We start from the raw sequence: 56,490 nt of genomic DNA on the forward strand, positions 1-56,490 counted from the left end.
TGGTTCGGGCTCGACTTCGACCAGCACGCCTGGCTCATCGAGCCGCTCAGCTTCTTCTTCGTGGCGACGATCATCGTCGTCTGGGGCGCCGTGCCGTTCGTGACCCTCACGGTCTACGCGGGGCTCACCCAGGTCTCCGAGGAGGTGCTCGAAGCGGCGGCGCTCGACGGGGCGGGCGGCTTCCAGCGCTTCCGGCTCATCATCTTCCCGTATCTCAAGTCGATCTTCCTCGTCGTCACGATCCTGCAGGTGATCTGGGATCTGAGGGTCTTCACGCAGATCTTCGCGCTGCAGGGGATCGGCGGCATCAAGGAGCAGACCTCCACACTCGGCGTCTACATCTACCAGGTGTCGCTGGGCGCGGGGGAGTACGGCATCGGCGGGGCCATCGCCGTGATCACCGTCATCATCATGATGTCGATCTCGATCTACTACGTGCGCCAGACGATCAAGGAGGACGAGCTGTGACCCGCCGTCGCATCAACTCCGTCGTGCTGAGCGTGGTGGCGGTCGTCGTCTTCGTGTGCTCGGTGTTCCCGGTGTACTGGATGGTGAGCTCCTCGTTCCAGCCGAACAACGAGATCCGCGGGCCCGAGGTGCACTTCTGGCCCGAGGACTTCACGCTCAGGAACTACGAGACCGTGCTCGTCGAGCCGTCGCGCTCGCCGTTCCTGCCGGCGCTCGGCAACTCGCTCACGGTCACGATCCTCACGATCGTCGTCGCGCTCGTCTTCGCCTTCCTCGCCTCGCTCGCGGTCACGCGGTTCCGCTTTAAGAGCCGCAAGCTCTTCATCCTCACCATTCTCATCGTGCAGATGATCCCGGCCGAGGCGATGATCGTCTCGACCTATCGCGTGCTCGACAGCTGGTCGCTGCTCAACACGATCGGCGGCCTCACCCTCGTCTACGTGGCGACGGTGCTGCCGTTCACGATCTGGACGCTGCGCGGCTTCGTCAACGGCATCCCCGTCGACCTCGAGGAGGCCGGCATGATCGACGGGCTCTCGCGCTCGGGCGCCTTCTGGCGCATCACCTTCCCCCTGCTCGCGCCCGGTCTCGTCGCGACGGGCGTCTTCGGCTTCATCCAGTCGTGGAACGAGTTCCTGCTCGCGCTCGTCGTCAACTCGCGGCCCGAGATGATGACGCTGCCGGTCTGGCTGCGCACCTTCCAGGTCGCGACGGGAACGACGAACTGGGCGGCGATCATGGCCGGCTCGACGCTCATGGCGATCCCCGTGATCGTGTTCTTCCTCATCGTGCAGAGCCGGATGACGAGCGGGCTCGTGAGCGGGGCGGTGAAAGGATGAGCGGGCACGATCGGCCGGCCGAGCTGCGCGCCGCCGTCGCGGGCACGCTCCTGCCCGGTTTCACCGGCACCGCGCTTCCCGACTGGCTCGCCCAGCGGCTGCGCGACGGTCTCGGCGGGGTCTGCCTCTTCGGCGTCAACATCGAGTCGCCGAGCCAGCTCGCTGCGCTCACGGCCTCGATCCTCGACGCGAACCCGGATGCCGTTCTCGCCATCGACGAGGAGGGCGGCGACGTGACCCGGCTCCACTACGACAAGGGTGCGCCCTTCCCCGGCAACGCCGTGCTGGGCCGCATCGACGACGAGGTGCGCACGGAATCCGTCGCGCGCCGGGTGGGCGTCGAGCTGCGCGCCGCCGGGTGCACGTTGACCTTCGCCCCGGATGCCGACATCAACTCCGATCCGCGCAATCCCGTCATCGGGGTGCGCAGCTTCGGCGACGACGCGGGCCTCGTCGCGCGGCACACGGCGGCCTGGACGCGGGGGCTGCAGTCTACGGGCGTCGCCGTGAGCGCGAAGCACTTCCCCGGCCATGGCGACACCGCGCACGACTCCCACCTCGCGCTGCCCGTCGTCGACCGCTCGCTCGAGCAGCTGCGCGAACGCGAGCTCGTGCCCTTCGCCGCGGCCGTCGCGGCGGGAGCGCGCACCGTGATGACGTCGCACATCCTGCTGCCGCGGATCGACCCGGGGAATCCGGCGACGTTCTCTCGCGGCATCCTGCAGGGGATCCTGCGCGAGGAGCTCGGCTTCGACGGGGTGATCGTGAGCGACGCCCTCGACATGGTGGGTGCAAGCGGTGAGATCGGCATGCCCGAGGCCGCGGTGCGCGCCCTCGCGGCGGGCTGCGAGCTGCTGTGCCTCGGCCTCGACAACACCCCCGAGCAGCTGCGGCGGATCGAGGACCACGTGCTCGACGCGATCGGCCAGGGCCGGCTGGACGCCTCGACCGTGCAGGATGCCGCGGCTCATGTGCGCTCGCTGGCGCGCGAGCTCGCGGCGCAGCGGCAGAGCATTCCGATCGGGGAATACTCGGACGGCGACGCGTCGCATGTGCTGGGGGCGGGCCCTGCGGGGAACGACTTCGACGCGGTCGCGCTGAGCGACGCCTTCGAGACGAACGACGCCGCCCGGGCCTGGATCGCCTCGCCGCCCCGTGACGTCGTGGTCGTGCGCATCGACACGGTCGCGAGCATCGCCATCGGCGCGGTGCCCTGGGGCCCCTTCGCGGCGGCATCCGCTGCCGACGGCCCATGGTCTCCCGGACGGGTCGTCGGCTTCGCGGAGGGTATGCCGCTGAGCGCGCTCGCGATCGACCCGTCCACGGCCGTGATCGTCGTGGGCAGAGACATCCATCGCCATGCCTTCGTGTGCGAGGCGATCGACCTGCTGCGCGCCGGGGGACGAGCCGTTCTCGTGGTCGAGATGGGCTGGCCGTCGCCCGATCGCAGCTACGCCGACCTCGCGACCTTCGGGGCCTCGCGCCTCATCGGCGAGACGCTGCTCGCCGTGCTCGGCTCGGCGGAAGGCCCGCCCGGAGCACAGTCCACGACGGCACAGCCCACGACCGCGCAGGCCACGACCGCACAGCCCACGACGGCACAGCCCACGACGGCACAGGGAGAAGCACGATGAGGCTCGGCATCGACATCGGCGGAACGAAGACCGCGGCCGTCGCCATGGACGCGAACGGGCGGGTCACCGAGCAGATCCGCATGCCCACCGGCTGGGGCGGCGAGGCCGTCGTCGACACCGCCGTGCGGGCGGTGACCGAGCTCGCCGGCCTCACCGGCGTGAGCGCCCACCGCTTCGACTCGATCGGCATCGGCATCCCCGGGCAGGTGGAACGCACGACGGGCCGGGTCTCGCACGCCGTCAACCTCGGCGTCGACGATCTCGACCTGGGCGGCCGGCTCGCCGGGCGCCTCGGCATCGGCGTGCGCGTCGAGAACGACGTCAAGGCCGCGGCGCTCGGCGCCTATCATCTGCTCGCGCTCGACGGCTCGATGGCCTTCCTCAACGTGGGCACGGGACTCGCGGCCGGCATCGTCTTCGACGGCCGGCTCTGGCGGGGCGCGCGTGGAACGGCGGGCGAGGTCGGCCACATGACGGTCGATCCGAGCGGCATCGTGTGCGCCTGCGGGCAACGCGGATGCCTCGAGACCGTCGCCTCGGGCGCTGCGATCGCCCGCGACTGGCCCACCTCCGACCCCCTGCCCGTGCGGGCGCTCTTCGATGCGGCCGACACGGGCGACGGGCGTGCGATCGCCCTGCGCGACCGGATGTCGGACGGCCTCGCGATGGCCATCCGCAATCTCGTGCTCACCGTCGACGTCGACCGCGTGGTCATCGGCGGCGGCATCAGCGCCATGGGCTCCCGTCTGCTCGACGAGGTGCTGCGGGCGCTGCGGGCCTCCGCGCTCGACTCGCCGTTCATCGCCTCGCTCGAGCTCGGCTCGCGCGTGCAGCTCATGCCGCTCGGCTCCCCCGCCGCAGCCGTCGGGGCCGCGCTCGTCGGCGTCGGCGGCTGAGCGGCGCCCCCATCGTCGTCACACAGTTAGGATCATCGTTCCATGGAAGTTCTCATCCTGCCCACCCCGGAGGAGGTCGGCCGCGTGGCCGCCGACCGGATCACCTCGGTCGTTCGCGCGAAGCCCGGCGCCGTGCTCGGCCTGGCCACGGGCTCCTCCCCGCAGGCGATCTACGCCGAGCTCGCGCGTCGGGTGCGCGACGGGTCGCTCGATCTTGCTCTCACCCGGGCTTTCGCGCTCGACGAATACGTCGGGCTGCCCGTCGATCATCCGCAGAGCTACGCCGCCGTCATCGCGAGGGATGTCGTGGGGCCGCTCGGCATGGATCCGCAACGCGTGCGCGTGCCCGACGGCCTGAGCGAGGATGTCGAGCGCACGACCGCCGAGTACGAGCTCGCGATCGCCCGTGCCGGTGGCATCGACATCCAGCTGCTCGGCATCGGCGCGAACGGCCACATCGGCTTCAACGAGCCGACCTCCTCGCTCGCCTCCCGCACGCGCATCAAGACGCTCGCCCCGCAGACCCGGGCCGACAACGCGCGCTTCTTCGCCTCGCTCGACGAGGTGCCGATGCACTGCATCACACAGGGACTCGGCACGATCCTCGACGCGCGCGAGCTGCTGCTCGTGGCCCAGGGCGAGGGCAAAGCGGATGCCGTGGCCCACGCGGTCGAGGGCCCCGTCTCGAGCATGTGGCCGGCCTCGGCGCTGCAACTGCACCCGCACGCCACGGTCATCCTCGACGAGCCCGCCGCCTCCCGCCTCGCTCTCGCCGACTACTACCGCTACACGGCCGCCCACAAGCCGCCCGCCTCGTAGCCCGCGTTCGCGGCGCACGCTCTTCGTCGCGGCGCACACTCCTCGGTGCGCCCCGACGAACAACGTGCGCCGCGACGGCGCCAAGCCGAGCCCGGGCGGCTCAGGCGGTGGCGAGGGAGAGCTCGGTGCCCGCAGCCCAGACGCGCTGCACCTGCCACTCGGGGGAGAGCAGCACGAGGTCGGCGGCGTAGCCGGGGCGCAGGTAGCCGAGCTCGTCGTCGAGGCCGAGCACGCGTGCGGGCGTGGCGGTGAGCGCCTCGACGGCGGCGACCGGCTCGATGCCGGTCGTGACGACCGCGCAGTGCAGCGCCGAGTCCTGCGTGAGCGTCGAGCCCGCGATCGTCGAGGTGCCGGAGAGCATCGCGATGCCGCCCTCGACGGTGACGTTGAGCGAGCCGAGACGGTAGTTGCCGTCGACCGAGCCGGCCGCGGCCATGGCGTCGGTGATGAGCGCCACACGGCCGGGGGCCGCGCGGAAGGTCATGGCCGCGACATCCGGGTGCACGTGGTTGCCGTCGAGCACGAGCTCGATCGTCACGCGCTGGTCGTGGAAGGCGGCGATGACCGGCCCGGGCGAGCGGTGATGGATGCCGGGCATCGCGTTGAAGGCGTGCGTGAGCAGCCGCGCTCCCCGCTCGAAGGCATCCCGGGCGAGGTCGTAGTCGGCGTTCGTGTGACCGATGGCGACGATGACGCCGGCGTCGACGAAGGCGCCGATCGCGTCGAGGGCTCCGGGCAGCTCCGGGGCGATCGTGATCTGGCGCACGGTGCCGCGGCCGGCGGCGAGCAGCGACTCGATCTCGGCCGGGTCGGGGGCGTGCAGGAAGGCGGGGTTGTGCGCCCCGCGACGCTCCACCGAGAGGAAGGGCCCCTCGAGGTGCGTGCCGAGCACGAGCGGGTCGTGCTCGACGAGGCCGGCGACGACCCCGAGGCTCTGCTCGAGACGCTCGAGCGGATTGGCGACGAGGCTGATCACGGAGCGGGTCGTGCCGTGGGCGCGATGGGTCGCCAATGCGGCACTGATCTCGTCGACCCCGTTGTCGTAGGCGTGCCCGCCGCCGCCGTGGCCGTGCAGGTCGATGAAGCCGGGGGTCAGGATGGCGCCGCCCGCGTCGACGAGACGGGCGTCGTCGGCGAAATCCCGCCAGCTCTGACCGGTGCCCACGCGGGTGATCGTCTCACCCTCGATCGTGAGCCAGTAGCCGTCGAACGCGCCGTCGGCGTCGATCTTGCGGGCACCGTGCACGAGGATGGTCACGAATAGGCCTTGCGCCCGCTGAGAACGCCGCTCACGGCGGCGACGACCCCGAAGACGAGGGCGATGATCGGCTGGCCGATGCTCCACCAGGAGAGGGCCGCGGCGCCCATCACGAAGATCTCGACGAGTGCGCGGCCGAAAGGATCGAGGTGCACGACAGCCTTGGGGGAGACGAAGAGCGCCCAGAGCAGGATCGCGAAGGCGGGGGTCGCGATGCCGGCGAGGATGTTCCACGCGAACGGCCAGGCGACGAAGCCCCAGAAGCCGAGCGAGAAGAAGGCGAAGAGCTCGAGCACAAAACGGAGCACGGCGCCAGCGCCGATGGCCGGGGTCTGGCGTTGCTGCTGCTCCACGAGGTCGAGTTTAGTGCGGCTCATCGGAAGATGATGGTTCGCGCGCCGTCGAGCAGGACCCGGTCTTCGGCGAACCATTTGACGGCCTGCGTGAGGGTGCGCGACTCCTCGTCCTGCCCGATCGCCACGAGCTCCGAGGCCGAGCGGGAATGGTCGACCCGCACGACGTTCTGCTCGATGATCGGGCCCTCGTCGAGGTCGCTCGTCACGAAGTGGGCGGTCGCGCCGATGAGCTTGACGCCGCGTGCGTGCGCCTGCTTGTAGGGGTTCGCGCCCTTGAAGCCGGGCAGGAAGGAGTGGTGGATGTTGATGGCCCGCCCGCTCAGCCGCTCGCACAGCTCGGGGGAGAGGATCTGCATGTACCGGGCGAGCACGACGAGCTCGATGGTGTGCTCCTCGACGGCCTGCACGACCCGCTCTTCGAAGAGGGCCTTGCTCGCGGCATCCGTCACCGGGATCGACTCGAAGGGCACGCCGTAGAACCCGGCGAGGTCGCGCAGGGTGCCGTGGTTGCTGAGCACGAGCGGGATCTCGACCGGCAGCTGGCCGGCGCGCTGGCGGAACAGCAGGTCGTTGAGGCAGTGCGCGGCGGTGGAGGCGAGCACGAGGGTGCGCAGCGGGCGGCCGACCACGTCGAGCTGCCAGGTCATGTCGTAGCGCTCGGTCACGGGGCGCAGCGCGCTCTCGAACTCCTCGCGCCCGGTCGTCGTCTCGACCTGCAGGCGCATGAAGAAGCGGCCGGTGTCGGCGCTCGAGAACTGCTGGCTCTCGGTGATGTTGCCGCCCGCCGCGACGACCGCGCCGCTGATCGCGTGCACGATGCCGGGGCCGTCGGCGCAGACGAGCGTGAGCACCCAGTGGGTGATGCGCTCGGCGTCATGGTGCGCGGGAACGGAGGCGACGGGGTCAGCCGCAGAAAAGCTCATTGGCATAGGGTAACGCGCTGCGCGGCATGCTTTTCGCGCTGCTCGGCTACACTCGATACCGGTCGGTGGTTCCCACTCGGCCCTGGGCGCGCCCACGTGCGCGAAGTCGATCCGCCCCGGTCACCGTCAGCCCGTTGCGTGCGGATGCGCCATTCGTGAGCCATTTCATGTCTGTCACCCAACGTTCCACATCCGTTCAGCCGAAGCCGTTTCCGTGGGTCGGCCTCATCGCGCTCTCGGCGGCGACCTTCCTCTCGGTCACGGGCGAGATGATCCCCACGGGCCTGCTGCCCGACATGAGCGCATCGCTCGACGTCTCGGAGTCGCAGATCGGCCTGCTCGTGACCGTCTTCGCCTTCACGGTGGTCGTCTCGAGCGCGCCGCTCACGATGCTCACCCGGAGGATGCCGCGGCACGCCCTCATCGTCGGCGTGCTGTTCGTGCTCGCCGTCAGCAGCGTGCTCACGGCTCTCGCCCCCGGCTACGGCTTCGTCGTCGTCTCGCGTGTGATCGGCGGGCTCGCCCACGGCCTCTTCTGGTCGGTCGTCGGGGCGTACGCCGGCCACCTCGTGCCCAAGGAGCAGATCGGCCGGGCCGTCTCGATCACGATCAGCGGCGGCACTCTCGCGTTCGTGCTCGGCGTGCCGCTCGGCACGGCGCTCGGCCACGCCTTCGGCTGGCGTCTCGCCTTCGGCGCGCTCGCCGTGCTGCTCGTGGTGGGCGCCGTGCTCGTCTGGCGCTTCCTGCCCACGGTCGACAGAGCGGATGCCGCGGCCGAGGTCTCCGCGAACCCCGGGCGCCGCCGCGACAGCACCGTGTGGCCCGTGCTGCTCGTCTGCACGATCACCGCCATCACGATGACCGGCCACTACGCCTTCTACACCTACATCGCGCCCTACCTGATCGACGTGGTCGGCGTCGACCCGGGCACCATCAGCACCCTGCTGTTCGGCTACGGCGTCGCGGGGGTCGGCGGTCTCGTGCTCGCCGGATCGGTGTTCGGCCCGAGGCCGCAGATCGGGCTCATCTCCGCCCTTCTCGTCTGCGGCGTCTTCGTCGCCGTGCTCGCGGCCGCGGCCTCCCTGCCCGTCGTCGCGATCGTCGCGTTCCTGCTCTGGGGCCTCGCCTTCGGCGCCCTTCCCCCACTCCTGCAGACGCGGCTCCTGCACACGGCGTCCGCGGCGTTCCGCGACACCGCGAGCGCCATCTACACGACGGCCTTCAACGTGGGGATCGGCGCGGGCGCCCTCGTGGGCGCGCTCGCCTTCGACGGTCTCGGCGTCGGGTTCGAGCCGTACGTCTACCTGGGCTTCGTGGCCGTGGCGCTGGTGCTCGTGCTGTCGACGACACGTCGTCGCCGGGTCGGGCCCGCGGCCGCGGCATCCGCCTGACGCGTCGCGCGCCGGCCCCGGCGGACAGCCCTCGCCTCGGGTGGTCGCGGCGTCGCGCGAGTCGCGCCAGATCGTCGTCTGTGTGCTGTTTCAGAACGATGTGACGCGACTCGCCCGGGCGATCAGATCAGTCCGACCTGGACTCCGATGGCCGTGGCCGGCTGGATGCGCTCGGGATGCAGCGGGTCGACGTAGCTCGCGGTCAGGGTCACGGTGTGCGCCCAGAACGTGAACTCGGCCTCGAACACCGGTGACTCGCCCGGCGCGGGGGAGAGACAGGTCTTCGTTCCCCCGTCGAGCATGCAGACCTCGACCTGCGCGCCCTCCGGGTAGTCCAGCTGCATGACGATCGTCGACGACAGCCAGGGGAGGCTCGACCCGTTGGCCGGCGAGAGGATCGTCGGGCCCGCGGGCACGTCGAGCGTCAGCGGCGCGCTCGCCTCGGAGACGTTGCCCGAGGGGTCGGTCTGGAGCGCCCGCACGAGGTACCGGCCGCCGGCCAGTGCGAGCGGCGATGCGACCCAGGTGCCCGCGTCGTCGGCCGTCGACGCCTCGATCGGTCGTCCGTCGATCTGCTGAGCGACGGGCACGCCGTCGATCGTCGTCACCTGGAAGGCGACCGTGGCGCCGGGCTCCGCGGTTCCGCGCAGCTCGGGGTACAGCCAGCTCGGGGCGTCGCCGGCGGTCACGACGGGAGGCAGGGCCTCGGTGTCGGCCGGCGGCTCCGGGTCGGTGGGCTCCTCGGGCTCCGTCGGGGTCTCCGGATCCGTCGGGGTCTCCGGGTCGGTGGGGGTCTCCGGGTCGACGGGCACTTCGGGGTCGGTCGGCGGGTCGACCGGAACCTCGGGGTCGACCGGCGTCTGCGGGTCGGCGGGCTCGTTCGGCACGACCGGTTTCTGCGGCTCCGTCGGCTTGACGGGGTCGGACGGCTTCACCGGGTCGTCGGGCACCGGCCGGGGGTCGCGCACGGGCGTGCGGGTGACGGGAGGCTCGGGAGCCACCGGCGCCTGCTCCACAACGGGAGGGACGACGGGGGGCTGCGGATCGGCCGCCGGCGCCTGAGAGCCGGTGTCATCCGCGTCGCTCGGCGCCTCGGCGGTGCCCTGCTCGGCGCCCGCGATCGGCTCCGAGGTGGGCGGCGCCCAGAGGGACGGGCCGAGGGTCACGGCTGCCGCGATGCCCGCGGCGACGAGGGCGGTCACGACGGTTCCGGCGATGACGCCCGTGGCGACGCTCGCGCCCGCTGCGGCGCCGGCTCCGGCAGCCGCACCGGCCGCGGCTCCGCCAGCCGCAGCTCCGCCGGCTCCAGCTCCGCCAGCCGCAGCTCCGCCGGCTCCAGCTCCGCCGGCTCCAGCTCCGCCGGCTCCAGCTCCGCCGGCTCCAGCTCCGCCGACTCCAGCGCCGCCGACTCCAGCGCCGCCGGATGCCCCGGCTCCGGCCCCCGCGCCGACTCCGGCCCCGACGGTCGTGCCCGTGCCGACGACCGACGCCCCGCCCGCGCCCATGGCCATCGTCGCGACGGGCGCGCCGGCCTGCAGCCAGGCGAGGTAGCCGGTCGCGCCGGCGACGCCCGCTGCGAGGGGCAGCAGCACGAGGGCGAGACGGGAGTCGACATCCTTCGCCTCGGCGGCGACGATCGTGCACTTGGCGCAGCCGTCGAGGTGCGTCTCGATACGACGGGACTCGCGGATGCCGGTGCCGCCACGGGTGTACGCGGCGAGGCGTTCGATCGTCCACCGGCAGTCCGAGTCGGCCGGGGCGGCGTTGAGGTGCGACTGGATCCAGGCCTGACGCAGGCCCTCGCGCGCCCGGTAGCAGAGGGCCGCGACCGCGTTCGCCTTCATGCCGAGCAGCGGGGCCATCTCCTGGGGGGTCATCCCCTCGACCTCGCTGTACCAGAGCGCCTCCTGCCAGCGGGTCGGAAGCGATTGGAACGCCCGGGCGGTGAGGCTCCTGTCGAGGGCCTCGAGGGTCTTCTCGTCGCTGAACGCGGGATCCTCGAACGACTCCAGGGTGTCGATCGACGTCTCCTGGCGTTTGCGGCCCCACTCGGCGGCGGTGTTGCGCACCGTCGTGAACAGGTACGGGCGGAACGCGCCCGTGGGCCCGCCGCCCTTCTGGATGGCCTGGAAGACCTTCGCGAACGCCTCGGAGACGAGGTCGTCGGGGTCGAGGCTCGAGGTGTACGAACGGGCGACCGTGCGCGCGGACTGCGCGTGCCTCGTCCAGAGCTCGGCGAAGGCCGCCGAGTCCCCGGAGCGCGTGAGCTCGATGAGCTCGGCGTCGCTCAGCCCATCGCCCGGTGCGCGGCGCAACGGCGGTCTGAGGGCCACAATCTCTCCGGGGGTTCGGGCGAAGGTGCGGCGATCGTCTCGATTTAATGTCATCTCATCTGAGGAGACGACGAGATCGCACATCCATGACGCGGTTCGGGGGTATTTGCGGCTAATTCTACGCGTGAGGCCCTCTCAGGCCGCATCCGAGGGGGCTGGAACCCCGGTTTCACCCCCGTATCACCCCCGTATCACCCCCGAAAAGGGTTCAGGGGAGCCCGTCGAGACGATCGCGCAGAAATTTCTTGGAAAAAGTTCGCAAACCCGCGTCATAAACCCCGGGACCTCCCCTCTCTTAGTGCAGAGGCGAAGCCCAGATGCCAGGAGAGGCACATCTCCCTGACGGCGAAGCAGCCTTCACAGCACGGAGCCCTGGCGATGTGCTGAGCAAGACCATCGCGATCGACCCGAACGTCGCGAGGAGGCACCCGGTGAGCTAGGGGGAGCGCGAGAGCGCACTGGTTCCCGGGAAAAGTGTGGGGGTTGGGTGATCCGGGGGGACACCCAGCCCTCACTCTGCCTCGGCCAGGAGATACCCCGGTCGTCTGCTCGTGCCGCCGGGGTCACCCGCGCCCCGCCACCCGGCTCCGGGCCCCTCGGCGTCCGCCCGTCGTCTGCACCGGCCTTCCCGGCGTCTCCTCCGCCGATCATCGCGACGCGCGGCTGCTAAACTCGCGGATGTCGCGACTGGCGTTCAGATGGTCACCATCGGGGAGCGATTGACACGGATTCGGCCGTACGCCTGGGCCGAAACGGATACCGTAGTTTCTGCCGCCATGTCACGAAGGAGCCAGTCTTGTCCGACCGTCTGCCATCCACCTTCAACGAACCGCTCTCCGTCGTCGATCCGGAGATCGCCGAGGTTCTCGAACTCGAACTGGGCCGTCAGCGCGACACCCTCGAGATGATCGCGAGCGAGAACTTCGTTCCCGTCTCGGTTCTGCAGTCGCAGGGCTCCGTGCTCACGAACAAGTACGCCGAAGGCTACCCGGGCCGCCGCTACTACGGCGGCTGCGAATACGTCGACATCGCCGAGCAGCTCGCGATCGACCGCGCCAAGAAGCTCTTCGGCGCCGAGTACGCGAACGTGCAGCCGCACTCGGGCGCCTCCGCGAACGCGGCCGTGCTCTCGGCCGTCGCGACCCCCGGCGACACGATCCTCGGCCTCGAGCTCTCGCACGGCGGCCACCTCACCCACGGCATGAAGCTCAACTTCTCGGGCAAGCTCTACAACGCCGTCTCCTACGGCGTCGACCCGGAGACCTTCCTCGTCGACATGGACGTCGTGCGCGACAAGGCCCTCGAGCACAAGCCCCGCGTCATCATCGCCGGCTGGTCGGCCTACCCGCGCCACCTCGACTTCGCGGCGTTCCGCGCGATCGCCGACGAGGTGGGCGCCACGCTCTGGGTCGACATGGCGCACTTCGCCGGACTCGTCGCGGCAGGCCTGCATCCGTCGCCCGTGCCCTACGCCGACGTCGTGAGCTCGACCGTGCACAAGACGATCGGCGGCCCGCGCTCGGGCTTCATCGTGAGCCGTGACACCGAGCTCGCCAAGAAGCTCAACTCGAACGTCTTCCCCGGCCAGCAGGGCGGCCCGCTCATGCACGTCATCGCGGCCAAGGCGACGGCGTTCAAGCTCGCCGGCACGGAGGAGTTCCGCGACCGGCAGGAGCGCACCATCCGAGGCGCCGCCATCCTCGCCGACCGCCTGACCGCCGACGACTCGAAGGCCGACGGCGTCGACGTGCTCACCGGAGGCACCGACGTGCACCTCGTCCTCGCCGACCTGCGCGACTCGCCGCTCGACGGCCAGCAGGCCGAAGACGTGCTGCACGAGGTCGGCATCACGGTCAACCGCAACGCGGTTCCCTTCGACCCGCGCCCGCCCATGGTCACCTCGGGTCTGCGCATCGGAACGCCCGCACTCGCGACCCGCGGCTTCGGCGACGCCGAGTTCACCGAGGTCGCCGACATCATCGCGCTGGCCCTCAAGCCGGGCGCGGATGTCGCGGCTCTCCGCGCGCGCGTGAAGAACCTCACGGGCGCCTTCCCGCTCTACCCGGGCCTGCAGCAGTGACCGCCGTCGTCCTCGACGGCGTCGCGACCGCATCCGCCGTCAAGTCGGAGCTCATCGAGCGCATCACTGCGCTCAAGGCCCAGGGCGTCGTCCCCGGCCTCGGCACGCTGCTGGTGGGCGACGACCCAGGCTCGCGCTCCTACGTCGCGGGCAAGCACCGCGACTGCGCGGAGGTCGGCATCGAGTCGATCCGCATCGACCTGCCGGAGACGGCGTCGGCGGCCGACATCCGCGCGGCCATCGCCGATCTCAACGCGAGCCCCTCGGTCACCGGCTACATCATCCAGCTGCCGTTGCCGAAGGGCATCGACGAGAACGCGATGCTCGAGCTCATCGACCCCGCGAAGGATGCCGACGGCCTGCACCCGACGAACCTCGGCCGGCTCGTGCTCGGCGTCGACGGCGAGCTCGACTCGCCGCTGCCCTGCACCCCGGCCGGCATCGTCGAGATGCTCACCCGCTACGGGGTCTCGATCCCGGGCACGCACGTCGTTGTGGTCGGCCGCGGGCTGACCGTCGGACGCCCGCTCGGTCTGCTGCTCACCCGCAAAGGCGTCGACGCCACAGTGACACTCACCCACTCGCGCACGGTCGACCTGGCCGCCGAGGTGCGCCGTGCCGACGTCGTCGTCGCGGCGGTCGGCGTGCCCGCTCTCATCAAGCCCGACTGGGTGAAGCCCGGCGCCGCGGTGCTCGACGTGGGCATCACTCGTGTCGTCGACGACGAGACGGGCAAGGCGAAGCTCACGGGCGACGTCGACCCGGCTGTCGCCGAGGTCGCCGGCTTCCTGTCTCCCGTGCCGGGAGGCGTGGGCCCGATGACCCGCGCGATGCTGCTCGCGAACGTCGTCGAGGCCGCAGAGCGTGCGGTGCGCGAGCGGGCTGCGGCGCAGGGCTCGTGAGCTGAATCGTGACGATCTCGAGTCATCCGGCCGTCGACCGCGTCGAGGCGGCACTGCGTGCCTCGGGCGTGGTCGGGGAGGTGCGGTGGCTGGATGCCGCGACCCCGACCGCCGCGGACGCCGCCGCAGCCCTCGGCGTCGAGGTCGGGGCCATCGCCAACTCGCTCGTGTTCACCCTCGACGGTGAGCCCGTGCTCGTGATGACCTCGGGCCGGCACCGCGTGGACACCGCCTGGCTGGGCGCGCAGCTCGGCGGCTCGCTCGAACGGGCCTCGGCTGCGACCGTCAAGGCGGCCACCGGTCAGGTCATCGGCGGGGTCGCGCCGCTCGGGCATCCGGCTCCTCTGCGCACCTTCGTCGACACCGCGCTCGCCGACTACCCGCAGCTGTGGGCCGCCGCCGGCCACGCGCACACGATCTTCCCGCTCTCGTACGCCGAGCTCGTGCGGGTCACCTCGGGCGCCGAGACCGCGGTCGAGCCGCCCCTCTGAGCTTCGCGGCGCACGCTGTTCGTCGCGGCGCATCGGCGAAGGTGCGCCACGACGAACAGCGTGCGCCGCGAGCCTCGGTCAGGCCTGGGCGTGCAGGGCGGCGAGGGTGCGGTAGGTGGCCGCGTTGCGACGGATGCCGGCGAGCTCCCCGTCGCCGAGCTCGCGTTTGACCCGCCCCGGCACGCCGGCCACGAGCGATCCGGGCGGCACGACGGTGCCCTCGAGCAGCACGGTGCCGGCGGCGATGAGCGAGCCGGCTCCGATCACGGCGCCGTTGAGCACGGTCGCGCCCATGCCCACGAGCACGTCGTCGCCGATCGTGCAGCCGTGCAGCACGGCGCCGTGGCCGACGGAGACGCCGCGGCCGATCGTGAGCGGAAAGCCCACGTCGACGTGCAGCGAGCAGTTGTCCTGGATGTTCGAGCCCTCGCCGAGCTCGATCGTCTCCGACTCGCTGCGCAGCACGGAGTTGTACCAGACGCTCGACTCGTCGTGCAGCACGACGTTGCCGACGATCACGGCGCCGGGCGCCGTCCACGCCGTCTCGGCGATCGACGGGGTGCCCTCGTGCGGAAGGCTGAGAACTCGGGATTCGGGGGAACTCGTCATCCTTCGATCCTGCCGCACCCTTTCCCTCCAACCCTCCAACCCCACTCAAAACGACGGAGATTCTGCCCTGAGAGGCGCCGGATGCCGCGAAAACGGCCGTTTAAGCCAAAAACTCCGTCGTTTTGAGTAACCAACGAGCAAGGGGGGAGGGGGACGGGCGGGCTACTCCTCGCGGGTGGCGCCGGCGGCCGCCGACACGGCGAAGACGTCGGGGGCCGTGTAGCCGCGCTCGGCGAACGCCGACTCGACGGCGGCGCGCACGGCGCCCACGAGCGGACGCGGGGTGAGGGCGATGGCCGCCCCGCCGAAGCCGCCGCCGGTCATCCGCGCCCCGAGTGCCCCGGCGCCGCGAGACGCCTCGACGGCGAGGTCGAGCTCGGGCACCGAGATCTCGAAGTCGTCGCGCATGGAGAGGTGCGAGGCATCCAGGAGCCCGCCGATCGCGGTCGGGCCGTGCTCGCGCAGCGTGCGCACGGTGTCGAGCACGCGCTGGTTCTCGGTGACGACGTGGCGCACCCGGCGGAAGGTCTCGTCGTCGAGGATCTGCTGCGCGCGGGGCAGGTCGTCGACGTGCACGTCGCGCAGCGACTCGACGCCGAGGGCGCGGGCTCCGGCCTCGCAGGAGGCGCGCCGGGCCGCGTAGCCGCCGGTCGCGTGGGAGTGGCTGACCTTCGTGTCGATCACGAGCAGCTCGAGATCGGCGTTCTCGAAGCCGAGCGGAATGATCTCCTCGTGCAGGTTGCGGCAGTCGAGGAAGACCCCTGCGTCACGGCGGCCGAGCAGGGAGGCCGATTGGTCCATGATGCCCGTCGGGGCGCCCACGGCCTTGTTCTCGGCGAGCTGGCCGACCCGGGCGAGGGCGCGGCGGTCGAAGTCGAGCTTCCAGATGTCGGTCAGGGCGACGGCCACGGCGCTCTCGATCGCGGCCGAGGAGGAGAGCCCCGCGCCGACGGGAACCTCCGAGACGACGAAGATGTCGACGCCCGGAACCGTCCACAGGTCGGCGCCGAACTGGCCGAGGGCCCAGGCGACGCCGAGCGGGTAGGCCGACCAGCCGTGCAGCTTGTCGGGGCGCAGGGAGAGCAGATCGGTCTCGTGCGCCTCGTCGCTGAAGGTGCTCGCGACCCGTGCGACGTGGTCGTCGCGCTTGGCGACGGCCACGAGCGTGCGCCGGTTGATCGCGAAGGGGAAGACGAAGCCTTCGTTGTAGTCGGTGTGCTCGCCGATGAGGTTCACCCGGCCGGGAGCCGACCAGACGCCCTGCGCCCTGCGCCCGAAGCGCTGCTCGAACCCCTGGAGGACGTCCTGTCGAATGTCGGTCATACCGGATTGGCCTTTCGTGCTCGCTCGATGCCGTCGCGCAGCAGCTCCGCTGAGGTCTCGGGGGCGACATCCCCAATGAATGCTCCCATGGCCGACTCGGATCCCGCGAGGAATTTGAGCTTGTCGACCGCCCGCCGCGGCGAGGTCACCTGCAGCATGAGGCGGATGTCGCCGCGCCGCACGTTCACGGGCGCCTGATGCCACGCCGCGATGTACGGCGTCGGTGTCTCGTACAGCGCGTCGATGCCCCGCAGAAGCTCCAGGTAGAGCACGGCGAGCTCGTCGCGCTCGGTGTCGCTCGTCTCGGCGAGGTCGGCGATCTGCCGGTTCGGCAGCAGGTGCGCCTCGATGGGCCAGCGGGCGGCGAAGGGCACGAAGGCGGTCCAGTGCTCGCCGGCGAGGAGCACGCGCTCGGAGGAGCGCTCGCTCTCGAGGATGTCGGCGAAGAGCGTGGGGCCGTAGGAGTCGATCGAGGAGATGAGCCTGGTCGTGCGCGGCGTCACGTAGGGGTAGGAGTAGATCTGCCCGTGCGGATGCCGGAGGGTCACCCCGATAGCCTCGCCGCGGTTCTCGAAGGGGAACACCTGCTGCACCCCGGGCAGAGCCGAGAGCGCGGCCGTGCGGTCGGCCCAGGCCTCGATCACGGTGCGCGCGCGGGACCGGCTCACGCTGCCGAAGGAGCCCTCGTGCTCGGGGCTGAAGCAGACGACCTCGCAGCGGCCGACCGAGGTGCGGCTGCGCCCGAGCCCGATCTCGCTCAGGTCGGCCAGGTCGCGGGGCGCGTTCTCGTCGACGAGCAGCGGCCCGAACGAGGGCGACTTGTTCTCGAAGACGGCCACGTCGTAGTTGCTCGGCACCTCGGAGGGGTTGCCGGGGGAGGCCGGGGCGAGCGGGTCGAGCTCGGCGGGCGGCAGGAAGGCGCGGTTCTGGCGGGCGGAGGCGATCGACACCCACTCGCCGGTGAGCGCGTCCTGCCGCATGCTGGCCGTCGCCGGCCGGGGTGCGGGCTCGCGCAGATCGGGCAAGCGATCGGGCGCCAGGGTCGTGTCGGCGTCGTCGAAGTAGATGAGCTCGCGACCGTCGGAGAGACGGTGCTCGCGCTTGGTGATGGTGCCCACGAAGAGTCCTTAAGTGATGGCAGGATGCGAAACTCGCACTTTCTATTTTACAAGAGAAACAAAGTAAATGAAGATTGAGTCATGACCGACGGCGAACCCCGAGCCCTGCCCGCCCTGCTGCGGCGCGAGCGTATGCTCGCGCTCGTCACCGAGCTCGGCTTCGTGACCGTCGGCGACCTCAGCCAGGCCCTCGGCGTCTCGCCCGTGACCGTGCGCGCCGACCTCGACGTGCTCGACGAGAGCAACGCCGTGCACCGGGTGCACGGCGGCGCGGTCGTCGGCAACCGCAGCCTCGCCCGCGAGCCCTCCTTCGAGGAGTCCCTCGAAGCCTCCGCGGCCGAGAAGCAGGCCATCGGCGCAGCGGCCGCCGCGCTCGTGCGCTCGGGCAACAGCGTCATCCTCGACGTCGGCACGACCGCGGCGGCCGTCGCCCGGGCGCTCGTGGCCCGCACCGAGCTCACGGATGTCGCGATCATCACCAACGGCCTGAACATCGCCCTCGAGCTGGAGCAGGCCATCCCGCGCTTCACGGTGCTCGTCACGGGCGGGACGCTGCGGCCCCGTCAGCACTCGCTCGTCAACCCGCTCGCCCAGACGATGCTGCGCGACATCCACGCCGACCTCGCCTTCCTCGGCTGCAACGGGGTCGACGCGGCCCGCGGGGTCACCAACGTGAACCTGCCCGAGACCGAGGTGAAGAGGATGATGCTCGCCGCCGCCACACGCGGGGTCGTCGTCGCCGACTCCTCGAAGCTCGGAGAGGTGCACCTCGGCCGGATCGGCGGCATCGAGGAGTTCGCGACGCTCGTCACGGGCGCCGGGGCATCCGCCGGCGTGCTCGACGAGCTGGGGGCCACAGGGCTCGAGATCGTGCGAGCCGGATGAGGTCGGCGCGGTGTCGCCGCTAGGCTGATTCGCATGCGCGCACCCACCGGAGAACAGTACGAGCTCAGCCTGTCGACCCCGAGCGGCCCGCTCCGCGCGGTCATCACCGAGGTGGCCGCGGGCATCCGCGAGGTCACCCTCGGCGGCGTCGATCTCGCCCAGCCCTTCCCGCTCCAGTCGGTTCCGCCGCAGGGCGCCGGCATCGTGCTCGTGCCGTGGCCGAACCGCGTGAAAGACGGCGTGTGGTCGCTCGACGGCGCCCCGCAGCACCTGGCCATCACCGAGCCCGCGCGCGCCAACGCCATCCACGGCCTGCTGCGCTTCTCGCCCTACGACCTCGTCTCGCGCACCGAGAACGCCGTCACCCTCTCGGCGACGGTCTTCCCGCAGCTCGGCTACCCCTTCCTGCTCGACACGACCGTGAGCTACGAGCTCGTCGCCGACGGGCTCGACGTCACCCACACGGTCGTCAACGCCGGCACCGAGACGGCGCCCGTCGCCATCGGCGCCCACCCCTACTTCACGATCGGCGACGTGCCCGCCGCCGACCTGACCCTGCGAGTCGCCGCGAACACGCATTTCGAGGTCGACGAGCGGCTCAACGTCGTGAGCGAGCACCCCGTCGACCTCACCGAGTACGACCTGCGGGCCGGAAAGGTGCTCGGAGACCTCTCCCTCGACGACGGCTGGGGGCAGACGGTCGTGCAGGGCGGCGAGAGCGTGCACTCGCTCACCGCGCCCGACGGCCGCAGCGTGGCGATGTGGGCCGACGAGAGCTTCGGATACGTGCAGGTCTACACGACCCGCACCTTCCCCGGCGCGGAGCTCGCCGTCGCCATCGAGCCCATGACCGCCCCGACCAACGCCTTCAACTCGGGCGACGCGCTGCACTGGCTGGAGCCCGGCGAGGAGTGGTCGGTGCGCTGGGGGCTGCGGTTCTCGGGGTTCCCGGCCGTCTAGCTCGCTCGGCGGGCGCCGCTGCGACGGGCAGGATGAACCGGCCGACGTGCCGGGGCCGAGGCATCCGTTCGCGGCGGTTCGCCGATCGCCCCTGTTCTGCGCGCCCTCGGTTTCGGCGCGCGAAGGTCTGGTCAGCGGCATCCGCTCTCTCCTAGGGTGAGTGCAACGCGTGAGTGCTACGCGAGCGAGGGGGCGTCGTGCGGATCCTGCCGGGACTGACGCTCCGCAACGCCGGGCGCGAGACGCTCGCGGGGGTGACCCTGCTGGCGATCGCGGTGCCGCTCAACATCGGCTACGCCCAGATCGCCGGTCTGCCGCCGACAGCGGGACTCTACGCCCTCGTCGTGCCGGCGATCGCCTACGCGCTCATCGTCTCGTCACGGCAGCTCGTCGCGTCTCCGGATGCCGCGGCCGCCGCCCTCGTTGCCTCCTCGCTCGGCGGCCTCGCCGTGGCCGGCAGCGCCGACTACCTGACGCTCGCCTTCGCCCAGGCGATCATCTGCGGCGTCATCTTCGTGCTCTGCGCCGTGTTCAGGCTCGGGTTCCTCGCGAGCTTCCTCTCCAAGCCGATCCTCGTGGGCTTCGTCGGCGGCCTCGCCCTCGACATCCTCGTGAGCCAGACGGCGAAGATGCTCGGGGTGACGATCGACAGCGGCGGGGAGTTCGTCGAGAAGGTCGTCGACCTCGTGACCGGTCTGCCCACGCTCAACATCTGGGCGGTGCTCATCTCCTTCGCCTCGATCGCCGTGCTCGTGGTGGGCCGACGGCTCGCCCGTGCCGTGCCGTGGGCTCTCATCGTGCTCGTGCTCTCGACGGTGCTCGTGGTCACGACGGGGCTCGAGGCGGCCGGCGTCGCGGTGCTCGGCCCGGTGGACGCGGGGCCGCCCACCCTCACGTGGCCCGTTCTCGAGTGGAGCACGTGGCTGCAGCTCGTGCCGTCTGCGATCGCGCTCGCGATGGTCACGATGGCCGAGGGGCTGCTCGTGGCCCGCAGCTACGGCGAGAAGCGGGGGTACCGCACGAGCCCCGACCGCGACCTGCTCGCCTTCGGCGCCGCGAACGTCGCGGCCGGAGCGACGGGCGGCTTCACGGTCGGCTCCTCGACGTCGCGCACCGCGGCCATGGACCAGGCCGGATCGCGCACCCAGCTGCCCAGCATCGTGACCGCCGTCGGCACCCTCGCCCTCGTGATCTTCGGCACGGCGCTGCTCGAGCACATCCCCTCGCCCGCGATCGGAGCGATCGTCGCGGTCGCGATCGTGCCCCTGCTCGGCATCCGCGACTTCGTCTCGCTGTGGCGGCTGCAGAGGGTCGAGTTCGCGGTGGGCGCGGTCTGCTTCCTCGGAGCGCTGCTGCTCGGGCCGATCGCGGGCATCGTGCTCGCCTTCGTGCTCGCGCTGATCAACCTGGCCGGCCGCGCGGCGACCCCGGCGGTCGACATCCTGGGCGCCGACGACGCACCGGGCAGCTCGCTGCTGCCGGAGACGGCCCCGGGCGCGGTGACGGCTCCGGGTGTCGTCGTGCTGCGTTTCGCGGCGCCGTTGTTCTTCGCGAACGCCTCCGTCTTCGAAGACGCCGTGCGCAAGGCGGTCACGTCCGCGCCGCCGGGGCAGGTGCGGCATCTCGTGATCGACCTCGAGGCGGTGACCGACGTCGACGTGACCGGCTCGGAGGGTCTCGAGTCCGCGCGCCGCTGGCTCGGCGACCACGACGTCGCCCTGCACTACAGCCGGCTGCGCCCGGATCTGCGGCGGCAGCTCGCGCACTACGGCCTGCTCGACGGCGTCGAGGTGTTCGGCACGAATCGGGCGGCGATCGACGCGCTCTCCGCGCCGGGACGGGCCCAGGATGCCGCGGCCGCCGACTAGCCTCGCCCGGGTGCTTCCGCTCAGCCCGCCCTGCCGATAGTTTCGACAGCACACGGTCGTCATCGGCGGACTCCTCCTGAGGTCGCCCGGAGCCCATCCCGGGCCCGCGGCCGCGAAGGGGGAACCATGGGCGGCGCACTCGGAGAAGCACTTCCTCTCGCTCTCGGCATCGCGGTCAGCCCGATCCCGATCATCGCCGCGATCCTCATGCTGCTCTCGCCGAAGGCGAAGGGAACGAGCGTCGGCTTTCTGCTCGGCTGGATGGTCGGCATCATCGTGGCCGTCACGGTCTTCACGCTCCTGTCGAACCTCATCCCGGCGAGCGACCCGAGCGATCCGAAGCCCACGGTCGGGGTCATCAAGATCGTGCTCGGCGTTCTTCTCCTGCTGCTCGCCGTGCGCCAGTGGCGCAGCCGCCCGAAGGAGGGCGCGACGGCCGCCCTGCCGAAGTGGATGGCGGCCATCGACACGATGACGACGCTGCGCGGCCTGGGGCTCGGCTTCCTGCTCTCGGCCGTGAATCCCAAGAACCTGCTCCTGGCCGTCGCCGCGGGCCTCGCGATCGGTGCCGACGACCTCGCCGTCGGCTCGACGGTGCTCGTCATCGTGATCTTCACGATCATCGCCTCGTTGAGCATCGCCATCCCCGTGATCGCCTATCTGGTGGCGACGAAGCGCATGGAGGGCCCTCTCGAGCGGCTGCGCGGCTGGCTCGTGCAGAACAACGCCGTGGTCATGGGAGTGCTCCTGCTGGTGATGGGCGTTGTGGTGATCGGCAAGGGCATCGCGAACCTCTAAGCTGCGACCTCCCCTCCACAGACCGCTCCGCGGGCCGGTTATCCACAGGAAAAATGCTCTCTGAACAGGGGATTGACCGCGAATCCGCTCCCCCTGGAGTGTCGGTGGCAAGCGCGACAATGGGCCCACGGATCGCCCCACGAGCGGATGCGGTCGTCGGCAGGGCACCCCGGCGGCGGCGTCATCCACGGCGGTCCCGAGCGCCCCGACGGGCGGGTCGCTCGGCAGAGGAGGGCCGCGCAGTGACCAGATACCGCCCCGCTTGGCAGCAGACGCCGTGCCCGCCGTGGTGCGTGCAGGAGCACGCCGACGCAGATCCGCCGGCCGACCGCCGCCATGTGGGCAGCGGCCACCCGGTGCCCGTGGTGCTCGCGCCCGGCGGCCGGGCGGTCGCGACATCCGCCGAGCTGAGCATGATCGTCTGGCGGTTCGACGGCTCCCCGGAGACCTGGGTCTATCTCGGCGACGGCACCGGCCAGCGCATCGAGGTGAGCCTCGAGTCGGCCCGCCGGCTCTTCGCGCAGCTGCCCGGGCAGCTCGGCCGGGTCGTGCCGTGATGACACCGCTGCTCTCGACGAAGGGGCTCGCCCCGGAACGAGCCCGCGTCGTAGGCTGAACCCACGCGCGAGGGAGGGGAGGCCGAGGTGGCCCAGACGATGACCGGCACCACTGCGGCCGAGGTGCTGGTCGAGCTGGCCGCGCTCGAAGATCCGCAGCTCCGCGCCGTGAACCTCCGGCACGGTGACGACCACGGGGTGAACCTCGGTGCTCTGAGAGCGATCGCCAAGCGGCTGAAGACCCAGCAGGATCTCGCACGCGAGCTGTGGCAGACCGGCGAGACCCCGGCGCGACTGGTGGCCATTCTGATCTGCCGCCCGAAGGCCTTCGAGCGCGACGAGCTCGACGCCATGCTGCGTGAGGCGCGCATCCCCAAGGTGCACGACTGGCTCGTGAACTACGTGGTGAAGAAGAGCCCGCATGCCGAGGAGCTGCGCCTGGCCTGGTTCGCCGATCCCGATCCGGTGGTCGCGAGCGCCGGCTGGGCGCTGACCGTCGAACGTGTGGCGAAGGCGCCCGACGGTCTCGACCTGCCCGGCCTGCTCGACGTCATCGAGACGCAGATGAAGGATGCCCCGGACCGCCTGCAATGGGCGATGAACCACTGCCTGGCGCAGATCGGGATCGACGACCCCGACCTTCGAGCTCGCGCGATCGACATCGGCGAACGCCTGGAGGTGCTCAAGGACTACCCCACGCCCCCGAACTGCACCTCGCCGTTCGCGCCCATCTGGATCGCCGAGATCGTGAGGCGGAAGGACGCCCGGTAGGGTCACTCGCCTCCGGTGACGTCGACCGCCTGACGCACGAGCTCGCCGAGGCGCTCCCACGCCTGCTCCGACGGATCCTGCAATGCATACGCGGTCGGCCAGAGTCCGCCGTCCACGCTACGGCCCGGCCGCGGCCCGCGACTTCTCGATTCCTGACCGACCCGCGACCTCGTCGGCATGCCGTGGTTGCTGCAATTATGGAGTCATGGCAGCCCACGAGGCGAAGACGACGGATCGGAGCGCGGTCATCGTCATCCGACGTGTTCGCGACCGCATCGACCGCGAGTACTCCTCGCCGTTGAACGTGGAGGATCTGGCGCGGGGCGCGCATCTGTCGGCAGGGCATCTGAGCCGTGAGTTCCGTCGGATCTACGGGGAGTCGCCGTACTCCTATCTGATGACGCGTCGCATCGAGCGCGCGATGACCCTGCTGCGCCGCGGTGACCTCTCGGTCACCGACATCTGCTTCACCGTGGGCTTCTCCTCGCTGGGCACCTTCAGCACCCGGTTCTCCGAACTCGTCGGCGTCTCCCCGCGCGCCTACCGTGAGGATCCGTCGCGCTCGCTGCGCGGCATCCCGCCCTGTCTGGCGAAGCAGATCACCAGACCGGTCAGGAATCAAGAAGTCCGCGTCGGCTGATCCGCCTAGCGTGGGTGGCATGGACATCACCATTCACTACGCATTCCTGCCCCACACCGATGCCGAGGCGGCTCTCGGGTTCTATCGCGATCTGCTCGGATTCGAGGTGCGCAACGACGTCGGATACGAAGACATGCGCTGGATCACGGTGGGCCCGGTCGGCCAGCCCGGAACCTCGATCGTGCTGCAGCCGCCGGCGATCGATCCCGGCATCACCGCCGAGGAGCGGGAGACGATCCTGAACCTGATCGCCAAGGGCGTCTACGGGGGCGTCACCCTCGCCTCCGACGACCTTGACGGCCTCTTCGAACGTCTGCAGGCGGGAGGGGCCGACGTCGTGCAGGAGCCCACGGATCAGGACTACGGCGTGCGCGACTGCGCCTTTCGCGATCCCGCCGGCAACCTCATTCGCGTGAACCAGATCGATTGACCGGGTGGATGACGCCGCTGCGCCCGGCGTGCCCTCCCGGAGCCGCCGGCTACTCCGAGGCCAGGAGGCTGGGGATGCTTCGCCTCGTCGGTGCGACGGCGGGCGCGACGGTGGCCACTCCGACGATGACCGCGCCGGCTCCGGCGACGATCAGCGCCGTGCCGATGCCGTAGACGGGCACCACCCCGGTCATGGTGTGAGCGAACGCGATGGCGACGACGAGGCCGACGACCCCGAAGATCGACAGGGCGATCAGGAAGGCGGTGACGACGTAGATCACGGCCTCGAAGATCGCGCTGAGCGTGGTGGTCGTGAAGGTGCCACCGCTGACGGAGACCAGCGCGTTGTCGCGCGCCCGGGTGCGGCTGGTCATGAAGATGACTGCCGCGGATCCGAGCGCGGCGAGAAGCAGCGCCGGACCGAGGCTCGTGAAGATCGATGCCGAGTTGATGTCGGTGGGGCCGCCACCGGCCGCCATCGCATTCGCGGCGGTGAGGAACACCGTGTACATCGAGCCGGGCATGGCGATGCCGACCATAAGCGGGGTTATCGCCGCGGTGCTCTGCGTGATCCGGTAGCGGCAGGAGCGGCGGGCGAGGAACCATGATCCGGAGAGGCCGCTGGGGATGACCGCGGTCCAGGCCCGCATCAGCGAGGGATAGAGGATCGGGCCGAGGGAGACGGCCAGGGTGGTGAGGGCGATGCTCAGCAGCAGCCCGAGGCTGGTCACGGAGTCCAGTCCGACGGGTCGGCCGTCGGGGGTGAGGGAGGGAGACATCGCAGCCACGGCGAGCCCGACGCCGATGGACGCCGCGCCTGAGATGCCGGTGGCGACCCAGCGGGAGGCCCTCATGCGAATCCGAGGGGGTTCCGGCTCTCGCAGCGCCTCGATCGGAGGCACCCGGCCGGCGCGGCGCGCGGCGCGGATGCCCGAGAGCACCACGACGCCGGCGAACAGGCCGAATGCCCAGAGGGCGGTGCCGCCGTAGACGATGACGGTGCCCGCCGGCGCACTGGTCTGCACGACGACCAGATCCAGCAGCGGCTGAGCGATGATCCGGCCGAGCCCCACACCCGTACCGGTTCCGATCAGGGCGAGCATCACGAGCTGCGCGAGCACCATCGCCGTCACCTGTCGTGGCAGGATTCCGGCCAGTTGCAGAAGCGCGTATCCGCGGCGACCGGAGGCGACCGCGAGGTTCGTCGTCGCGCCGGTGATCGCGATCGCGGCCAGTACGGTGAACGCGAGCACGGTGATGCTCGCCGACTGGAGCGACCCGCTCGCCTCGGCCGGCAGTGCCGCCGCCGTCTCGATCTGAGCCAGCGTGGCCGCGCACACGGCCGAGGCCGCCACGACGACGATGAGGCTTCCCAGCCACAGGCGGTATCCGCGGACGAGCTCCTTCGCAGCGACGACCAGGATCATGCGGCCGACGCCCCCTCGCCCGCGGCTCGCACGGCCTCGAGCACGTCCTCCGCGGTCGGCGCGATCAGCTCGGAGTGGATCAGGCCGTCTCGCAGCACGAGAACCCGGTCCGCACGCGCGGCGGCCTCGAGATCGTGGGTGACCAGCACCACACTGCGCTCACCGGATGCCGCATCCCGAAGCAGCGACAGCACCTGCTCACCCGTGCGCGTATCCAGGGCGCCGGTCGGCTCGTCCGCGAACACCAACGACGCACCGGAGGCGAGCACCCTCGCGATGGCCACCCGCTGCTGCTGGCCGCCCGACAACCGTCCCGGCAGGAAGCCGCCGCGCTCGCTCAGTCCCACGGCGCGCATCGACTCCCGCGCTGCGGAGGCGGCGCCCCGGCGCCTCGCGAGCCGGCCGGGCAGCCCCGCGTTCTCTGCGGCCGTCAACGAGGGGATGAGGTTGTAGGCCTGGAACACGAAGCCGATCGCGTCGCGCCGCAGCTTCGCCAGGGCATTCCGCCTCAGCGCGGCCAGATCGCGACCGAACAGCGATACCGTCCCCGACGTGGCCGGCTCCAGTCCTGCCAGGCAGTAGAGCAGGGTGGACTTGCCCGAGCCCGAGGGCCCCACGATCGCGACCATCTCGCCGGGATCGACGCGGAGAGAGACGTCGCGCAGAACCGTGACCGGTGCCGAGCCCTTCGCTGAGTCGAACACCTTGGAAAGGGACTCGGCTTCGATCAGACCGCCGCCGTTGTGGGAAAAGGTCGCCATCACACCATTATCGACCCCGAGTCCTATCTGACCCGGGTCCCTACGGTTGAGGTGTGCGCGCCTGAGTGTATGGACGATACGCTTCCGTCGAGAGCTCGAGCAAGGCAGCCGGAGGCACATCGCGGAGAGCCGGCGGCGGGTGACGGGGAGGGTGGGCCCCGTCGGGCTCGAACCGACGACCCAGGGATTAAAAGTCCCTTGCTCTACCAACTGAGCTAGAGGCCCCTCGGTGAACAATCTACCCGACTGCGGGCGAGCCCGCGTGCGAGAGGGGTGTGGCGCCCGCTACGCGCAGGGCGAAATCGTGCGGAACGGGAAGGGAAGCGGCATCCGTCGTCGTTAACCTTGATCGGTGCGCTGCGCATGCGGTGGCGTCGAACACACAAGGCGGAGAAGAGGGGTGAGCATGTCGGGTGAGTTCCACAAGCCCACGAAGTTCTCGGGGAGCAAGTTCGAGGGGATGATCGGCGGCGAGGACCCGGCTCAGATCAGCCGCGTCGCCCACGAGACCGCCACTGCGCTGCTGAGCCGCGTGCGCGAGGACCCCGATCCGCAGATCGTCGAGCGGCTCGTCGCCTACACCGACGAGCACGGTATCGACGCGCTCGCCGAGCTCTGGTCGCGGTCGAGCGCTCGCAGCCTCCCCGGGGCGCTCTGGCGCATCTACCTCATGCGTGTGCTGATCCGCCAGGATCCCCAGGGAACGAGCTACCTCTTCCAGCGCGGCACCGAGGTGTCGACGACCATCGATCCGGTGGTCGCCGGTGCGCCTCTGCCCGCAGGGCCCGGTGAGATCACCGAGCTGGCCGACCAGATCCTGCGCGGACTCTTCCAGGGCGACTTCGCGGTGGCCCTCGACCGGGCCGCGGCGTTCTGCCGGGTGACCGCCGTCGGCGCGACGAGCCTCGCCGACGACCTCGAGCCCACAGAGCCGGATCGGGCGACCGAGCTAACGACGAGGGCGCTCCGGCTCTCGCAGACGGCGGCGGAGTTCACCTCGTGCGCGCGCCTGTGGAGACACGAATCGCTTGAGTAACGACTGCTCGTTACAATTGAAGCTGGTCGGGCCGCAGTAACCCCGGGCTCCAATATTCGCCGCTCTGAGCGGCCTCTCGCCGAGAGGCGTTCTGCGGTCCGACCTTTTATTCTCCCGGACACGGCTCTCGCCGACGCGGCATCTCCGTGGACGCGGCGTCTCCGCGCGCACGGCTTAAACGATGATGCCGGGCGTGACCTGTGAGGTCGCGCCCGGCATCCGTCGTTCGTAGCTGGTTATCCGAAGCGGCCCGAGACGTAGTCTTCCGTGGCCTGAACGCTCGGGTTCGAGAACATGGTGCGCGTGTCGTCGTACTCGATGAGGTGGCCGGGCTTGCCGGTTCCCGCGATGTTGAAGAACGCGGTCTTGTCGGAGATGCGGCTGGCCTGCTGCATGTTGTGAGTCACGATGACGATCGTGTACTCCTGCTTGAGCTCCTCGATGAGGTCTTCGATGGCGAGCGTCGAGATCGGGTCGAGGGCCGAGCACGGCTCGTCCATCAGCAGCACGTCGGGGGAGACGGCGATCGCGCGGGCGATGCAGAGACGCTGCTGCTGGCCGCCGGAGAGACCGGAGCCGGGCAGGTGCAGGCGGTCCTTGACCTCGTTCCAGAGGTTGGCGCCCTGGAGCGACTTCTCGACGAGCGCGTCGCCCTCGCTCTTCGACATGCGCTTGTTGTTGAGCGTGACACCGGCGAGCACGTTGTCGCGGATCGACATGGTGGGGAACGGGTTCGCCCGCTGGAACACCATTCCGACCTGGCGACGCACGAGCACGGGGTCGACCCCGGCGGCATAGAGGTTGTTGCCGTCGATCATGACCTCGCCCTCGACGTGGGCGCCGGGGATGACCTCGTGCATGCGGTTGAGCGTGCGCAGGAAGGTGGACTTGCCACAACCGCTGGGGCCGATGAACGCGGTGACGGTCCGCGGCTCGATCGAGATGGAGACGCCCTCGACGGCGAGGAAGTCGCCGTAGTAAACGTTGAGGTCGTTGACTTGGATGCGCTTGGACACGATCGTTCCTTCGAGGTTCGGATAACCGGGTCTACCGCGCGCCCTTGGGGGCGAAGACCTTGGCAATGACACGGGCGATGATGTTGAGGATGACGACGAGGATGACGAGCAGGAGGGCTGCGCCCCAGGCCGACGCGTTCGACGCTTCGATGTCCTGGCTCGGGAACTTGTAGCCGGTGTACGCCATGACCGGAAGGGTCTGCATGGGGCCCTCGAAGGGGTTGGCGTTGAAGTTGTCGGTGAAGCTCGCCGCCATGAAGATCGGGGCCGTCTCACCGATGACACGGGCGATGGAGAGCATGACGCCGGTCACGATGCCGGCGATGGCCGTGGGCAGCACGATCTTCACGATGGTCGAGAACTTCGACACCCCGAGGGCGTAGGAGGCCTCGCGCAGGTCGTGCGAGACGAGGCGCAGCATCTCTTCGCACGAGCGCACGACGATCGGGATCATCAGCACCGAGAGGGCGATGGAGGCGGAGAAGCCGCTGAACGCCTTCGGCCCGACGATGAGGGTGAAGAGCGAGAACGCGAACAGACCCGCGACGATCGAGGGGATGCCGGTCATGACGTCGACCAGGAAGGTCACCGTCTTGGCCATCCACTGGTTCGGCTGCGCGTACTCGACGAGGTAGATCGAGGTGAGGATGCCGATGGGGATCGAGATGAGGGCCGCGATGCCCGTGATGATGAGCGTTCCGACGATCGCCTGCCAGGCGCCCGAGACGTCGGTGACCTCGAGGGTGTCGGGGTTGAAGGCTGAGCCGCCGACCTGCGTGATGAAGGTCCAGTTGAGCGAACCGATGCCGTTCACGACGACCGTGACGAGAGTCGAGATGAGAGGGGCCAGGGCGAGGAGGAAGGCGACGGTCACGAGACCGCGCACCACCCGGTCGACGGCCTTGCGCCGGCTCTCGACGACCGATGACAGGATCGCCAGCGCGATGAGGTAGATGATCGCGGAGAGCACGAGCCATCCGACGACGTTGAAGCCCATGAGCATGAGCACGAGCGCGCCGACGACGAGCGAGGCGCCGAGCAGGTACAGCTCGACGAATCGCGGGAGCTGGCCGGAGGTCAGGGAGTTGGCGATCGGACCGGTAGGTCGTCGGCCCGGGCTGATGGTCGCGGTCACGCTTTCGTTCCTTCGGGTTCATCCCGACGGGCCGCGGCGAGCGGGCCCGCGACGTCGTCGACCGCGGTCACGGTCGCGGGATCGGACGGGGGAAGCTGGCTGATCTTCTTCGTGGACTTCTTGTTGTTCGAGGCCGGACCCGTGCGGGTGACGATGACCCGCGCGATCATGTTGACGGCGAGCGAGATGACGAAGAGCATGAGGCCCGTGCCGATGAGGGCGTCGCGCTGCAGGCCGTTGGCGATCGGGAAGTTGAGCGCGATGTTCGCGGCGATCGTCTGCGAGTTCTCGCCCTCGGTGAGCAGGCGGGGGGAGATGAGGATCGCGGGGGAGATGATGAGCGCGATGGCCATCGTCTCGCCGAGTGCTCGGCCGAGACCGAGGAGCGTGGCGCTCACGACGCCCGAGCGGGCGTAGGGGAAGACCGCGAGGCGGATCATCTCCCACTTGGTGGCCCCGAGTGCGAGGGCCGCCTCTTCGTGCAGACGAGGCGTCTGCAGGAAGATCTCGCGGGAGATCGAGGTGATGATCGGCAGGATCATGACCGCGAGCACGACGGCTCCGGCGAAGATCGTGGAGCCCGTGGTCGAGACCTGGCCGCCGAAGAGCGGGATCCAGCCGAGGTACTCGTTGAGCCAGTCGGAGAGCGGCAGCAGGAAGGGGCGGATGACGATGATGCCCCAGAGGCCGAAGACGATGGAGGGCACCGCGGCGAGCAGGTCGACGAGGTAGCCGAGCACTCCCGCGATGCGACGGGGCGCGTAGTGCGAGATGAAGAGCGCGATGCCGATGGCGATCGGGGCGCCCATGATGAGTGCGATCGCGGAGGCCCAGAGCGTTCCGAAGATGAGGGGGCCGACATAGGCCCAGAAGTTCGGGTACCCGCCGGTGGGACCGGAGTTCAGGTCGCCGGAGGACTCCCAGTCGGCGCTGATGGCGGGGATGGCCCGGATGATGAGGAAGATGGCCACACCGGCGAGGATCACCATGATCGAGGCGGCGGAGCCGGTGCTGAGCCCGCGGAAGATGCGGTCTGCGGGCCGGGACTTGACCCGGGCCGCCCCGGCTCCCTTTGCAGGGGAGCCGGGGCGGCGTGCGGGGCCATTCCCGGTCGTCTGATCTGGGTCACTCCGAGGGACGGACTGAACAGCTGTGTTGTCGCTCACTGCGCTCTCTCTCGGGATGTTCGTGACGAGTCAGACGGTCGGACTTGTATTGCGGGGTCGAACTAGCCGATGAGGGCCAGGCTGTCCTGGATCTGCGACAGCATGTCGGCCGGGATCGGAGCCGATCCGGCGTTCTTCGATGCGATCTGCTGACCGGCGTCGCTCGCGACGAAGCCGATGTACGACTTGGTGAGGTCGGCCTGCGTGGCGTCGGAGAACTCGGTGCAGAGGATCGCGTACGAGATCAGCGGGATCGGGTAGGCGTCGGCCTCGGTGATCGCGGTGTAGTCGATGACCTGCGCGAGGTCTCCGTCAACGCCCGTGTCGACCGTCGTGGAGGCAGCGGTGAACGCGTTGGTCGCGCCCTCCTGGCTGAACTCGACGAAGTCGGTGCCGGTGCCGACCTGGATCGCCGCAGCGGTCAGGTCGCCGATGGCGCTGTGGTCGGCGTAACCGATCGTGCCCTCACCGGCCTTGACGGTGTTGACGACACCCGAACCACCCTGCTGAGCGCTCGAGCCGGCGATCGGCCAGGCGTTGCTCGGCGCGTTGGTCCAGATGGACGGCTGAACCGCGCTGAGGTAGTTGGTGAAGTTCTGGGTCGTGCCCGATCCGTCCGAGCGCGTCACGGTCGTGATCGCGGTCGCGGGGAGCGTCGCGTCGGGGTTGTCGGCCGCGATCGCCGGGTCGTTCCAGGTGGTGATCTGCATGCTGAAGATCTTGGCGAGGGTCGCCGACGACAGCTGGAGGCTGTCGACACCCGGGAGGTTGTAGATGATCGCAACGCCGTCGAGGTAGACGGGGAGGTTCAGGCCGCCGCCGGCGCCGCAGATGGTCTGCGAGGATGCCTGCTGGTCGTCCTTGAGGGGCGAGTCGGAACCGGCGAAGTCGTAGCTGCCTGCGAGCCAGTTGGTGACGCCGCCGCCGGAGCCCTGCGACTTGTCGTAGTTGATGGTGACGCCCTTGGCCTGGGCGGTGAAGGCCGTGATCCAGGCTGCCTGTGCGTTGGCCTGTGCGCTCGAGCCACCGGCGGTGATGGTGCCGGCAAGCGAGCTGTAGTCGACGGCGGGGGTCGTCTCGGTCGGAGTAGACGTGCTGCCGGCGTCGGTCGAGCCGCCGCCTGCACACGAGGAGAGGACGATCGCCGCGGTGATCGCGAGCGCTCCTGCCGCTGCCACGTTCTTGAACTTCACTGTGTTCCCTTCGAGGTGCGAGTGCCCGGCGTGCGAGTCGACGTTGTGATACTCGCCCTGACAAGCCGGGCGGGCCGGTGCTGACCCGCCGTCGAGGCTACGTTGCATCCTTAACGACAATCCCCTAATTCGGTAAACGGAAGGTAAACGACAGCCCAAGCGTTAGGGACCGAGGCCCGGGATCACGCGGATTCTTCTCCCGTGCTCGCGCCAAAACGCGGAGGGTCAGAGACGCGGGGAATGCGTCTCGATCGCGATGATGCCCGATGCGGGACTCGTGCGTGAGAGGTGCACGACGGCGAAGGCCGCGGTGTCGAGAGTGCTCGCGTTGTTCACGTACGAGCCGGCGGGCGTGCCGGTCGCGAGAGAGATCTCGCGGATGATCTCGGGCAGCACGGGGCCGTGGCTGCACAGCACCGAGGTCTTGCGGGAGCGCACACGGCGCCCGACGACCTCGCGCACGTCGGCCTGGCCGTTCTCGTAGGCGTCCTGGCTGATCGCGGCGGTCGTCACGACCTTGCGGCCGACGGCGCGCGAGAGCGGCTCGACCGTCGACTGGCAGCGCTGAGCCGTGCTGCTGACGATCCGGCGCGGGCGCCAGGCGGAGATCGTGTCGACGAGGCTCGCGGCCTGCTGCTCGCCGCGTCGGCTGAGGGGGCGGCTCGCGTCGTCGCCCTCCCACTCGAACGGAGGCACCGCCTTCGCGTGGCGCAGTGCGATGATCGCGTAGGTGCCGAGCACACCCTGCTTGACGAGCGCCTGGAAGGTGTCGAGGATCTCGACGTCGCGCTCATAGCTGAGGGCGGCACGGGCCTTCTTGATCGTGAGCCACTCGAGGCCGGCCACCTCGTCGTTGGGCAGGAAGGTCGAGGCGTTCACGGCGTCTTCGGTGATCTCGGCGGCCCAGTAGTGCACGATCTTCTCGCGCCCGCTCATGAGCGGGTATCGCGAGATGCCCAGCGGCACGCCGAGGGCGACCCTCAGGCCGGTCTCCTCGAGGATCTCGCGCACGGCGGTCTGGGGGAGCGTCTCGCCCGGATCGACCTTGCCCTTGGGCAGCGAGACATCCTTGTGCTGAGTTCTGTGGATGACGAGCACGTGGGGCTTGTCGTCCACGATCCGCCAGCAGACGGCTCCGGCAGCATAGACGGCGGCTTCCGTCATCGGCGGGTGCCCACCCGCCCGCGCTGCGAGATGATCTGCATGAGCTTGTCTTGCATGTCGTCGAGGCTGTTGCCGTTCTCGTCGACGGAGTGCCGCGTCCAGGTGCCGTCGGGGTCGAGCCACCAGGAGGAGGTGCGCTCGTCCATGGCCCGATCGAAGAGCGAGGCGATCTCGACGAGGTGCTCGGGCGCCGTGAGCCGCACGAGGGCTTCGACGCGGCGGTCGAGGTTGCGATGCATCATGTCGGCGCTGCCGATGAACACCTCGGGCTCGCCGTTGTTCACGAAGGAGAAGATCCTGGAGTGCTCGAGGTAGCGGCCCAGGATCGAGCGGACGCGGATGTTCTCGCTGAGACCCGGCTGGCCGGCCTTGAGACCGCAGATGCCGCGCACCCAGATGTCGATGGGCACACCGGCCTGGCTCGCCCGGTAGAGCGCGTCGATGATGACCTCGTCGACGATCGAGTTGAGCTTGATGCGGATGCCGCTCGGCAGACCGGCCTCGGCGTTGCGTGCCTCGGTCTCGATCCTCTTGACCAGGCCGCGGCGCAGGTGCAGGGGGGCGACGAGGAGGCGCTTGAACTTCTTCTCGATGGCGTAGCCCGAGAGCTCGTTGAAGAGACGGGTGAGGTCTTTGCCGACCTGGTCGTCGGCCGTCAGCAGGCCGAGGTCTTCGTAGATGCGGCTCGTCTTGGGGTTGTAGTTGCCCGTGCCGATGTGGCTGTAGTGGCGCAGGGTGCCCTTCTCCTGGCGCACGACGAGCGCGAGCTTGCAGTGCGTCTTGAGGCCGACGAGACCGTAGACGACGTGCACGCCGGCCTTCTCGAGCTTGCGCGCCCAGGTGATGTTGGCCTGCTCGTCGAAGCGCGCCTTGATCTCGACGAGGGCGAGCACCTGCTTGCCCGACTCCGCGGCGTCGATGAGGGCCTCGACGATGGGGCTGTCGCCCGAGGTGCGGTAAAGGGTCTGCTTGATGGCGAGCACGTGCGGGTCTGCCGCTGCCTGCTCGAGGAACGCCTGCACGCTCGTGGCGAACGACTCGTAGGGGTGGTGCAGCAGGATGTCGGAGCGGGAGATCGACGTGAAGACGTCGCCCTCCGCGTTGTGCTCGGAGGGCATGAGCTGCAGCGCCGTGGTCGGCACGTGCTTGGGATAGCGCAGGTCGGGACGGTCGATCTTCGCGAGGGAGAAGAGCCCGCCGAGGTCGAGCGGCGCCGGCAGGCGGTAGACCTCCTGGTCGGTGACGTCGAGCTCGCGCACGAGCAGGTCGAGGGTCAGCGGATCCATGTCGTCGGTGATCTCGAGACGGATGGGCGGGCCGAAGCGCCGCCGCAGGAGCTCTTTCTCGAGAGCCTTGATGAGGTTCTCGGACTCGTCCTCCTCGATCTCGACGTCTTCGTTGCGGGTGACCCGGAAGACGTGGTGCTCGAGCACCTCCATACCCGGGAAGAGGTCGCCGAGGTGGTTGGCGATGAGGTCTTCGAGGGTGATGAAGCGCTTCTGCTCCGAGCTCTCGCCATCGTCGACGGCGACGAAGCGCGGCAGCATCTGCGGAACCTTGAGCCTCGCGAACTCGACCTTGCTCGTCTTCGGGTTGCGCACCCGGATCGAGAGGTTGAGCGAGAGCCCGGAGATGTAGGGGAAGGGATGAGCGGGGTCGACCGCGAGCGGCATGAGCACGGGGAAGATCTGCAGGGAGAAGTAGTCGCGCAGCCGCGCCCGGGTCTCGGCGTCGAGCGAATCCCAGGTGACGAAGGTCAGGCCGGCTGCGGCGAGGTCGGGGCGCACGGACTCCTGGTAGACGGCGGCGTGGCGAACCTGCAGCTCGTGCGCGCGGCGGGAGATGTCGGAGAGCACCTCGGCGGGGGCGCGCCCGACGTTCGTCGGCACGGCGAGGCCCGTGAGGATGCGGCGCTTGAGGCCTGCGACCCGCACCATGAAGAACTCGTCGAGGTTGCTCGCGAAGATCGCGAGGAAGTTTGCGCGTTCGAGCACCGGGAGCCGCGGGTCTTCGGCGAGCTCGAGCACCCGCTGGTTGAACGCCAGCCAGCTCATCTCGCGGTCGAGGTACCGGTCGTCGGGAAGTGCGGGATCGTCACGCTCGAAGGCCGGCTCGAAATCGTCGTCGAAATCGCCGCCGATCACCGTGTCTTGGAGTTCGTTTGACTCGTCCATAGCTTTTATCATGGCACCCGCAACGGGCGCCGCAGCCTGCGCCGAGTTAACGGTGTCTTAACGAGCTGTCCACCGAGGCGCCGTGGGGAGGATGCCGCTCCCGTCGTCGCCGCTCAGATCCGGCTGTATTGCACGTCGACGTTCTCGTCGACGAAGCCGAGGGAGCGGTACAGGCGCACGGCGGGGGCGTTGTCCGCCTCGACGTAGAGGGTGGCAGCCGAGAGCCCGCGCTCGCGGAGGGCACGGAGGCCGCGGTGCATGAGCCTCGTGCCGAGACCGCGGCCCGAGGCATCCGGGTGCACGCCGATCACGTAGATCTCGCCGACGTCGTCACCGGGCTCGACCTTGAGCCAGTTGTAGCCGAGGAGCGCGCCGTCGTCGGAGCGCGCGAGGAAGAAGACGGAGGGGTCGAACCAGGGCTCGGCCTCGCGGGCCCGCACGTCGTCGGCGGTCATGGCGCCCTGCTCGGGGTGGAAGGCGAAGGCCAGCCGGTTGAGGGCCACCCAGTCGTCGCGGTCGCGCTCGGGCCGGTACTCCTCGACGGTCACGCCGCCTGCATCGGCCGGCTCTCTCTCATCCGCGGCCTGCTCGTCGCCGGGACCGGAAGCGCCGGGACGATCTGCGGAACCGTCGAGCCCGAGCCCGAGCCCGAGCCCGAGCCGGAGCTGCAGCAGTGTGCGCACCGCCTCGAAGCCATGGCTCGCGGCCAAGGCCCGCGCGGCAGGATGGTCGCCGTGCGACCAGGCCGTGAGCGCCGCCTCCGATCGCAGCCGCTCGGCGAGCAGCCGTTCGAGCAGCGCGGCGCCGACGCCCCGGCGGCGGTGCGCGGGATGCACCACGAGATCGAGCTCGCCGGCGCCCACGACCGCGGCCGCGAGCGGTTCGGCCTCGCCGCCCGCCGCGTCGCCGAAAGCGACGAGGGGGGAGCGGCGGCCCGACGCGAGGTCGAGCCGGGTCTGCTCGTTGAACGGATCGTGCCCGTCGGCCGCCTGCGCGGCGGACGCGACCGCCTCGAACGACCCGCCCGGCCCGGAGGAGCCGTCGGAGGGGTCAGGCGTCGCCAGCCGGAGTGCTGTCGCGCTCATTGTCCTCTTCGTAGACGTTGAAGCGGTAGCCGACGTTGCGCACCGTGCCGATGAGCGACTCGAGGTCGCCGAGCTTGGCGCGCAGCCGCCGCACGTGCACGTCGACCGTGCGCGTGCCGCCGAAGTAGTCGTAGCCCCACACCTCGCTGAGCAGCTGCTCGCGGGTGAAGACACGCGACGGATGCGTCGCGAAGAAGCGCAGGAGCTCGAACTCCTTGAAGGTGAGGTCGAGCGGGCGGCCGTGCACCTTCGCCGAATAGCTCGCCTCATCGATGACGACGCCCGAGGCCTGGATCTTCGACGAGGACTGCTCGAGCGACTGCCTGCCGATCGAGAGGCGGATGCGCGCATCGATCTCCGCGGGCCCCGCCGTCTCCAGGATCACGTCGTTGACGCCCCAGTCGGCGCTGACGGCCGTGAGACCGCCCTCGGTCAGCACGAGCACGAGGGGCACGGTGACGCCCGTCGTCGTGAGGATCTTGCACAGCGACTTGGCGCTCGCGAGGTCTCTGCGGGCGTCGACGAAGATGAGGTCGGCACTCGGCGCGTTGATCAACTGGGCCGGTTCGGCGGGGATCTGGCGCGTCTTGTGGCTGAGCAGGGCGAGGGCGGGCAGAACCTCGGCGTTGACCGCAGAGGTCAGGATCAACAACTGCGCCACGGATCCTCCAGAGAATACTTGTGCCAATCCTAGCGGGGAGGGATCGTCCGGCGAATCTCCCCCGATGTGGCGCGCCCCCGTCTACGGCAGAATGGAGCTGTGACCCTCGACAGCGAGACCCCTTCCGCGGTGCCGAGCGGCCTGCCCACGAACCCGTGGCACTGGCTCGCCATCGCGACGGTGTGGGTGCTCGCCGCGATCGGGGCGCTCCTCACGGCCCTCCTGGCGCCCTCGTCCGACTACCTCTCGTGGACGTCGATCATCCTCGCGCTCTGCGTCCTCGCGACCTTCGGCATCCAGCTCGCGACCCGGGAGCGCATCGGCTTCGTCGACCGGGTGACCCTCAGCCTCGTCGGCGCCGTGGTCATCCTCGCGGTGGCGACGATTCTTCTGACCGTGCTGCCTTAGCGCATAGACTTGAGCCATGTCGTTGCTCGCACTGGAACTCTTCTTCGTCGGCCTGCTGGGTCTGGCGAGTCTGGCGATCGCGTGGGTGTCGGTCGTCGTCGTCTACAAGCTCTTCCGGGGGCAGCGGTAGCCCACGATGATCGAGATTCCGACGGGTCTTCCCGCAGAGCTCGTGCCCCTGTCGTGGCTGCTCGGCGTGTGGGAGGGCACGGGGGTCATCGACTACACCGTTGCTGACGAGACGGTCAACAGCGAGTTCGGCCAGCGCGTGAGCTTCAGCCACGACGGCCTGCCGTACCTCAACTACCACTCCTACACCTGGCTCCTCGACGAGGCGAACACCCCGCTCGTGACCGAGACCGGCTACTGGCGGCTCTCCCGTCCGCTCGGCGAGGGAGACCCCGGCCCCGCGATGCTGCCCGCCGTGGGCGAGGCCCGGTTCCGCACCGCCGACGACGTCGAGACCCTGCGCAACACTGCGGGCGGGTTCGACGTCGAGGTCGCGCTCATCCATCCCGGCGGGGTCTCCGAGCTGTATCTCGGCCAGGTGAAGGGCCCGCGCATCGACCTCGCGACCGACGCCGTCATGCGCACGGCCGGCGCGAAGGACTATTCGGCGGCCACCCGCATCTACGGGCTCGTCGACAACCATCTGCTCTGGGCCTGGGACATCGCCGCTCTCGGTCAACCCCTGCGAACCCACTCATCGGCCCGACTCGCGAAGGTCGACTGACCATGTCCGACTCACCCTTCCTCTCCCTGCCCGGAGCCGTCGCCGACGAGGGGCTCGACGCGGGCGTCGCGGCGCACTACGGCTCGCCGTTGCGCGAGCAGCGCCTGCTCGCCGCGGGTGAGGCGGTCGTCGACCTCTCGAACCGCTCGGTCCTCGCCGTCACGGGCGCCGACCGGCTCAGCTGGCTCGACTCCATGACCTCGCAGCGTCTCACGGGCCTCGCTCCCGGCCAGGCCGCCGAGACGCTCTTCCTCGATCCGAGCGGGCGCATCGAGTTCGACGTGCACGCCCTCGACGACGGCGTGACGACCTGGCTCATCGCCGAACGAGACGAGGCCGAGGGCATCGTCGGCTGGCTGGACAAGATGCGTTTTATGCTCCGGGTCGAGGTCGCCGACCGCAGCGACGAGTTCGCGGTGGTCGGTTACCTGGATGCCGCGATCGAGGCACCCGCGCGAACCGTTGTGCAGGCGGCATCCCCCGACGGAGTGGAGCTGCGCTGGGCCGACGTCTGGCGCGGTGTCGAGGCAGGCGGACACCAGTACGCCCACACCGACGACCACCCCGCCTCGCGCTGGCCGTGGGTCGAGGCGATCGTCGAGCGGTCCGAGCTCGAGGCGCTCGCGCGTCGTGCCGCGGCCGGGGAGGTCGTTCTCGCGGGCTCGCTCGCCGCGGAGGCCCTGCGCATCGAGGCCTGGCGCCCGCGTTTCGGCCGCGAGGTCGACGACCGCTCCATCCCGCACGAGCTCGACTGGCTGCGCTCGGCGGTGCACCTCACGAAGGGCTGCTACCGCGGCCAGGAGACGGTCGCGAAGGTGCACAACCTCGGCCATCCCCCGCGCAGGCTCGTGCTGCTGCACCTCGACGGCTCGGAGTCGGTCTTCGCCGCGCCGGGCGACGTCGTGAGCGTCGAGCGCGACGGCGAGCTGCGCGCGGTCGGCACCGTGACGAGCAGCGCGATCCACCATGAGCTGGGCCCCATCGCGCTCGCCGTCGTCAAACGCAACACCGACGCCGAGGCGACTCTGCTCGTCGCGGCGCAGGACACGACGATCGCGGCCTCGCAGGAGGTCATCGTGCCCTCGGATGCCGGCGCGGCCGTCGACGTGCCGCGGCTGCCGCGGCTCGGTGCCGTCACGCGGGGTTAGCCCCGGATGACGGCGGCACCCCGCACGACCGGGTGGCGCGCGCCGTCCTGGCGTCAGGTGCGGCGCTACCTCGACCCGGCGGGCCGGGCCGGGCGGGTCTGGAACTCGGTGCCGGCCGCCGTGCAGATCACCGTCGCGGCGGTCGTCGCCTTCGCGGTCGCGCACTACTGGATCGGCCATGCCGCACCCGTCATCGCCGTGACCGTAACGATCTCGAGCCTCGGCTTCACCCGCGACGCCAGGCCCGTCAAGGTGCTCGAGACGGCGATCGGCGTGACGGTCGGCATCGCGCTCAGCGAGACCCTGCTGCTGCTCTTCGGCCAGGGTGTCTGGCAGCTCGGCGTCGTCATCTTCGCGACGCTGCTCGTCGCGAGGTTCCTGTCGGGCTCCGCGGCGTTCGCGATCGCCGCCGCCGTGCAGTCGGCCCTCATCTCGGTGCTGCCGGCGCCCGCAGGCGGTGCGTTCACACGCACGGAGGACGCGATCGTGGGCGGCCTCGTCGCCCTCGTGTGCACCGCGCTCATCCCTCGTGACCCGCGGCGGGCCACGAGGCGCGAGGCGAGGCGGCTCTTCGCCGAGTTCCTCGCGGTCGTCGCCTCCCTCGTGATGGCGCTGCAGCTCGGCGACGCCCGGGCCTCGGGCCGCGCGCTCGCCCGTGCGCGTGCGACGGGCCCCGTGCTCGACGCCTGGCGTTCCTCGCTCGACTCGGCGATCGCGATCGCCCGCATCTCGCCGTTCCTGCGCCGGCACCTTCCCGAGCTGCGCGAGCAGGCCGCCATCCTGTCGGGCATGGAACTCGCCGTGCGCAATCTGCGGGTCGTCGCCCGGCGCACCGACTACATCGTGCGCGACGGCGAGGCGCGTGTGGAGCTCGCCGAGCTGCTCTCCTCGCTCTCGAGCGGTGTCAACGTGCTCGGGCAGGGGCTCTCGAACGGGGAGCTGCGGATGCGGGCCCGCCAGAGCCTCATCCTCGTGGCCGTGAAACTCGACCCGCAGCTCGTGCTGCCCGGCTCCACGGTCATGGACGCGAGCCTCGTGATGCAGTTGCGGCCGCTCGTCGTCGACCTGCTGACGGCGACGGGGATGCCGCTCGCCGAGGCCCAGGCGACCTTGCCGTCGTCGGGCTAGGGTTCACCCGCTCGATGCCCGCGGCGCGACGTCCTGCCACGGCACCGAGACCTCGCCGAGCCGCCAGCGCGAGCGTCGCCCGCCGACGTTCCAGCCGTCGACGAGCAGGCCCTCGACCGTGGCGATCCAGCGCTGCACGGGGCCGTAGCTCGCGAGCGCCGCGTTGTACTGCCAGTGCCGGTCGAGCGCGAGCATCAGCGCATGCACGCCCTCGCCGTCGACGTTGTGGTGGATGAGCGCTTTCGGCAGGCGCTCCGCCACGATCGACGGCTTCTCGAGGCCGGCGAGGCGCAGCGAGATGGTGAGGCTCCGAGGGCCGTCGGCCGCGACATCCACCCAGCTGCAGACGCGCCCGATCTCATCGCAGGTGCCCTCGACGAGCACCCCGCCCGGCTCGAGCCTCGCCTGCATGAGCGCCCAGGCCTGTGCGACCTGCGACTCGTCGTACTGCCTGAGCACGTTGAAGGCGCGGATGACGGTGGCGCCCCGCCCGCCCGGCAGCGGCACCTCGAAGCCGCCGAGTGCGAAGCGCACCCGGGCGTCGGGGGAGAAGCGGCTGCCGCCCGCCCGTACCGTCTCGAGCTGGCTCTCGGCGACCCGCACGCGCTCCGGCGCGATCTCGAGCCCGACGACCTCGAGCTCGGGGCGTACCCGGGAGAGCCGCTCGTGCAGCTCCAGCGTGGTCACGCCGCTCGCACCGTAGCCGAGGTCAACGACGAGCGGATCGGGTGCGTGGCGCAGCGCGGGGAGGGCCTGGATCCAGCGGTCGACACGGCGGAGACGGTTGGTGTTCGTCGTGCCCCTGGTGATGCTTCCGACTGCCACAGGACCATCCAATCATCCGCACCCGGAGGGCACGATCGGATCGCTAGAGTGTAAGCATGTCTGAGCCCTACACTCTCATCCTCCTGCGCCACGGCAACAGCGAATGGAACCGGAAGAACCTCTTCACCGGCTGGGTCGATGTGCCCCTGAGCGAGCTCGGCGTGGCTGAGGCCACTCGCGCGGGCGAGCTCCTCCTCGAGTCCGGGCTCGAGCCCGACGTGCTCTACACCTCGCGCCTCAAGCGGGCCATCTCCACCGCGAATCTGGCCCTGGATGTCGCGGACCGCAGCTGGATCGACGTCAAGCGCTCCTGGCGCCTCAACGAGCGCCACTACGGTGCCCTGCAGGGCAAGGACAAGGTGCAGACCCTCGCCGAGTACGGCCCCGAGCAGTTCCAGACCTGGCGCCGCTCCTTCGATGTGCCGCCGCCCCCCATCGCCGACGACGACGAGTTCTCGCAGGTCGGCGACCCCCGGTACGCCGACCTCGGCGACGGCATTCCGCGCACGGAATGCCTCAAAGACGTCATCGAGCGCATGCTCCCCTACTGGGAGTCCGACATCGCCGTCGACCTGCGCGCCGGCAAGACGGTGCTCGTGACGGCGCACGGCAACTCCCTGCGCGCGCTCGTGAAGCACCTCGACGGCATCTCCGACGACGACATCGCCGAGCTCAACATCCCCACCGGCATCCCGCTCGTCTACCGTCTCGACGAGTCGCTGTCGCCCATCGGCGCGGGCGAGTACCTCGACCCCGAGGCCGCCGCGGCCGGTGCCGCCGCGGTCGCCGCCCAGGGCGAGAAGAAGTAGCCGCTCGTCCTCCTTCCCCCACTCAAAACGACGGAGATCCTGACCAAAACTGCCTGATCCGGTCTGGATCAGGGCGGTTTTGGGTAGGATCTCCGTCGTTTTGAGGTGAGAGAGAAGCGCCGTGGAGGCTCAGGCCTCGTCGGGCACCCAGTCGCCCGTCGCGAGGTACATGACCTTCTTGGCGATCGAGACGGCGTGGTCGGCGAACCGCTCGTGGTAGCGGCTCGCGAGGGTCGCGTCGACTGTGTCGACGGCCTCGCCCTTCCACTTCTCGCCGAGCACCTTGTCGAAGACGCTGAGGTGCAGGTCGTCGATCTTGTCGTCTTCGTTGCGGATGTCCTCCGCGATGTCGGTGTCCTGCGTGCGGAGCAGCTCGGTGAGCTTCTTCGCGATCTCCACATCGAGGCGCCCCATCTCGACGAAGGTGCCGCGCAGGTTCTTGGGAACGACCTTGTCGGGGAAGCGGTAGCGGGCGAGCTGCGCGATGTGCTCGGCCATGTCGCCCATACGCTCGAGGGAGGCGCTGATGCGCAGGGCGCTCACGACGATGCGCAGGTCGCGGGCGACCGGCTGCTGACGCGCGAGGATGTTGATGGCGAGCTCGTCGAGCTCGGTCGCGAGGGCGTCGATCTGCGGGTCGTTGGCGATGACCGTCTCCGCGAGGGTCACATCGGACTCGTTGAAGGCCCTCGTCGCGTTCTCGATCGACTCGGCGACGAGCCCCGCGATCTCCACGAGACGGTCTTGCACCTCACGGAGTTCCTGCTGAAATACCTCACGCATGACTGATTTGCCTTTCCTACCGCGCCGTGGCGCGCAGACGCACGATGCCCGCGTGGCACCGCCGCCAATCCTTTCGATGAGAGGTTAACATCAGGTGCACTCGGCCTGAACACTCTCTGAAGTGGGGCCGCACAAGTCGACGCGTGAAGCGTGACTTCCTCAACCTGTCACTAATCTAGTGGCTATGGACTCCACCTGGCTGGTGCTGCTGTCTCTGGCGCTCGGCCTAGCCGTCGGGGCCGGTTTCGTCGCCCTCCTCTTTATGGCCGCTCACCGAGGCGAACGGGCCGTCCAGGTCGTCAACCCCACGCTTCCCGACGGCATCGATCAGGTCATCGAGGCGCTCGAGTCGGCCGGCGTCGTCGTCGATCCCTCCAACAACGTCGTCAAGGCCTCTCCGGGGGCGCTCTCGCTCGGCCTCGTGTGGAACAACACCCTCGTGCACTCCGAGCTCGTCGCGCTCGCCGATCGCGTGCGACGCAGCGGCGAGGCGTCGTCCGCCGATCTCGAGCTCGCGCGCGGGCCCTTCGGTGAGGCGAGCATCCATCTCTTCGCGCGTGCCGCCCGGCTCGGCTCGCGATACATCCTCGTCGTCGCGGAGGACCACACCGAGGCGCACCGGCTCGACGACGTGCGCCGCGACTTCATCGCCAACATCAGCCACGAGCTCAAGACCCCCATCGGCGCCGTCGGCCTGCTCGCCGAAGCGCTCGCCGAAGCGGCCAACGAGCCCGAGCAGGTCAAGCGCTTCGCGAACCGGCTCACCACCGAGGCCCAGCGTCTCGCCAAGATCACCCAGGAGATCATCGAGCTCTCGCGCCTGCAGGCGCAGGATGCGATCAGCAAGCGCGAGCTGCTCAACGTCGACCACATCGTCGCCTCGGCGATCGACCAGAACCGCGTGATGGCGGATGCCCGCAAGGTCAACCTCGTGAGCGGGGGCGACAAGGGCGCCGAGGTCTACGGCGACGAGCCGCTGCTCATCATCGCCGTGCACAACCTCATCACCAACGCCGTGCACTACTCGCCCGACGGCTCGCGTGTGGGGGTCGGGATCCGCAACGCCGACGGCATCGTCGAGATCGCCGTCACCGACCAGGGCGTCGGCATTCCCGAAGACGACCTCGAGCGCGTCTTCGAGCGCTTCTTCCGAGTCGACCAGGCGCGATCCCGTCACACCGGCGGAACCGGCCTGGGGCTGAGTATCGTCAAGCATGCCGTGCAGAACCACGGCGGCGACATCCGGGTCTGGTCGAGGCCCGGCTACGGCTCAACGTTCACCATCCGGTTGCCCGAGGCATCCCATGCGGCAACCACCACCGGCAGCACCAGCACCAAGGAGAAACAGTGACGCGAATTCTGCTCGTCGAAGACGAAGTGGCGCTGAGCGAACCGCTCAGCTTCCTCCTCGAGCGCGAAGGCTACGAGATCGCCATCGCCGAGGACGGCCCGTCCGCCCTCGCCGAGTTCGATCGGGCGAGTGCCGACCTCATCCTGCTCGACCTCATGCTCCCCGGCATCCCGGGAACCGAGGTCTGCCGCGAGATCCGCACCCGTTCGAGCGTGCCGATCATCATGCTCACGGCCAAGGACTCGGAGGTGGACATCGTCGTGGGGCTCGAGCTCGGCGCCGACGACTACGTCACGAAGCCGTACTCGACGCGTGAGCTGCTCGCGCGCATCCGCGCCGTGCTGCGCAGGCAGGGCGAGCTGGATGTCGCGGACGACGGCATCCTCGAAGCGGGCCCCGTGCGCATGGACACCGAGCGCCACACCGTCAACGTCAACGGGGTCGCCACGGCCATGCCGCTCAAGGAGTTCGAGCTGCTCGAGCTGCTGCTGCGCAACACCGGACGCGTGCTGACCCGCGGTCAGCTCATCGACCGGGTGTGGGGCAGCGACTACTTCGGCGACACGAAGACCCTCGACGTGCACATCAAGCGCATCCGCTCGAAGATCGAGTCGAACCCGTCGGACCCGACGATGCTGCTGACCGTGCGCGGCCTCGGCTACCGCTTCGAGGCGTAGCCCCGCACCCATTCGCGTCTCAAGCAGTGAATTCTTCGGGGTTGATGTCGACGGTTCGGCGTCGGCACTGGAAACTCCGAGTGAAGCAAGCGAAACGACTCAACGAGTCGATCGTGAAGTCGACGATGAAGACTATGAGTATCGAGGGTCGGCAGCCGAAGTCCGAGCCGAAGGTGCGGAACACGGACAACCGCCTGGTGGAGGCTATCAAGTCGTCATCGCGTCACCCTCTTGGCTGACTCCTGGTCGCGTTACACCAACGACACCCCCGCGTCCATCGAGGATGCGGACGCCTTCGTCGACGGCGTCCATTTCGCGACGAAGGATGAGCTCTATCAGGCAGAGGCCCAAGCGCTCGTCGACGTGCGTGTGGAGCTCTATGGAGCGATCACGGGTGGTCAGCTCACACCATTCGACCTGACGGATCGCTTGGTGCTCGAGAAGATCCACATGCAGTACAACGCATCCATCTGGAAGTGGGCCGGAAGAATCCGGGATCGCGAGGTGAGCATCGGGGTCGCCCCCGAGAATATTCGCGAATCCTTATACGGAGAGCTCGACACCCTCCGATGGCAGACCGAGCATCTGGACGAGCTGACCATCTCTCCCGAGTTCATCGCGATGAGCGCGCACCATCACCTGGTCAAGATCCACCCCTTCGTCGATGGCAACGGGCGGATAACCAGGCTTTACTCCGATGCGCTGCTTCTCGCGATGACAGGAGACCGGGTTTTCGACTGGAGTGATGAGCCGGTCTATTTCGATGCGCTCCGCCGTGCCGATCGCACGATGAATGCGGAAGAGCTACTCGAGCTCATCGGTATCCAGCTGCTCGGAGAGTGACGCACACACGAACGACTGAGACCAGCACCGAAGCCTGGGGCGGGTCAGCGGCTGGGCGTCAATCCGGCGCAGAACCCGGCACCGGCGCGCTAGTTCTTCGCGTCGTCGATGACCTTGTCGGTCACAGCGTCGACGGGCGTGAGGTCTTTGTACTCTTCGAGCCCGTTCGTGAGGACCGGCACGAGCAGCTTCTTGCCTGGCTCGTCGCCGTACTGGAAGTAGACCGGGAAGAGCGAGCCCGGCTGCGAGTCGATGTTGCGGAGCACGAAGAGCTGGTTGTCGGGCGTGCCGATCTGCGTGGTCTCGCCCGCGGGAACGGTGACCGAGTCGCTGAACTTCTTGCCGCCGGCCTCGTACTGGATCGTGATCGAGCGGCTCTCGGCGCCCGGGTTCACGAGGGTCACGAGCAGGTTCGCGAGCTCGCCGTTGTCGGAGATGAGGATCGCGTTGCGCACGTCGATCGAGCCGACGTTGCCGCTCACGCCGTCGCTCGCGTCGTAGTGATAGGTCGTCGCCTGAGGTGCGATGAAGCCGCACCCCGTGGTGCCCAGGAGCAGGCCTCCGGCCAGAATGACGGATGCCGCAATACGCGCCTTCACAGATTCCTCCACAATCGTTCCGCAGTGGCCTAGTCTCGCCAACGACTGTGCGGAAATCGCTTCGAGTTTAGCGTAGCGGCTCCCGCGCCCCTCGCCCGCTGCCTCGGGGCGCTATGGACCACTGTGGTATCCTAGAATGCGCTGAAGGGACAACTATTCATGCTTTTTGAGGTTGGCGAAACTGTCGTTTACCCCCACCACGGAGCGGCAACGATTACCGAGGTCAAGAAAAGAATCATCCGGGGTGAAGAGAAGGTCTACCTCAAGCTCAACGTCACCCAGGGTGACCTCACCATCGAGGTGCCCGCTGAGAACGTCGACCTGGTCGGCGTTCGCGATGTGATCGGCAAAGAGGGCCTCGACCGGGTCTTCGAGGTGCTCCGCGCCCCGTTCACCGAAGAGCCGACCAACTGGTCGCGCCGGTACAAGGCGAACCTCGAGAAGCTCGCCTCCGGCGACGTCATCAAGGTCTCCGAGGTCGTCCGCGACCTCTGGCGCCGCGATCAAGACCGCGGTCTCTCCGCGGGTGAGAAGCGGATGCTCGCCAAGGCTCGTCAGATCCTGATCTCCGAGCTCGCTCTCGCCGAGAAGACCGACGAAGAGAAGGCATCGACGGTTCTCGACGAGGTTCTCGCTTCGTAGTCCGGACGCCGTCGTAGCGTGAGCGACGCAACTGTCGCGGTCGTCGTCGTGGCCGCCGGAAGCGGTGCCCGACTGGGCGCTCCCGTGCCCAAGGCCTTTGTGGAGTGCGCGGGCGAGACGATTCTCGCCCGCTCTCTGCGCGCCATCTGGCTGCTGCCCGAACCCGTTCAGGTGATCGTCGTCGCGCCGGCGGCCCAGCTGGAGCTCGCGGGCCGGATCGCACGTGAGAGCTCTGCCGCGGCATCCGCGTATCTGAGCGTGGTCGCCGGCGGGCAGAGCAGGCAGGACTCGGTCGCCGCCGGCCTCGCCGAGCTTGCACCCGGCGTCGAGGTCGTGCTCGTGCACGACGCCGCGCGTGCACTGACGCCCACCGAGCAGTTCGAGCGGGTCATCGCCTTCGTGCGCGAACGGGGCCACGGAGCCGTTCCGGGGCTTCCCGTCTCCGACACCGTCAAGCGCGTCGACGGCCAGAGCACGGTCGTCGAGACCGTCGATCGCGGGCAGCTGCGCGCCGTGCAGACGCCGCAGGGCTTTCCGCGCGACCACCTCACGACGGCATATGCCCGAGCCGTGATGGAGGCGACGGACGACGCGGGGCTCGTGACGGATGCCGGTCTGCCGGTGACGATCGTCGACGGCGACCCGCTCGCCTTCAAGATCACGACCCCCTGGGATCTCCGGCGGGCGGAGGAGCTGCTCGCCCACGACTCCCGGCTCGCCGCTGCGACGCGCACGGGCATCGGCGTCGACGTGCACGCCTTCGCCGCAGGGGGCGATGCCGACGGCGCCGTTCCGCTCTGGCTCGCCGGCCTGCACTGGCCGGGCGAGCGGGGGCTCTCCGGTCACAGCGACGGCGATGCCGCGAGCCACGCGGTGTGCGATGCCCTGCTCTCTGCGGCCGGCCTCGGCGACGTCGGCGGCGTCTTCGGAACCGACGATCCGCGTCTCTCGGGCGCCCACGGCGACGTCTTCCTCGCCGAGACGCTGCGGCGGGTGACGGATGCCGGCTACCGCGTCCTCAACGTGAGCGTGCAGATCATCGGCAACCGCCCCACGCTCGCCCCCCGCCGTGCGGAGGCGGAGGCCGTGCTCTCCGCCGCACTCGGAGCCCCCGTGAGCGTCTCGGCGACCACGAGCGACGGCCTGGGCTTCACCGGGCGCGGCGAGGGAGTCACGGCGATCGCGACGGCGCTGCTCGCGCGCCTCTGAGCTCTCTCGTTCGCACGGCGGTCCTCCTCGCGCATCGCGGCGAGACGAAACATCCCGGGCGACCTTAAGTAGGCTGATCGGGTGCAACTCTACGACTCCAAGGCCCAGGAACTCCGCGACTTCGTGCCCCTCGTCGACGGCGCCGTCGGCATGTACGTGTGCGGTCCGACCGTGCAGTCCTCGCCGCACATCGGGCACCTGCGCTCCGCGCTCGTCTACGACCAGCTGCGCCGCTGGCTCGCCTACAGCGGCTACGACGTCACACTCGTGCGCAACGTGACCGACATCGACGACAAGATCCTCGTCAACTCCGCTGCGAGCTTCGAGCAGAGCGCGGGCGCCGGCGGCGAGGAGTGGTGGGCGCTCGCCTACCGCTACGAGCTCGAGTTCACGGCCGGGTACAACCGTCTCGGCATCCTGCCCCCGACGTACGAGCCGCGGGCGACCGCGAGCATCCAGCGGATGCAGCAGATCATCGCCTCGCTCATCGAGCGCGGTCACGCCTATGCGGCGGCGGACGGCTCGGGCGACGTCTACTTCGACACGCTCTCGTGGGCGAGCTACGGCGAGCTCACCCGGCAGAGGGTCGACGACATGGCACCGGCCGCCGACGCCGATCCTCGTGGCAAACGCGACCCGCGCGACTTCGCGCTCTGGAAGGGCCACAAGCTCGACGAGCCCGTCTCGGCGTCCTGGGAGTCCCCGTGGGGCGCCGGGCGGCCCGGCTGGCACATCGAGTGCTCCGCGATGTCGGCGAGCTACCTCGGCGAGACCTTCGACATCCACGGCGGCGGTCTCGACCTGCGTTTCCCGCACCACGAGAACGAGCTCGCCCAGTCGGGCGCTGCGGGATACGGCTTCGCGCAGTACTGGGTGCACAACGGCCTCGTGCACGTCAACGGGCAGAAGATGAGCAAGTCGCTCGGCAACTCGATCTTCGCCGCCGACTTCCTCGAGATGGCGCGCCCCCTGGTCGTGCGCTACTTCCTCGGCGCAGCGCACTACCGCTCGACGATCGACTACCACGAGGGCGCGCTCGAGGAGGCCGAGGCCGCGCTCGAGCGCATCGAGGGCTTCCTCGACCGGGCGCAGCGCCGGCTCGCCGGAACCCGCTTCGAGGCGGAGGCGGGCACGGAGGTTCCCGAGGCCTTCCGCGCGGCCATGGACGACGACCTGTCGATCCCCGAAGCGCTCGCGGTTCTGCACGAGACGGTGCGCGCGGGCAACGCCGCTCTCGACGCCGAAGACCTCGGCGCGGCGGCATCCGGCTACACTCAGGTGACCGCCATGACCGATGTGCTCGGCATCAACCCCTTCGCACCGCAATGGCAGACCACAACGGATGCCCCGGCCCTTGCCGCTCTCGGAGCGCTCGTCGATCGGCTTCTCGCCGAACGCGACGAGGCTCGTACGAGCAAGGATTACGCGCGGGCGGACGGAATCCGCGCGGAGCTCGCGGCGGCCGGAATCGTTATCGAAGACACCCAGGCGGGTGCCCATTGGAGTCTTGAACAGTGAAAAATCAGGGATCGAAGAAGCCGGGGCGCCCCGGTGCCGTCCGCAAGATCGCCCGGGGCCCGCAGGTCGGCTCGGGCGGCCAGGGTCGTCAGGCCCTCGAAGGCAAAGGGCCGACGCCCAAGGCGGAGGACCGCCCGTACCATCCGGCAGGCAAGCGCAAGGCGGCGAAGGAGCGCTTCGTCGCCGCGGGCGGTCGCAGGACACCCGGTGCGCCGCAGCGGTCGAGCGCCGGTGGCAACACGGGCGGCAGCGGCGGATCCGGCTACGGCTCGGACTCGGGTGAGCGCGGGCCGCGCAGGCCCCGTCAGGCCGACGAGAGCGAGATCGTCACCGGCCGCAACTCGGTCGTCGAGGCGCTGCGCGCGAAGATCCCCGCGACCGCCCTGTACATGGCCGCTCGACTCGAGATGGACGAGCGGGTCAAGGAGACCCTCTCCCTCGCCAACAAGGCGGGCATCCCCATCCTCGAGGTCATGCGACCGGAGCTCGACCGCATCGCCGGCCGGGACTCCGTGCACCAGGGCGTCGCGCTCAAGGTTCCCGCCTACGAGTACGCGCACCCCGTCGACCTGCTCGAGAAGACGATCTCGGCGGGCAGGGTTCCGCTCTTCGTGGCGCTCGACGGCATCACCGACCCGCGCAACCTCGGTGCGATCATCCGCTCGACGGCGGCCTTCGGCGGCGACGGCGTCATCGTTCCGCAGCGTCGCTCGGTGGGCATGACGGCGTCGGCATGGAAGACCTCGGCCGGGGCGGCGGCGCGCACGCCCGTCGCGATGGCCTCGAACCTCACCCAGACGCTCAAGGCCTTCAAAGAGCAGGGCGTGTTCGTGCTGGGCCTCGACGGCGGCGGCGACGTGAGCCTGCCGGGCCTGAGCTTCGCCGACCGGCCGGTCGTGATCGTCGTCGGCAGCGAGGGCAAGGGGCTCTCGCGGCTCGTCACCGAGACCTGCGACGCGATCGTGTCGATCCCCATCACCACGGCGACCGAGTCGCTCAACGCCGGCATCGCGGCGAGTGTCACCCTCTACGAGATCGCGAAGCTGCGCGCCCAGAAGTAGCGAGGCGGCGCCTCAGACCTTGAGGCGCCAATCCTCGTCGCTCTCCTCATCGATGACCGAGATGGGCATCGTGAAGGTGCCCGTCGGCGGGTCGATCACGGTCGCCTCGTCGCGCCGGTGGCGCAGCACGTTGTTGACGTAGGAGGTGACCGCCTCGGCGAGAGGCACGTCGCGCCCCTGCTCCTGCGAGATGTACCAGCGGTGGTCGAGCAGCTGGTGGAAGACCTCGGCGGGCTCGAGCTTGCCTTTGAGCTCTTTGGGGATCGCCCGTACGATCGGCTCGAACACCCGCATGAGCCACTCGTGGGCGACCATCTCCTCGTCGAGATCCTGCTTGCCGACCGTCGCAGAGTAGGAGTCGAGGTCGTTGAGCAGGCGCCGGGCCTGGTTCTCCTGCGCGTCGAGGCCAGTGAGGCGCAGCAGACGGCGCTGGTGATGGCCGGCATCCACGACCTTCGGCTGGATGCGCACGGTCGTGCCCGACTCATCCGTCTTGATCGCGAGCTCTTCGATGTCGAAGCCGAGGTCGTTGAGGCGGTCGACGCGCTCGCTGATGCGCCAGCGCTCCGAGGAGGCGAACGACTCGCTGCCCGTGAGCTCCTTCCAGAGCACCCGGTAGGCGGCGACGATGCCCTCGCTCACCTTGATCGGATCGAGGTCTTCGTCGGCCCGGCCGCCGGCCTCGAGATCCATGAGCTCGCCGGCGATGTTGACGCGGGCGATCTCCAGGTCGTTCTCGCGCTGGCCGTTCGAGAGGCCGCCGTCGTACAGCTGACCTGTCTCGGCGTCGACGAGGTAGGCGGCGAATGCACCGGCGTCGCGCCGGAAGAGCGTGTTCGAGAGCGAGACGTCGCCCCAGAAGAAGCCGACCATGTGCAGGCGCACGAGCAGCACGGCGAGGGCGTCGACGAGGCGGGTGGCCGTGTCGGGTCGCAGCGTCTGCGAGAAGAGCGCGCGGTAGGGCAGCGAGAACTTGAGATGCCTGGTCACGAGCGCCGAGCGCAGGGGAGTGCCGTCGGCATCCGTTCGCCTGCTGATGACGGCCACGGGGTCGACGCAGGGGATGTCGACGCGTTGCAGGGTGCGCAGCATCTCGTACTCGCGCTTGGCCATCTCGTCCGTCGTCTCCTTGATGGCGACGACGGAGCCGCCCAGGTTGGCGAAGCGCACGAGGTGGCGCGAGATGCCTTTCGGCAGCAGCGCGATCGTGTCGGTCGGCCAGAGGTCGAGGGGGAGATCCCACGGCAGGTCGAGCAGTTCGGGCTCGACGGTTGCGGCGGTGATGTTCAATGAACCGCTCATAGTGCTTAAAGAGTAACGCCGGCCGGATGCCGCGGACTCTCGTCCGCGTGCGACCCGACCGGCGCTACCACCTGTCAGCTGACGCTTCGCGCGCTCCCGACTAGTCGATGACCGCGTCGCCCAGGCGGAGGCCGCCCTCGGCGTCGAAGACGTGCACGTGGCCCGTCTTCGGGGTGATGTACACCTTGTCGCCCGCGTTGGGGTGGATGCGACCGTCGACGCGCGCGACGATGTCGGTGCGCTTGCCGTCGATCTCGGTGTGGCCGTAGAGGTAGCCGTCGGCGCCGAGCTCCTCGACGAGGTCGACGTTCACCTCGAGGCCCTGGCCTGCGGTGGTCGTGACGACGACGTCTTCGGGGCGAACGCCGATCGTGACGAACGTGCCGGTCGCGCCGGCGAGCACGTCGCGCTCGATCGGGACGACCGAGCTGCCGAACTGCACTCCGCCGTCGACGATGTCGGCGTGGAAGAGGTTCATGGCCGGGCTGCCGATGAAGCCCGCCACGAAGACGTTGACCGGCTTCGCGTACAGGTCGCGCGGGGTTCCGACCTGCTGCAGCACGCCGTCCTTGAGCACCGCGATGCGGTCGCCCATGGTGAGCGCCTCGGTCTGGTCGTGCGTCACGTAGACCGTGGTGACCCCGAGGCGGCGCGTGAGCGACGCGATCTGGGTGCGGGTCTGCACACGGAGCTTGGCGTCGAGGTTCGACAGCGGCTCGTCCATGAGGAACACCTGAGGGCTGCGCACGATCGCGCGGCCCATGGCGACGCGCTGACGCTGACCACCCGAGAGGGCCTTCGGCTTGCGGGCCAGGTAGGGCTCGAGGTCGAGGAGCTTCGCGGCCTCGAGGACGCGCGAGGCGCGCTCGTCTTTGTTGACGCCGGCGATCTTGAGCGCGAAGCCCATGTTCTCGGCGACCGTCATGTGCGGGTAGAGCGCGTAGTTCTGGAAGACCATGGCGATGTCGCGGTCTTTCGGGGGAACGTCGGTGACGTTGCGCTCACCGATGAAGATGTTGCCGTCGTTGACCTCTTCGAGACCCGCGAGCATTCGCAGGGAGGTCGACTTTCCGCAACCGGAGGGGCCGACGAGAACGAGGAACTCGCCATCGGCGATGTCGAGCTCGAGCTGGTCCACGGCGGGGCGGGTGGAACCCGGGTAGAGACGGGTTGCCTTGTCATAGGTGACAGTTGCCACGTTGTTCTTCTCCTTCACCGGCAGGTACGTGCCGGACGATCCGTTGTGAATGGAATTGGTGGTGCTGTGAACACCCCGCTTGTGGGCGACGGTGTCCACCGCCTTCCAGTATGGCACGCTGTAAAGGGTGCGCTGAACGACAGGATGCCCTGCACACGGCCCGATTTCAGGCCCCGTTTGGTCATTTCACAGAGTGGCGTTCTACTATCGTCTGTGCGCCGTCCTCCAGTGACTCTGCGCATGTACCCCCACGTACTCGGAGTGAGCAATCGATGACCAACGGCGGACCCGGCGACAGTCGTCCCACCAGAAATGAACGCCGCGAGGCAGCACGCGAGAAGGCAAAGGCGCTTCGCGAGCAGCAGCGGAAGAAAGACCGACGCAACAAGGTGCTGCTGCAGGGCGGGCTCATCGTGGTCGCCATCGCCATCATCGCCGGCGTCGGTCTCATCATCGCGCAGGCCGTGCGCCCGCCCGGCCCCGGCCCCGCGAACATGGCGAGCGACGGCATCGTCATCGGCGAGGGCATGACCGCGCAGACCACTGCCGCCCTCCAACCCGACGCGACCCCGACCCCGAGCACGGCCGACCCCGAGTCGGGCGTCGTCGACATCCAGATCTACGTCGACTACCTGTGCCCGTTCTGCGGCCAGTTCGAGGCGACCAACTCGGAGCAGATCGCCGGCTGGGTCAACGACGGGGCCGCGACGATCGAGATCCATCCGGTCGCGATCCTCACGAGCAAGTCCGCGGGCACCCAGTACTCGTTGCGGGCCGCGAACGCCGCCGCCTGCGTCGCGAACTTCTCGCCCGACAGCTTCTACGCCGTGAACGCCGCGCTCTTCGCCAATCAGCCCGAAGAGGGCACGGCCGGCCTCAGCAACGACGAGATCAAGAAGGTCGTCGCGGATGCCGGAGCAGCACCCACCTCGTCGATCGACAAGTGCATCGACGACATGCAGTTCAAGTCGTGGGTCGTCGATGCGACCGACCGCGCCCTCGCCGGGCCGATCCCGAACTCCGACGTGCCCTCGATCACGGGCACGCCCACGGTGCTCGTGAACGGCAAGCAGTACACGGGCTCGCTCGACGACCCCAACGAGTTCTCGGCCTTCGTGCTGCAGGCCGCGGGTGAGACCTACTCGACCTCGACCCCGAGCCCGACGGACACGCCGGCTCCCGAGTCGACGCCTGCGCAGTAGTCTCTCGCGAGCCGGTTTCACGCACAGGCTCGACGCACGACCCTCGACGCACGACCCTCGACGGGCGCCCACTCTCCGGAGCGGGCGCCCGTCGCCGTTTGTGCGGGGCGCCGATCGTCCGGATGTCGCGACGGCGCAGTTTCGGCCGACACGCAGGTCGCGTGCCGCCGGGCAGCGGCGTGTCGCGGGAAACTGCGCCGTCGCGACATCCTGCCGCTGTGTCGTCCGCGAGCGGCCCGGGCGTTTGGGAGGCGACCGCGCAAACCCATAAGATGGGCGTGGTCATCTGCCGGCCTGGCGCAATTGGTAGCGCACCGCTCTTGTAAAGCGGGGGTTACGGGTTCAAGTCCCGTGGCCGGCCCCACATAACACTGGTCCAGCAAGTGAATGCCGGCCCCCTATGGATTCAAGCCCAGCGTTTACCCGTCGCGAGCGTCGACGGCATCGCGGCGGAGGCCGGCCTCACCCCGGACGAGGGCGACACCCTCAGCGGCATCTACAGCGAGTCGCAGGTTTCGTCGCTGCGCACGGCGTTCTTCGCCCTCATCGTGATCGTCCTGCTCTCGCTGCTGTTCTCGCGGGGGATCCCGTCGGAGGTCCCGGGTCGACGCGACCGCACGACGGTGAGCTAGAAGGCTCGTACCGGCTGCGGGGAGGAGCGGGAGGAACAGGACGGGTTCGCGACACCCTGCCTGGCGGCATCCGCTCTGCCGTCGTGTCGCGAACCCGGCCTGCTCCGAACCCGGCCTGCTCCGCCGCCTCGGCCTACCGGCACGCCGTGAGGCTCTGCACCGCGGGGCTCAGCACGGAGGTTCCGCCGAAGAGCGTGACCTTCGTGGCCCCGAGGCGTTCGATCCCGGCGAGAACGCCCTGGTCGACGCAGTTCGTGGGCGTGAGGTAGAGGGGCACGTCCTTCCAGCCGGCCAGGGCGGCCCCGACGAGTGCGTCGGCGAAGCCCGTTCCGGTCGCCAGGAAGACCGTCTCGCTCGAGCTGAAGGCGTCGAGGTTGATGGCTGCGGCCGTCGCGTAACGGTCGGCTCCCGCGTTGCGCTTCACGGATGTCGCGCCGAGCTTCGCCGTGAGGGATGCCTCGATGCCCGCGCTCACCGCGGAGGTTCCGCCGGCGATCTTCGCCGTCGTCACGCCGAGGCTCGTGAGCGCCGCCGAGCTCGCGGCGTCGAGGCTGCCGCTCCCGCCCGGGATCAGCAGCACAGGGCCGCCGACATGCGCGGCCGCGGGGGACGCCGAGAGGGCGTCGGGGAAGTTCGCCCCGGAGGCCACGTACGCCGTAGCCGCGCTCGAGCCGAAGGCGTCGAGTGCGATCGCCCGCGAGGTCGCATACCGGTCGTCGCCGGAGATCCTGGTCGTGGGGGCGATCCCGTTCAGCTGGGCGCGCACCGCGTCGGACACCGAGGCCGTGCCGCCCACGACGACGATCTTCGCCGGGCGCAGTCGCACGATCTCGGCCCGGACATCCGCGGGCAGCGAGCCCTGCGTCGTGAGCAGCAGCGGGGAGTCGAAGTGCGCGGCGGCGGGCGACGCGCTCAGGGCGTCGGCGAAGCCCAGCCCGTTGGCGACGTAGACGCGCGCGACACCCGGCGCGTACGCCTTCGAGACCTGCACGGCGGTCGCGAACCGGTCGCTTCCGGCCGTGCGGTCGGCGACGACCGGGTCTTTGGTCACGGCCGCCGTGGGTGCGGAGGTCGCCGTCGCCGTCGTATAGCCGGAGGCCGTGCCGGTGACGCGCACGGAGAGCGTCTTGGCGATGTCGGCCGCCACCGGGGTGTACGAGGCGGAGGTCGCGCCGGCGATCGTCTGCCCGCCCCTCAGCCACTGGTAGCCGAATGCAGCCGCCGGGCTCCACGTTCCGGGCGTCACCGTGAGCGCG

Annotated in this window: 55 protein-coding genes, 2 tRNA genes and 1 riboswitch (2 of these 58 only partly in view); of the genes, 33 read left to right on the forward strand and 24 right to left on the reverse strand. The window is 69.6% G+C overall.

Annotation, left to right across the window (positions count from 1 at the left end):
• The 5 genes in view from CLV54_RS08350 to nagB are tightly spaced (at most 42 nt apart) and all read left to right on the forward strand, a layout consistent with a single transcriptional unit that may run on beyond the window.
• Positions 1-468: the 3' end of a carbohydrate ABC transporter permease gene (locus CLV54_RS08350; protein ID WP_100344525.1), read on the forward strand. Its footprint begins 531 nt before the window's first position; 468 of the gene's 999 nt are visible here — the last part of the coding sequence; its start codon lies beyond the left edge, outside the window; the stop codon is at positions 466-468.
• Entirely contained in the window at positions 465-1,307 is an 843-nt protein-coding gene (locus CLV54_RS08355; RefSeq protein WP_245861521.1) for a carbohydrate ABC transporter permease, read from the forward strand. Before CLV54_RS08350 ends, CLV54_RS08355 begins: the two co-directional genes overlap by 4 nt.
• On the forward strand, positions 1,304-2,941 hold the full coding sequence (gene nagZ / locus CLV54_RS08360; protein ID WP_100344526.1) for a beta-N-acetylhexosaminidase: 1,638 nt from the start codon (positions 1,304-1,306) through the stop codon (positions 2,939-2,941). Before CLV54_RS08355 ends, nagZ begins: the two co-directional genes overlap by 4 nt.
• Positions 2,938-3,837 (forward strand): ROK family protein, encoded by a 900-nt coding sequence (locus CLV54_RS08365; protein ID WP_100344527.1) that lies wholly within the window; start codon positions 2,938-2,940, stop codon positions 3,835-3,837. Before nagZ ends, CLV54_RS08365 begins: the two co-directional genes overlap by 4 nt.
• Before the next feature lie 42 nt (positions 3,838-3,879).
• On the forward strand, positions 3,880-4,656 hold the full coding sequence (gene nagB / locus CLV54_RS08370; RefSeq protein ID WP_100344528.1) for a glucosamine-6-phosphate deaminase: 777 nt from the start codon (positions 3,880-3,882) through the stop codon (positions 4,654-4,656).
• Between the two features lie 100 nt (positions 4,657-4,756).
• On the opposite strand, the gene nagA is transcribed toward nagB, so the two are convergent.
• The 3 genes from nagA to purU are packed head-to-tail and all read right to left on the reverse strand — an operon-like array spanning position 4,757 to position 7,193.
• Entirely contained in the window at positions 4,757-5,914 is a 1,158-nt protein-coding gene (gene nagA / locus CLV54_RS08375) for an N-acetylglucosamine-6-phosphate deacetylase (RefSeq protein WP_100344529.1), read from the reverse strand.
• A complete protein-coding gene (locus tag CLV54_RS08380; RefSeq protein ID WP_100344530.1) occupies positions 5,911-6,291 on the reverse strand; it encodes a YrdB family protein in 381 nt (126 codons plus the stop codon). Before CLV54_RS08380 ends, nagA begins: the two co-directional genes overlap by 4 nt.
• Positions 6,288-7,193, reverse strand: a complete 906-nt coding sequence (gene purU / locus CLV54_RS08385) for a formyltetrahydrofolate deformylase (protein ID WP_100344531.1) — start codon at positions 7,191-7,193, stop codon at positions 6,288-6,290. The genes CLV54_RS08380 and purU overlap by 4 nt, the downstream gene beginning before the upstream one ends.
• Positions 7,194-7,360: 167 nt before the next feature.
• Here purU and CLV54_RS08390 point away from each other — a divergent pair, with 167 nt between their 5' ends.
• Entirely contained in the window at positions 7,361-8,584 is a 1,224-nt protein-coding gene (locus tag CLV54_RS08390) for an MFS transporter (protein WP_100344532.1), read from the forward strand.
• Positions 8,585-8,706: 122 nt separating this feature from the next.
• Here CLV54_RS08390 and CLV54_RS08395 read toward each other — a convergent pair whose 3' ends face one another.
• Complete coding sequence (locus CLV54_RS08395) at positions 8,707-10,917, reverse strand: sigma-70 family RNA polymerase sigma factor (RefSeq protein WP_170061970.1); 2,211 nt, start codon at positions 10,915-10,917, stop codon at positions 8,707-8,709.
• 673 nt (positions 10,918-11,590) lie between these two features.
• Positions 11,591-11,672: riboswitch (ZMP/ZTP riboswitch) on the forward strand.
• Between the two features lie 41 nt (positions 11,673-11,713).
• Here CLV54_RS08395 and glyA point away from each other — a divergent pair.
• Genes glyA through CLV54_RS08410 form a run of 3 tightly spaced genes read left to right on the forward strand, consistent with a single transcriptional unit; the run spans position 11,714 to position 14,390 of the window.
• On the forward strand, positions 11,714-12,997 hold the full coding sequence (gene glyA, locus CLV54_RS08400) for a serine hydroxymethyltransferase (RefSeq protein ID WP_100344534.1): 1,284 nt from the start codon (positions 11,714-11,716) through the stop codon (positions 12,995-12,997).
• Complete coding sequence (locus tag CLV54_RS08405; protein WP_100344535.1) at positions 12,994-13,899, forward strand: bifunctional methylenetetrahydrofolate dehydrogenase/methenyltetrahydrofolate cyclohydrolase; 906 nt, start codon at positions 12,994-12,996, stop codon at positions 13,897-13,899. The genes glyA and CLV54_RS08405 overlap by 4 nt, the downstream gene beginning before the upstream one ends.
• Before the next feature lie 8 nt (positions 13,900-13,907).
• Positions 13,908-14,390, forward strand: coding sequence for a YbaK/EbsC family protein (locus CLV54_RS08410; RefSeq protein WP_211294496.1), 483 nt, complete (start codon positions 13,908-13,910; stop codon positions 14,388-14,390).
• 78 nt (positions 14,391-14,468) lie between these two features.
• On the opposite strand, the gene CLV54_RS08415 is transcribed toward CLV54_RS08410, so the two are convergent.
• The 3 genes from CLV54_RS08415 to galT all read right to left on the reverse strand — a co-directional run bounded on the left by CLV54_RS08415 (position 14,469) and on the right by galT (position 17,440).
• On the reverse strand, positions 14,469-14,999 hold the full coding sequence (locus CLV54_RS08415; protein WP_100344536.1) for a gamma carbonic anhydrase family protein: 531 nt from the start codon (positions 14,997-14,999) through the stop codon (positions 14,469-14,471).
• Positions 15,000-15,161: 162 nt separating this feature from the next.
• Complete coding sequence (gene galK, locus CLV54_RS08420; RefSeq protein ID WP_100344537.1) at positions 15,162-16,322, reverse strand: galactokinase; 1,161 nt, start codon at positions 16,320-16,322, stop codon at positions 15,162-15,164.
• On the reverse strand, positions 16,319-17,440 hold the full coding sequence (gene galT, locus CLV54_RS08425) for a galactose-1-phosphate uridylyltransferase (protein ID WP_100344538.1): 1,122 nt from the start codon (positions 17,438-17,440) through the stop codon (positions 16,319-16,321). The genes galK and galT overlap by 4 nt, the downstream gene beginning before the upstream one ends.
• Positions 17,441-17,521: 81 nt before the next feature.
• Between galT and CLV54_RS08430 the strand changes: the two genes are divergently transcribed.
• From CLV54_RS08430 to CLV54_RS08465, 8 genes are all read left to right on the forward strand, one after another.
• The gene (locus CLV54_RS08430) at positions 17,522-18,325 is read left to right on the forward strand and encodes a DeoR/GlpR family DNA-binding transcription regulator (RefSeq protein WP_100344539.1); all 804 of its coding nucleotides are present in this window, start codon (positions 17,522-17,524) and stop codon (positions 18,323-18,325) included.
• Between the two features lie 33 nt (positions 18,326-18,358).
• On the forward strand, positions 18,359-19,285 hold the full coding sequence (locus CLV54_RS08435) for an aldose 1-epimerase family protein (RefSeq protein ID WP_100344540.1): 927 nt from the start codon (positions 18,359-18,361) through the stop codon (positions 19,283-19,285).
• Between the two features lie 197 nt (positions 19,286-19,482).
• Positions 19,483-21,153 carry a SulP family inorganic anion transporter gene (locus CLV54_RS08440; RefSeq protein ID WP_100344541.1) on the forward strand — a complete coding sequence of 557 codons (1,671 nt, stop codon included), beginning with the start codon at positions 19,483-19,485 and terminating at the stop codon, positions 21,151-21,153.
• A gap of 126 nt (positions 21,154-21,279) precedes the next feature.
• On the forward strand, positions 21,280-21,951 hold the full coding sequence (locus CLV54_RS08445) for a GAP family protein (RefSeq protein WP_100344542.1): 672 nt from the start codon (positions 21,280-21,282) through the stop codon (positions 21,949-21,951).
• A gap of 242 nt (positions 21,952-22,193) precedes the next feature.
• Positions 22,194-22,508: a DUF6907 domain-containing protein gene (locus CLV54_RS08450; RefSeq protein ID WP_157802882.1), complete on the forward strand. Its 315-nt coding sequence runs from the start codon at positions 22,194-22,196 to the stop codon at positions 22,506-22,508.
• 99 nt (positions 22,509-22,607) lie between these two features.
• On the forward strand, positions 22,608-23,279 hold the full coding sequence (locus CLV54_RS08455; RefSeq protein WP_100345011.1) for a DNA alkylation repair protein: 672 nt from the start codon (positions 22,608-22,610) through the stop codon (positions 23,277-23,279).
• Positions 23,280-23,484: 205 nt separating this feature from the next.
• Positions 23,485-23,919, forward strand: a complete 435-nt coding sequence (locus tag CLV54_RS08460; RefSeq protein ID WP_100344544.1) for a helix-turn-helix transcriptional regulator — start codon at positions 23,485-23,487, stop codon at positions 23,917-23,919.
• Between the two features lie 19 nt (positions 23,920-23,938).
• Positions 23,939-24,349, forward strand: coding sequence for a VOC family protein (locus CLV54_RS08465; RefSeq protein WP_100344545.1), 411 nt, complete (start codon positions 23,939-23,941; stop codon positions 24,347-24,349).
• Positions 24,350-24,398: 49 nt separating this feature from the next.
• On the opposite strand, the gene CLV54_RS08470 is transcribed toward CLV54_RS08465, so the two are convergent.
• The 3 genes from CLV54_RS08470 to CLV54_RS08480 all read right to left on the reverse strand — a co-directional run bounded on the left by CLV54_RS08470 (position 24,399) and on the right by CLV54_RS08480 (position 26,761).
• On the reverse strand, positions 24,399-25,775 hold the full coding sequence (locus tag CLV54_RS08470; RefSeq protein WP_100344546.1) for an FtsX-like permease family protein: 1,377 nt from the start codon (positions 25,773-25,775) through the stop codon (positions 24,399-24,401).
• Positions 25,772-26,536, reverse strand: coding sequence for an ABC transporter ATP-binding protein (locus tag CLV54_RS08475; RefSeq protein ID WP_157802883.1), 765 nt, complete (start codon positions 26,534-26,536; stop codon positions 25,772-25,774). The genes CLV54_RS08470 and CLV54_RS08475 overlap by 4 nt, the downstream gene beginning before the upstream one ends.
• Positions 26,537-26,688: 152 nt before the next feature.
• Positions 26,689-26,761: transfer RNA gene (locus CLV54_RS08480), tRNA-Lys, on the reverse strand.
• A gap of 181 nt (positions 26,762-26,942) precedes the next feature.
• On the opposite strand from CLV54_RS08480, the gene CLV54_RS08485 reads away from it, so the two are divergent.
• On the forward strand, positions 26,943-27,572 hold the full coding sequence (locus CLV54_RS08485) for a DNA-directed RNA polymerase subunit beta (RefSeq protein ID WP_100344548.1): 630 nt from the start codon (positions 26,943-26,945) through the stop codon (positions 27,570-27,572).
• A 236-nt stretch (positions 27,573-27,808) separates the two neighbouring features.
• On the opposite strand, the gene pstB is transcribed toward CLV54_RS08485, so the two are convergent.
• The 8 genes from pstB to CLV54_RS08525 form a co-directional block, all read right to left on the reverse strand.
• Complete coding sequence (pstB, locus tag CLV54_RS08490) at positions 27,809-28,588, reverse strand: phosphate ABC transporter ATP-binding protein PstB (RefSeq protein ID WP_100344549.1); 780 nt, start codon at positions 28,586-28,588, stop codon at positions 27,809-27,811.
• 31 nt (positions 28,589-28,619) lie between these two features.
• Entirely contained in the window at positions 28,620-29,723 is a 1,104-nt protein-coding gene (pstA, locus tag CLV54_RS08495) for a phosphate ABC transporter permease PstA (RefSeq protein ID WP_170061971.1), read from the reverse strand.
• Positions 29,720-30,889, reverse strand: a complete 1,170-nt coding sequence (pstC, locus tag CLV54_RS08500) for a phosphate ABC transporter permease subunit PstC (protein WP_211294498.1) — start codon at positions 30,887-30,889, stop codon at positions 29,720-29,722. Before pstC ends, pstA begins: the two co-directional genes overlap by 4 nt.
• Positions 30,890-30,951: 62 nt before the next feature.
• Positions 30,952-32,082, reverse strand: a complete 1,131-nt coding sequence (pstS, locus tag CLV54_RS08505; protein ID WP_100344551.1) for a phosphate ABC transporter substrate-binding protein PstS — start codon at positions 32,080-32,082, stop codon at positions 30,952-30,954.
• A 225-nt stretch (positions 32,083-32,307) separates the two neighbouring features.
• The gene (locus CLV54_RS08510) at positions 32,308-33,246 is read right to left on the reverse strand and encodes an NUDIX hydrolase (RefSeq protein ID WP_100344552.1); all 939 of its coding nucleotides are present in this window, start codon (positions 33,244-33,246) and stop codon (positions 32,308-32,310) included.
• Entirely contained in the window at positions 33,243-35,420 is a 2,178-nt protein-coding gene (locus CLV54_RS08515) for an RNA degradosome polyphosphate kinase (protein WP_100344553.1), read from the reverse strand. Before CLV54_RS08515 ends, CLV54_RS08510 begins: the two co-directional genes overlap by 4 nt.
• Positions 35,421-35,533: 113 nt before the next feature.
• Positions 35,534-36,505 carry a mycothiol synthase gene (mshD, locus tag CLV54_RS08520; RefSeq protein WP_100344554.1) on the reverse strand — a complete coding sequence of 324 codons (972 nt, stop codon included), beginning with the start codon at positions 36,503-36,505 and terminating at the stop codon, positions 35,534-35,536.
• A complete protein-coding gene (locus CLV54_RS08525; protein ID WP_100344555.1) occupies positions 36,471-37,166 on the reverse strand; it encodes a response regulator transcription factor in 696 nt (231 codons plus the stop codon). Before CLV54_RS08525 ends, mshD begins: the two co-directional genes overlap by 35 nt.
• 99 nt (positions 37,167-37,265) lie before the next feature.
• Between CLV54_RS08525 and CLV54_RS08530 the strand changes: the two genes are divergently transcribed.
• The 4 genes from CLV54_RS08530 (at position 37,266) to CLV54_RS08545 (ending at position 40,583) form a co-directional block, all read left to right on the forward strand.
• Positions 37,266-37,574 (forward strand): hypothetical protein, encoded by a 309-nt coding sequence (locus tag CLV54_RS08530; protein WP_100344556.1) that lies wholly within the window; start codon positions 37,266-37,268, stop codon positions 37,572-37,574.
• 136 nt (positions 37,575-37,710) lie between these two features.
• The gene (locus CLV54_RS08535) at positions 37,711-38,307 is read left to right on the forward strand and encodes a heme-binding beta-barrel domain-containing protein (protein WP_100344557.1); all 597 of its coding nucleotides are present in this window, start codon (positions 37,711-37,713) and stop codon (positions 38,305-38,307) included.
• 2 nt (positions 38,308-38,309) lie between these two features.
• Positions 38,310-39,455: a CAF17-like 4Fe-4S cluster assembly/insertion protein YgfZ gene (ygfZ, locus tag CLV54_RS08540; RefSeq protein WP_100344558.1), complete on the forward strand. Its 1,146-nt coding sequence runs from the start codon at positions 38,310-38,312 to the stop codon at positions 39,453-39,455.
• Between the two features lie 6 nt (positions 39,456-39,461).
• Entirely contained in the window at positions 39,462-40,583 is a 1,122-nt protein-coding gene (locus CLV54_RS08545; protein WP_157802884.1) for an FUSC family protein, read from the forward strand.
• Between the two features lie 3 nt (positions 40,584-40,586).
• On the opposite strand, the gene CLV54_RS08550 is transcribed toward CLV54_RS08545, so the two are convergent.
• Positions 40,587-41,408, reverse strand: a complete 822-nt coding sequence (locus CLV54_RS08550; protein ID WP_425430273.1) for a class I SAM-dependent methyltransferase — start codon at positions 41,406-41,408, stop codon at positions 40,587-40,589.
• 56 nt (positions 41,409-41,464) lie between these two features.
• Between CLV54_RS08550 and CLV54_RS08555 the strand changes: the two genes are divergently transcribed.
• Positions 41,465-42,217: a phosphoglyceromutase gene (locus CLV54_RS08555; RefSeq protein ID WP_100344561.1), complete on the forward strand. Its 753-nt coding sequence runs from the start codon at positions 41,465-41,467 to the stop codon at positions 42,215-42,217.
• 129 nt (positions 42,218-42,346) lie between these two features.
• Here CLV54_RS08555 and phoU read toward each other — a convergent pair whose 3' ends face one another.
• A complete protein-coding gene (gene phoU / locus CLV54_RS08560) occupies positions 42,347-43,000 on the reverse strand; it encodes a phosphate signaling complex protein PhoU (protein ID WP_100344562.1) in 654 nt (217 codons plus the stop codon).
• 184 nt (positions 43,001-43,184) lie between these two features.
• Between phoU and CLV54_RS08565 the strand changes: the two genes are divergently transcribed.
• The 3 genes from CLV54_RS08565 to CLV54_RS08575 all read left to right on the forward strand — a co-directional run bounded on the left by CLV54_RS08565 (position 43,185) and on the right by CLV54_RS08575 (position 45,871).
• A complete protein-coding gene (locus tag CLV54_RS08565; RefSeq protein WP_100344563.1) occupies positions 43,185-44,351 on the forward strand; it encodes a sensor histidine kinase in 1,167 nt (388 codons plus the stop codon).
• Positions 44,348-45,028, forward strand: coding sequence for a response regulator transcription factor (locus CLV54_RS08570; RefSeq protein ID WP_100344564.1), 681 nt, complete (start codon positions 44,348-44,350; stop codon positions 45,026-45,028). The genes CLV54_RS08565 and CLV54_RS08570 overlap by 4 nt, the downstream gene beginning before the upstream one ends.
• Positions 45,029-45,259: 231 nt before the next feature.
• Complete coding sequence (locus CLV54_RS08575; protein WP_100344565.1) at positions 45,260-45,871, forward strand: Fic family protein; 612 nt, start codon at positions 45,260-45,262, stop codon at positions 45,869-45,871.
• 89 nt (positions 45,872-45,960) lie between these two features.
• Here the strand turns inward: CLV54_RS08575 and CLV54_RS08580 are convergent, their stop codons facing one another.
• Positions 45,961-46,470, reverse strand: a complete 510-nt coding sequence (locus CLV54_RS08580; protein WP_100344566.1) for a hypothetical protein — start codon at positions 46,468-46,470, stop codon at positions 45,961-45,963.
• A gap of 159 nt (positions 46,471-46,629) precedes the next feature.
• On the opposite strand from CLV54_RS08580, the gene CLV54_RS08585 reads away from it, so the two are divergent.
• The 4 genes from CLV54_RS08585 (at position 46,630) to rlmB (ending at position 50,900) form a co-directional block, all read left to right on the forward strand.
• A complete protein-coding gene (locus tag CLV54_RS08585; protein WP_100344567.1) occupies positions 46,630-47,112 on the forward strand; it encodes a CarD family transcriptional regulator in 483 nt (160 codons plus the stop codon).
• Between the two features lie 18 nt (positions 47,113-47,130).
• The gene (ispD, locus tag CLV54_RS08590; RefSeq protein ID WP_100344568.1) at positions 47,131-48,321 is read left to right on the forward strand and encodes a 2-C-methyl-D-erythritol 4-phosphate cytidylyltransferase; all 1,191 of its coding nucleotides are present in this window, start codon (positions 47,131-47,133) and stop codon (positions 48,319-48,321) included.
• 81 nt (positions 48,322-48,402) lie between these two features.
• Positions 48,403-49,839 (forward strand): cysteine--tRNA ligase, encoded by a 1,437-nt coding sequence (cysS, locus tag CLV54_RS08595; protein WP_100344569.1) that lies wholly within the window; start codon positions 48,403-48,405, stop codon positions 49,837-49,839.
• Entirely contained in the window at positions 49,836-50,900 is a 1,065-nt protein-coding gene (rlmB, locus tag CLV54_RS08600) for a 23S rRNA (guanosine(2251)-2'-O)-methyltransferase RlmB (RefSeq protein WP_100344570.1), read from the forward strand. Before cysS ends, rlmB begins: the two co-directional genes overlap by 4 nt.
• Positions 50,901-50,912: 12 nt before the next feature.
• On the opposite strand, the gene CLV54_RS08605 is transcribed toward rlmB, so the two are convergent.
• Positions 50,913-52,202 (reverse strand): DUF4032 domain-containing protein, encoded by a 1,290-nt coding sequence (locus tag CLV54_RS08605; protein ID WP_100344571.1) that lies wholly within the window; start codon positions 52,200-52,202, stop codon positions 50,913-50,915.
• Between the two features lie 100 nt (positions 52,203-52,302).
• A complete protein-coding gene (locus tag CLV54_RS08610; RefSeq protein WP_100345013.1) occupies positions 52,303-53,400 on the reverse strand; it encodes an ABC transporter ATP-binding protein in 1,098 nt (365 codons plus the stop codon).
• Positions 53,401-53,672: 272 nt separating this feature from the next.
• Here CLV54_RS08610 and CLV54_RS08615 point away from each other — a divergent pair, with 272 nt between their 5' ends.
• The 3 genes from CLV54_RS08615 (at position 53,673) to CLV54_RS08625 (ending at position 55,234) form a co-directional block, all read left to right on the forward strand.
• A complete protein-coding gene (locus CLV54_RS08615) occupies positions 53,673-54,602 on the forward strand; it encodes a DsbA family protein (protein WP_100344572.1) in 930 nt (309 codons plus the stop codon).
• A gap of 288 nt (positions 54,603-54,890) precedes the next feature.
• Positions 54,891-54,966, forward strand: a tRNA-Thr gene (locus tag CLV54_RS08620).
• Positions 54,967-54,985: 19 nt separating this feature from the next.
• Positions 54,986-55,234, forward strand: a complete 249-nt coding sequence (locus CLV54_RS08625) for a hypothetical protein (protein WP_100344573.1) — start codon at positions 54,986-54,988, stop codon at positions 55,232-55,234.
• Positions 55,235-55,367: 133 nt separating this feature from the next.
• Here the strand turns inward: CLV54_RS08625 and CLV54_RS08630 are convergent, their stop codons facing one another.
• Positions 55,368-56,490, reverse strand: partial view of a cell wall-binding repeat-containing protein gene (locus tag CLV54_RS08630; protein ID WP_245861605.1) — the final stretch only. The gene runs 1,961 nt beyond the window's last position; 1,123 of the gene's 3,084 nt are visible here — the last part of the coding sequence; its start codon lies off the right edge, out of view; the stop codon is at positions 55,368-55,370.

Source organism: Compostimonas suwonensis, assembly GCF_002797855.1.
Taxonomy (GTDB): Bacteria; Actinomycetota; Actinomycetes; order Actinomycetales; family Microbacteriaceae; genus Compostimonas; species Compostimonas suwonensis.

Coding starts and splice junctions, on each gene's coding strand:
- galK (WP_100344537.1), bottom strand. CDS start 16,322: ATGACCGACATTCGACAGGACGTCCTCCAGGGGTTCGAGCAGCGCTTC.
- CLV54_RS08435 (WP_100344540.1), top strand. CDS start 18,359: ATGCGCGCACCCACCGGAGAACAGTACGAGCTCAGCCTGTCGACCCCG.
- CLV54_RS08555 (WP_100344561.1), top strand. CDS start 41,465: ATGTCTGAGCCCTACACTCTCATCCTCCTGCGCCACGGCAACAGCGAA.
- nagZ (WP_100344526.1), top strand. CDS start 1,304: ATGAGCGGGCACGATCGGCCGGCCGAGCTGCGCGCCGCCGTCGCGGGC.
- CLV54_RS08470 (WP_100344546.1), bottom strand. CDS start 25,775: ATGATCCTGGTCGTCGCTGCGAAGGAGCTCGTCCGCGGATACCGCCTG.
- CLV54_RS08445 (WP_100344542.1), top strand. CDS start 21,280: ATGGGCGGCGCACTCGGAGAAGCACTTCCTCTCGCTCTCGGCATCGCG.
- CLV54_RS08565 (WP_100344563.1), top strand. CDS start 43,185: ATGGACTCCACCTGGCTGGTGCTGCTGTCTCTGGCGCTCGGCCTAGCC.
- purU (WP_100344531.1), bottom strand. CDS start 7,193: ATGAGCTTTTCTGCGGCTGACCCCGTCGCCTCCGTTCCCGCGCACCAT.
- CLV54_RS08380 (WP_100344530.1), bottom strand. CDS start 6,291: ATGAGCCGCACTAAACTCGACCTCGTGGAGCAGCAGCAACGCCAGACC.
- CLV54_RS08535 (WP_100344557.1), top strand. CDS start 37,711: ATGATCGAGATTCCGACGGGTCTTCCCGCAGAGCTCGTGCCCCTGTCG.
- CLV54_RS08365 (WP_100344527.1), top strand. CDS start 2,938: ATGAGGCTCGGCATCGACATCGGCGGAACGAAGACCGCGGCCGTCGCC.
- CLV54_RS08430 (WP_100344539.1), top strand. CDS start 17,522: ATGACCGACGGCGAACCCCGAGCCCTGCCCGCCCTGCTGCGGCGCGAG.
- CLV54_RS08455 (WP_100345011.1), top strand. CDS start 22,608: ATGACCGGCACCACTGCGGCCGAGGTGCTGGTCGAGCTGGCCGCGCTC.
- CLV54_RS08515 (WP_100344553.1), bottom strand. CDS start 35,420: ATGGACGAGTCAAACGAACTCCAAGACACGGTGATCGGCGGCGATTTC.
- CLV54_RS08545 (WP_157802884.1), top strand. CDS start 39,462: ATGACGGCGGCACCCCGCACGACCGGGTGGCGCGCGCCGTCCTGGCGT.
- phoU (WP_100344562.1), bottom strand. CDS start 43,000: ATGCGTGAGGTATTTCAGCAGGAACTCCGTGAGGTGCAAGACCGTCTC.
- nagB (WP_100344528.1), top strand. CDS start 3,880: ATGGAAGTTCTCATCCTGCCCACCCCGGAGGAGGTCGGCCGCGTGGCC.
- mshD (WP_100344554.1), bottom strand. CDS start 36,505: ATGAGCGCGACAGCACTCCGGCTGGCGACGCCTGACCCCTCCGACGGC.
- CLV54_RS08485 (WP_100344548.1), top strand. CDS start 26,943: ATGTCGGGTGAGTTCCACAAGCCCACGAAGTTCTCGGGGAGCAAGTTC.
- CLV54_RS08510 (WP_100344552.1), bottom strand. CDS start 33,246: ATGACGGAAGCCGCCGTCTATGCTGCCGGAGCCGTCTGCTGGCGGATC.
- CLV54_RS08465 (WP_100344545.1), top strand. CDS start 23,939: ATGGACATCACCATTCACTACGCATTCCTGCCCCACACCGATGCCGAG.
- CLV54_RS08615 (WP_100344572.1), top strand. CDS start 53,673: ATGACCAACGGCGGACCCGGCGACAGTCGTCCCACCAGAAATGAACGC.
- CLV54_RS08585 (WP_100344567.1), top strand. CDS start 46,630: ATGCTTTTTGAGGTTGGCGAAACTGTCGTTTACCCCCACCACGGAGCG.
- CLV54_RS08390 (WP_100344532.1), top strand. CDS start 7,361: ATGTCTGTCACCCAACGTTCCACATCCGTTCAGCCGAAGCCGTTTCCG.
- CLV54_RS08415 (WP_100344536.1), bottom strand. CDS start 14,999: ATGACGAGTTCCCCCGAATCCCGAGTTCTCAGCCTTCCGCACGAGGGC.
- CLV54_RS08460 (WP_100344544.1), top strand. CDS start 23,485: ATGGCAGCCCACGAGGCGAAGACGACGGATCGGAGCGCGGTCATCGTC.
- CLV54_RS08475 (WP_157802883.1), bottom strand. CDS start 26,536: ATGGCGACCTTTTCCCACAACGGCGGCGGTCTGATCGAAGCCGAGTCC.
- CLV54_RS08605 (WP_100344571.1), bottom strand. CDS start 52,202: ATGAGCGGTTCATTGAACATCACCGCCGCAACCGTCGAGCCCGAACTG.
- ygfZ (WP_100344558.1), top strand. CDS start 38,310: ATGTCCGACTCACCCTTCCTCTCCCTGCCCGGAGCCGTCGCCGACGAG.